The organism is Cetobacterium sp. (assembly GCF_051653945.1).
In the GTDB taxonomy this organism is placed as follows: Bacteria; Fusobacteriota; Fusobacteriia; order Fusobacteriales; family Fusobacteriaceae; genus Cetobacterium_A.
The window spans coordinates 57,028-104,624 of the sequence record NZ_JBOFXD010000055.1 but is presented as its reverse complement, the minus strand read 5'-3'; the positions used below and the strand labels follow the sequence as shown (position 1 = coordinate 104,624).

Sequence of the window (47,597 nt, the reverse complement as noted above, 5' to 3'; positions counted from 1 at the left end):
CTAGTCCCATATCTGATAATACTTTTGATATTGCTGCTGTTGTTGTTGTTTTTCCGTGGTCAACGTGTCCGATTGTTCCGATGTTAACGTGCGGTTTGCTTCTTTCAAATTTTTCTTTAGCCATTTGAAATTTCCTCCTGTTTTTCTTTATATTTATTTTTTCTCTTCTTTTACAAAAAAAATCCGCTTAAAAAAAAATCCACACATATCCTTCAAACTGTTTCAGGTTAGTGTAGTATAAGTGGTGGTGAGAGAAGGATTCGAACCTTCGAAGGCAGAGCCGTCAGATTTACAGTCTGATCCCTTTGGCCGCTCGGGAACCTCACCATATCTTATTTAATTTTAATGGTACCCCGTAGGGGAATCGAACCCCTGTTTATAGAGTGAAAATCTATTGTCCTTACCACTGAACGAACGGGGCGTTCATGGTGCCGCTTATCGGAGTCGAACCAATCACCTACTGATTACAAGTCAGTTGCTCTACCAGATGAGCTAAAGCGGCATCCCTTCAGACATTTATAATTATACCCTATCATATAAAAAATGTCAATATTTTTTTTAAAAAAAAGAAGTAGAATAATTCTCTACTTCTAGTTTTATATATTTTCTATTTTTTTAGTTGAGCAAGTAGTTCTCTATATTGCTTTGCCATAACTTTTGTCATCGATTTTTTTATAAGTTGATACCATTTAAACTCTACAGTTTCCATTCCTCTAACTGCATCTGCTACCATTTTTGTTAAAAACTCCTGCTCTTCATAAGATAATTTTAATTCCATTTTATCTTTTGAATCTGCTACTGACTTTACATAATCTAAAAACTGACCAACATTTTGCATTCCACTGTTTACCGCAAATTGCTTTTTTATCTCTTCTATAAATTTAGATAAAAACTTTTTTGTTCCTTTATCTAAAGATACTGAGTATTTTCTCTTACCCTTACCAATTTTTTGAATTGAATTCATCATACCCATCATTGATGACATCGCATTCATTTGCATAGGATTCATGTTATTTGCGTTTACCTTTTGTGCCTTCATTTTTTCCTCCAAAATTTTATATTTTTCCAATAACTTTCTCTATTGTTTCTTTTTTTATAGCTCCCTCTCTAAGAAGTTTTGGAAGCGTTTTTGTTAAATCTAATATTGTTGACTCTATTCCTAAAGGAGACTCTCCTCCATCAACTATAACTTCTACTCTTTCTTTAAACTTTTCACTTAGCTCTTTAAAACTTCTTGGCGTTTTTTCTCCTGAGATATTAGCACTTGTTGTTGGTAAAACTCCACCAACACTTTCAATTATATCTTGAGCTAACTTTAAAGCTGGTATTCTAACTCCAACTGTTTCTCCGTTAGAAACCATTATTCCTGGAACATTTTCTTTCTTATTTAAAATAATAGTCAAAGCACCGGGCCAAAATTCTTGAGCTAACTTTTCTATAATTACCTTTTTTTCCTCATCTATACTTGCTATTTTCTCAATGTATTCCACTTTACTAAGAAGTGCTATTAGCGGAGAGTTAAAGTTTCTTTCTTTTGCTTCATAAATTTTTTGTAAGCCTTTTAGTGAGTTGATACTTGCACCTACTCCATACACTGTATCTGTTGGATAAATTATTATTCCATCATTATTTAATTCATTTTTTATAACTTCTAAATCAATATTGTTTTCTTTAAACACAATTCTTTTCATAATTAATCCTTTTCCTCACCTTTATCTATATAAATAATTCTAACATATATAAAAAAAAAAAGCTAGTAGAATACCAGCTTTTCTATATGCTTTTACTTTTCAAATAACTCAGATACTGACTCGTTATTTACAATTCTTCTAACAGCTTCTGCAAGAATTTCATCAACAGAAACTACTTTTATTTTATCAATCTTTTTAGACTCTGGTAATGCTATTGAATCTGTTATTATTACTTCTTTTAAACAAGAAGCTTGTAATCTCTCAATAGCTGGATCTGAAAATACTCCATGTGTACAACATGCATAAGCTTCAACAGCTCCTCTTGCCATGATAGCTTCTGCTCCATTTGTTATTGTTCCAGCAGTATCAATCATATCATCTATAAATATTGCTATTTTCCCTTCAACTTCTCCAATTAAGTTCATAACTTCTGACATATTCGGTTTTGGTCTTCTTTTATCGATAATTGCTATCTTACAATCTAACCACTCAGCTAATTTTCTAGCTCTTTTTACTCCACCGATATCTGGTGATACAACAACAACTTTATCTCCTGACATTCCTCTAGCTTTAAATGACTTTGCTAATAGTGGTAAAGCTTGCATATGATCCACTGGAATATCAAAGAATCCTTGAATCTGATCAGCATGTAAATCCATAGTTACAATTCTTGTAGCTCCTGCTGTTGTTAATAAATTTGCCACTAATTTCGATGTGATTGGCTCTCTTGGTCTTGATTTTCTATCTTGTCTAGCATATCCATAATAAGGGATAATAACGTTTATTGATTTTGCTGAAGCTCTCTTTAATGCATCAATAAATATTAATAACTCCATTATGTTTTCATTTACAGGCTCAGATGTAGATTGAACAATAAATATATCTCTACCTCTTACTGTCTCTCCCACACAAACATAAACCTCTCCATCTTTAAATCTAACAATTTCAACATCTCCTACTGAAGTTCCATATTTCTCAGCTATTTTTTTAGCTAACTCCATATTTGATGTTCCGGCAAAAATTTTTACCCCAGGTCTTTCCATTTTTTCTATTTCCTCCAATCAAATTTTATAACTTGTTTACTTCTTGATACTGCCAACGCATTTTCAGGTACATCTTTAGTTATTACTGATCCCGCTCCAACTAATGCATTTTCTCCTATAGTGATAGGAGCCACTAACATTGTATCACTTCCTATAAAAGCATTTTTTCCAATTGTGGTTTTGAATTTATTTTTACCATCATAGTTACAAGTTATTGTTCCTGCACCTATGTTAGTTTTTTCTCCTACTGTAGCATCTCCTAAATATGTTAAATGTCCTGCTTTAACACCTTTTTCTAATACTGATTTTTTTACTTCCACAAAGTTTCCTATGTGAACTTCTTCTTTTAAATGTGATTTAGGTCTTAAATGTGCAAATGGGCCTATTGTTACTTTAGCCTCAACAATACTATCCTCTAATACAGAGCTTTCTATTCTTACCTCATCGCCTATTTGGCAATCGATAACTCTTGTATTTCCTAAAATTTCACAATTTTTTCCAATCTTAGTGCTGCCTTGCAGTAGAACTCCTGGATATACAACCGTATCTTGTCCAATTTCTACACTTTCCTCTATATATGTATTATTTTTATCAATTAAAATAACACCATTTTCCATATGAGCTGTATTTATTCTATCTCTCATTATTGAGTTAGCTTTTTCCAATTCAATTTTAGAGTTTATTCCTAATATTTCATCATTATCTTCTAATAAAAAGGCTTCAACTTTCTTACCATCTTTAACATTTATTCCAATAACATCTGTTAGATAGTATTCCCCTTTTTCATTATTATTATTTATTTTTTCAAGAGCTGATAATAACTCTTTAGCTTCAAAGCAATAAACACCTGCATTTACCTCTTTTATAGCCTTTATTTCATCCGTTGCTTCTTTTTCTTCGACAATTCCTACAACATTCCCATCCTCTTTTACAACTCTTCCATATCCAAATGGATTTTCATAAATAGATGTCAATATTGTTATTGTCGCTTTTGAATTTTTATGGTAGTCATATAACTTCTTTAAAGTTTCCTCTCTCAATAAAGGAGTATCTCCACATAATATCATCACTGTTCCCTCAAAATTTTCAAGCTTATCTTTTGCCTGAATAACAGCGTGTCCAGTTCCTAATTGCTCCTCTTGAACTACATATTCAATATTTGGCAGTACTTTTAATACTTCTTCTTTTTTATGTCCTAATATTAATATATTTTCTGTTGAACCAATTTTACTACATGTTTCTACAATTTTTTGTACCATCGGTACTCCACAAACTTTATGTAAAACTTTTGGCAGCTCTGATTTCATTCTTGTTCCTTTTCCAGCTGCTAAAATTAGTGTCTTTAAACTCATCATATCCTCCATTTATTCAACTTTTACATTGTACCATAAGATTTAACATTTTTGCAAAATAATTTTATTGAAGTTTTTCATAAGCTTCATTTATTTCTTTAAACTTTTTTTCATGCATATCTCTTATCTCAGGTTCAGCATTTGCATATCTATCTGGATGATGCTTTTTAGCCAATTCTCTATATGCTTTTTTTAACTCTTCTGGAGTTACACCCTCTTGAACTCCCAAGATTTTATAATATTTACTTTTATCCTCAAAAGTTCCAAAGGGATTATTTTGATAACTACCTTGATAATTTCCTCCATATTGGTTCCCTTGATTTCTAAACATATCTTCAAAATCTTTTTGAGTATATGTTTTATAATAAAAATTTCCTCTTCTTGGATTTTTTTTATTCATAAAGTATCTAATAACTAAAAATATTAGAATAATTGGGAAAAACTGTACTACTATAAATCCAAAAAAAGAAATTAGTAACATTATAAAAAAAAGTGCTGGTAAAGCTGTTATAGCTCTATTCATACCAAATAGTAGTGCTATTATTAAAAAAATAGCCACTGTTAAAACTAATGCTATTGATATCATTATTTTCTCCTTGATTCTTAACTGTATTATAAAATAAGGGAATAGATTTTCTATCCCCTATTTTGATCTAACCTAAATTTTTTCTCTTAAATATTCAATTTTCTCTTTTATATCCTTATCTCTTGGATCGATTTCATAAGCTGCTATATATTCATTTAAAGCTTTTTTATATCTCCCCAAAAATTCATACTCTTTAGCAAAGTCTAAATGAGCACTATATATATCTAAATCCAAAAATATAGCAAAATCATAACTATTTATTGCTTCCACTATTTTTCCTGCTCTCGAGTAGGCATTTCCTAATAAAAAGTAGACAAATGCATCCCCAGGTTTGTTATCCAAAAACATATTAAAATATTTTATACTTTTAGTATAGTTGCCTAATTCGTAGTTTAAGTATCCCAAAAATCCTATTGTATCGCTATCTTTCTTTCCTAAAGCTCTAAGTTTTTCATAAATTTCTAGAGCACCTTCACAGTCTCTCTTATAAAAAAGAATTGTCCCTAATTTTTTTAAATTATCAATATCATTTGCTTTTGTTAAAAGTTCAAATCTTATCTCTTGCTCTTGATTTAATAAATCTTCTTTACTTACATCTATTCTCTTTAGTATTTTTTTTCTTAGCATTTTAATCCCCCTTAGGTTTTTTAAAACTACTCTTTTGAAAATTATATCATATTTTTGCTTTTTATTTAAGATTTTTTAAAATAAAAAAAAAGAGCCTAAGCTCTTTTTAATATAATTATAATGCTGCTTTTGCAGTTTCTGCTAATTTAGCGAACTCAGCTGCATTGTTTAAAGCGATATCTGCTAAAACTTTTCTATCTAACTCGATTCCTGCTCTCTTTAATCCGTTCATTAAAGTTGAGTAAGTTAATCCGTTGATTCTTGCAGCAGCGTTGATTCTGATGATCCATAATTGTCTCATCTTTCTCTTTCTAACTTTTCTATCTCTTGTAGAGAAAGCTTCTGCTCTCATTACAGCTTGCTTAGCTTGCTTGAATACGTCACCTGACGCACCTCTAAATCCTTTAGCAGCTTTTAAAACTTTTTTATGTCTTCTTCTTCTAACTATTCCAGTCTTAACTCTCATTTACTTCTCCTCCTATAATTGGTCCTTTAACAATAATATTCCTAAGAATTATTATCTTCCTACTCCGTATGGTAATAATCCTTTTAAGTGCTTCTCTAATGTTGAAGTGATTACTGTATCCTTCTTTAATCTATTTTTTCTCTTTCTTGACTTCTTTGTTAAGATATGGCTCTTTCCTGGCTTTTTAACAACGAATTTCCCTGTTCCAGTAACTTTAATTCTCTTTTTAGCACCTCTATGAGTTTTCATCTTTGGCATTGTAATGTTCCTCCTCTCAAATCTTCACTATTTTTTTGGCGATAAGATTAAATATTTTTGCTTATCATTATATTTTTTATCAACATCTGCGATTTCTACAAATCTATCAGATATCTGATCTAGCATTCCTATTCCTTGATCAGCGTACATTCTTTCTCTTCCATACTGAACAAGAGTTATTTTTACCTTGTTATCTTTTTCTAAAAACTTTTTAACTTGAGCTATTTTTGTATCCATATCGTGCTGATCTATTCTAGCTCTAAACTTTACCTCTTTAACAATAACTTGCTTCTGGTTCTTTTTAGCATCTTTAGCTTTTCTAGTCTGCTCATATTTGTACTTTCCATAATCCATTATTTTACATACTGGTGGCGTAGCATTTGGTGATATCTCAACTAAATCTAATTCTTTTTGTACAGCAACTTCTAATGCTTCCATTGCTGACATTATTCCTAATTGCTCTCCAGTTTCAGAGATAATTCTTAACTCTCTACCTCTTATCTTCTCATTAATTCTAACTTTGTCCGAAATAATAGACACCTCCTATTAACTATCAAATAAAAAAAACAGGACGTAAATTTCCTGTTTAACTCAAATAATTATTAGGGCTCGCCCTAAACAAAAATTTAATGTAACCTTTATGTAGGTCTTAGCCCCATAAGGTGAGAAACAGGAAGTCTCTTCTTAATAAATCTTTTTCATTGTCTTTAATTATTATAACACGATTTTACAAAAAGTCAACTGAATTTTTTCTTGATTTTATTGAGGCCCCCTAATAATTTAGAGGACCTTTTAACTTTATTACTCTTCGCTTGAAGAAACTCCATACTTTTCAATTAACTCTTTATTCTCATTTTTTTCTTTTTCTAATTGAACTTTTTTTATAGAAAGTTTTATTCTTTTCTTTTCAGAATCAATTTCAACAATCTCAGCTAAAACAACTTGCCCTAACTTAAATGTCTCTTTTAAATTCTTTATAAAATCTCTAGAAGCTAATTGAGTTGGAATAAATCCATCTACTCCCTCTCCTAATTTTACAAATATTCCAAAATCTTGAATATTTTTTATCTCTTTTTCTACTCTATCTCCAACTTTATAATTTTCTAAAGCTGTTTCCCAAGGACTTTTTGTTAAATCCTTGATACTTCCTTTTATCTTTTGTTCCTCTAAGTTTAACTCTACTACTTTAAACTCTACCTTATCTCCCTTAGAATATCTTTTGTTCCCTGACCATGCAAAATCTGAAGTATGGATAAATCCATCTACTCCCTCTTCAACTTGTACAAATATTCCAAATGGTTTTACTTCTACAACAGTCCCAGTTAGAAGTGTTCCTACTGCAAATTTATTTTCAGCACCTTCCCATGGATTAGAACTTAATTGCTTTATACCTAACTTTAACTTTCTTTCTTTAGGGGATAACTCCGTAATAATAACTTTAACTTCATCTCCTACTTTAACAAAGTTATTAACGTTTACTTTTTTACTTGTCCAAGAGAAGTCTGAACTATGGATTAACCCTTCAACTCCTGGTAATAACTCTACAAAAGCTCCATAATTTACTACTCTTGTTACTTTACCAGTTACTTCTTGACCTATGCTATTATTTTCAGCAACTATCTCCCAAGGATTTTTTGTTAAAGATTTTATAGATAGTTTTACATTTCTTTTATCTCTTTCAATCTCTATAATTTTTGCTTCAATTACATCTCCTGATTTATATAACTTATGTAAATCTGAAGTTTTTTTCCAATCTACTTCTGAAATATGAATAAACCCTCTAGCTTCATCTAACTTTACTGTTAATCCAAAATCTAATACTTCTAATATAGTAGCTTTTACAACTTCACCTAAACTTAATTTATCAATTGCTTCCAGCTCTTTTGCAACAACAATCTCTTTTCTTGATAAAAGAATCTTCTTTCCTTTTTTATCCTCTTTTATCTCTTTAACAGCAAGTGGTAATTCTTTACCTATAAACGAATCTCCTTTATCTGCAGGAATTTCTGATAATGAGTTAGGTAAGAATCCTTGTTGATGATATACTTCAACAATATATCCACCTTTTACTCTCTTCAAAACTTTTCCAGTTACAATCTCGTGGTTTTGAAGTGCTTTTTCTAATTTTTCAGCTCCAATTTCCATATCGATTCTTTTTTTAGACCCAATTAAAACTAAAGAATCTTCCTCTTCAGCTTGAGATACTATCAGAACTTCAACTTCGTCTCCTACAGCATATTCTGTTAACTCTTCTGTTCTTACTCTTACAGCCTTTGGCTCTCCAGGTACTTCTAAATATGTAAAGTTTCTATCCATATTTACAATTGTTCCAGTCACTTTAGTTTTTATTTCTTCATCCTCTTTTACTGGCATGTACTCGTTTAATAATGCTTCAAAATCTTCGTAGTAATCAAAGTTAGACATTAAAGTTCCCCCTTATTTTATTTTCTATTTTTTTTATTATATCTTCTGGTGTTGATGCTCCAGCTGTTATACCTATTTTCATATTTTCAGAAAATATAGACATATCTAATTCTTCATCATTTTGAACTAAATAACTGTTGGGATTTTCGGCTTTTGCTACTTCCAGAAGTTTTTTGCTATTTGAGCTTTTTAAGTCACCAATTACGATTACTATATCGCAAATATTTGCTAACTTTTTAGTAGCCTCTTGTCTTTCACTAGTCGCTCCACATATCCTATCAAATATCTGAGCATTTGAATAGTATTTTTCTAAATATTCTTTTATCTCTAAAAATTTACTTTTATTCAAAGTTGTCTGAGTTAACACCGAATATCTTTTACTCCTATCTAAGGAGCTTTCTTTTAATTCTTCTAAATTTTTTAGAACACTAACTTTTCTTCCAAAGGAAATAATCCCCTTTACCTCTGGATGCTCTTTATCTCCAATAAAAATTATTTCATCTCCAAGATTCTCTCTTTCAATTAGCATCTCTTTTATCTTATCTACAAAAATACATGTTGCATCATGTATTTCTACTTCTTTTCTTTCTAATATATTTATAATTTGAGAAGTTGTCCCATGAGCTCTAATCACTATTGTGTCCCCTTTTTTTAAAGGGTCTTTTCCTTCTAATATATCTTTTTCATCAACTATTATAAATCCTATATTTTCCATCTCTTTTACAACATCTTTATTATGAACAACCATTCCGAGGATATATTTTTTAGATATATTTTTTCTAGATATCTCATAGCAAGTTTCAACAGCTTTTTTTACACCGAAACAAAATCCCATTTTTTCAGCTCTTATTATCTCCACTTTTTATTTTTACTCCTCATTAAATTTTTTCACTTCAATTAATTCAATTAAATCAGCTACCATCTCTTCTTCGTCTTCTCCATCGCACTCTAAAGTTAAAACTCTTCCTTGTTCTGCTGCAAGAAGCATCAATCCCATAATACTTTTTCCATTTATAACCTCATCTTCAAATATTACATTTATATCTGAATCATATTTACTTGCTGTTTGTACAAATAATGATGATGGTCTTGCGTGTAATCCAGCCTTATTTTTAATAGTTACTTCCACTTTTTTCATTTTTAATTTCTCCCTTCAATTATTTCTAAATACTCATTTAAGATATTTTTTATCTCTTGAGAATCTTTAGATTTTAATAGTTTTATTTTAATCTCTTTTAATTCTGACATCTCTATTTTTCTAATTAAATTTCTTACTTTCGGAATATACGCTGGTGCCATGCTTAAATCTCTTATTCCTAAACTCAGTAAAGCTATGACAGCTTGATTTTCTCCAGCCATTTCTCCACATACTGAAACTTTTTTATTTTTTCTAAGACCTGCACTAGAAACCATATTTATCGCTCTTATCACTGCAGGATCATAACAATCGTAAAGCTTTTCAGCTATTGGACTATAACGATCTGTTGCAAGTATATATTGTGTTAAATCATTCGTTCCAATGGAAAAAAAGTCTACATAATCAGCAAAAATATCTGCTAACATAACATTTGACGGTACTTCTACCATCATTCCAACTTCTATATTTTCTTTAAATTCTTTCCCTTCAATCAAAAGTTCTTTTTTACACTCTTCTACTAAATCTTTAGCTTCAACTATCTCTTTTAAATTTGTTATCATTGGATACATCATCTTTATATTGTGATGAGTTGCAGCTCTTAAAATTCCTTTAATTTGATTTTTAAAAAGATTCTTGTCTGCCAAAGTTAATCTCATCCCTCTACATCCTAAAGATGGATTTTCTTCATCAACCATTTTATAGTAAGATAATTTTTTATCTGCTCCTATATCTAAAGTTCTTATAATTATAGGTTTATTAGGCTGACTTTCTTCAAACTCTCTTGCTATATTTTCATATATTTTTTTTTGTTTTTCCTCATTTGGAAATTCTATAGCATCCATATATATAAGTTCTGTTCTCAACAGTCCAATACCGTCAGGTTTTTTTCGACTAATTTGAGTTATATCTAATCTACCACCTATATTTAAATGCAAATAAACTCTTTCTCCATCCAAGGTAACTGTTTCTTTATCAACAGACTCCTCTATCTCTTTCATTTTATTTCTATATCTGTTTTTTTCTTCATCATATCTATTTAATGTTTTTACATCTGGGTTAGTTACAACTTTACCTTCCATAGACGTTGTATCTAAAATTATTTTATCTCCCCAATCTACAGAAAAAATATCATTTCCACCCATCAACGTAGGTATTTCTAATGCCTTCGTCAATATTGCAGTGTGAGATGTCTCTCCCATATACTCCATTATTATTCCACTTAAATTTATTCCACTATAATAAATTTTCAAAAGCTCAGATGGTAATAATTCTCTAATTACCAAAATTTTACCATTTAGGTTTGAATCTATGTCATCTTCATGTGTTAGATTCATTATTATTCTTTCACTTATATCCTTTATATCTAAGGCTCTTTGCTTATAAATTGGATCCGCTATTTTTTCAAACATTTCTATATATTTATTAGAAACCTTTTTTACAACTGCTTCTGCATTATTCTCTTCTTTTTTTATTCCTTTTTTTATATCGCTTATAAACTGAGGATCATCTAACATCATTATATGTACAGTTAAAATCTGTAAGTCTTCCTTATTTATTTTACCCTCTAAGTTCCCTTTAATTTGTTTTATATCATTTTTAGCTTTTTGTACACTTTCTAAAAATCGTTCTATTTCCTCCTCAACCTTTTCAGAGGAAATTTTATAATTTTCAATATCTATTCTTTTTTTTCTTTCTATATAGGGTTGACCTATAACTATTCCTGGGAAAATACTTTTACCTACAATAACTCCCATTTTACTCACCCCTTAATCATTAGTTGATATAAAAAATTATACCGTATTTCTATTCATTTTTAAACTATTATTTGATTATAATTACTTAAAAAAAATAAATAATTTTTTTCAAAAAAAGTATTGACATTTTTTTTTTTTTGTATTATATTAATTGCAAGATTAGCACTCCACTAAGTTGAGTGCTAATAAAAAGTTAAAAAAGGGTGATTTTATGGTTGTCAGCGATAGAGAAAAGCTCGTTCTTAGTGCCATTATAGATTTTTATCTTCTTTCTGGAGAAACAATCGGTTCTAGAACTCTTGTTAAAAAATATAATATAGATCTATCCTCTGCAACAATAAGAAATGTAATGTCTGACTTAGAGGATATGGGATTTATCTCAAAAACTCATACTTCTTCCGGAAGAATACCCACGGATAAAGGCTATAAATTTTACTTAGAAGAACTTCTAAAAATTGAAAAACTTTCAAGAGAAGAACAAGCTAGAATAAATTCTGTTTATGATATCAAGATGAGAGAATTAGATTCTGTTTTGAAAAAAACTTCAATGCTTTTATCTAAATTAACTAACTATGTTGGAATCGTTATTGAACCTACACACAAAAAAGAAAAAATAAAAAAAGTTGAACTAGTTCATATTGATGACTATATGGCTATGGCTGTTATAGTTATGGAAAATAAAAGTGTTCGAACCAAAAAGATTTTCTTCGAAGAAGTGTGTAGTCAAAGTGAACTCATAAAGTTATCACAACGAATTAATAACGAAATAAGAAATAGTTCTGTTGAATCTCACGAAATTGAAAAGATTATTGACTTTGTTTATAGTGAAGTTGAGGGAAAACTCTTTTTAGAAAATTCCTCTGAAATATTTAAAGATAAACAGGTTAATGATATTAGTGATGTTCTAGATATTTTTTCTAAAAGAGAAAAAATAAAAGAGCTTTTCGAAGAGGCAATCAAATCTAGACCTTTTAAAGAGGGTGAAGTTAATGTTATTTTCGGCGAAGAACTCGCTGTAAAAGGATTAGAAGATTATAGCTTTGTGTATTCTGTTTATAATATGGATAACTCTCCAGGTATAATTGGTGTCATGGGACCTAAAAGAATGTCTTATTCAAAAACTATGGGTCTTGTACAACATGTTACAAAAGAGGTTAACAAAGTTATAAAAGAAATAAGTAATGAAGGAGATAGTGATGGCAGATAAAGAAATAAAAGAAGAAATAGTTGAAGAAATGACTAATGATACAGAAAATAAAAATGAAACTATAGAGACTGGGTCTCAAGAAGATGAGATCAAAAAATTAAAAGGTGAAGTTGAAGATTGGAAAAACTCTTATTTAAGAAAACAAGCTGATTTCCAAAACTTCACAAAAAGAAAAGAGAAGGAATTTGACGATTTAAAAGCTTTTGCTTCTGAAAAAGTAGTAGTAAAAGTTTTAGATATAATCGACAATCTTGAAAGAGCTATCGCTGCTTCTTCTGAAACAAAAGATTTTGATTCCCTTGTTAAAGGTGTTGAATTAACACTTTCTCAAATGAAGAGTACTGTTGCTAGCGAAGGTGTTGAAGCTATAGAAACTGAAAAGGCTACATTCGACCCTCATTTACATATGGCTGTTTCTATTGAAGATTCAGCAGATTATGCTAATGATGAGATTATAGCAGAGTTTCAAAAAGGTTATAAAATGAAGGGGAAAGTTATTAGACCCTCAATGGTTAAAGTTTGTAAAAAATAATATTAAAAAATTCAGATATATTAGGAGGTTTTTTAAATGGCAAAAATTATAGGAATTGACTTAGGAACTACTAACTCATGTGTTGCAATAATGGAAGGGGGATCAACTACTGTAATCCCTAACGCTGAAGGAGCAAGAACAACTCCATCTGTTGTAAGTATTAAAGATAATGGTGAAATTATTGTTGGAGAGATTGCTAAAAGACAAGCTATCACAAATCCTACATCGACTATCCTTTCAATCAAAACACATATGGGAAGCGATTATAAAGTTGATATTCATGGAAAAAAATATACACCACAAGAAATTTCAGCTATAATATTAAAAAAATTAAAGTCTGATGCTGAAGCTTATTTAGGAGAAAAAGTTACTGAAGCTGTTATTACTGTTCCAGCTTACTTTACAGATGCTCAAAGACAAGCTACAAAAGATGCTGGTGTTATTGCTGGATTAGATGTTAAAAGAATTATAAACGAGCCTACTGCTGCTGCTCTAGCTTATGGACTTGAAAAAGCTGGAAAAGAAGAGAAAGTTTTAGTATTTGACCTTGGTGGAGGAACATTTGACGTTTCTATCCTTGAGATTGCTGACGGAGTTATTGAAGTTATATCAACTTCAGGAAACAACCACTTAGGTGGAGATAACTTTGACGATGTTGTTATCAAATATTTAGTTGAAGAGTTTAAAAAAGAGAGTGGAATAGATTTAGCTAATGATAAAATGGCATACCAAAGACTTAAAGATGCTGCAGAAAAAGCTAAAAAAGAGTTATCTACATTAATGGAAGCTCATATCTCTTTACCATTCATAACAATGGATGCAACTGGACCAAAACACTTAGATATCAAATTAACTAGAGCTAAGTTCAATGACTTAACTAGAGATTTAGTTGAGGCTACTCAAGTGCCTACAAAAGATGCACTAAAAGCTGCTGGATTAAATCCTTCAGATATCGACGAAATCTTACTAGTTGGAGGTTCTACAAGAATTCCTGCTGTTCAAGAGTGGGTTGAATCTTACTTTGGTAAAAAACCTAATAAAGGTATAAACCCAGATGAGGTTGTTGCTGAAGGAGCTGCTATTCAAGGTGGAGTATTAATGGGAGATGTTAAAGATGTATTACTTCTTGATGTTACTCCATTATCTTTAGGAATTGAAACTTTAGGTGGAGTATTTACAAAAATTATTGAAAGAAATACTACAATTCCTGTTAAGAAATCACAAGTATTCTCAACTGCTGTTGATAATCAACCAGCTGTTACAATAAATGTATTACAAGGTGAAAGAGCAAAAGCTTCTGATAACCACAAATTAGGAGAGTTCAACTTAGAAGGAATCCCAGCTGCTCCAAGAGGAGTACCTCAAATCGAAGTTACATTTGATATTGATGCTAACGGAATCGTTCACGTTTCTGCAAAAGATTTAGGAACTGGAAAAGAAAGTACTGTAACTATCTCTGGTTCAACTAACCTTTCTGCTGATGAGATTGAAAGAATGAAAAAAGATGCTGAAGCTAATGAAGCTGACGATAAAAAATTCAAAGAGTTAGTTGAAATAAGAAATAAAGCTGATATGTTAATTGCTTCTACTGAGAAATCTGTAAAAGATTACGCTGAAAAAGTTACTGAAGATGAGAAAAAAGCTATTGAAGCCGCTATCGAAGAGCTAAAATCAGTTAAAGACGGAGAGGATAAAGAGGCTATAGATGCTGCAATTGAGAAATTATCTCAAGCTGCTCACAAATTAGCTGAAGAGATCTACAAAGATGCTCAAGCTAAACAACAAGGTGGATCTGCTCCAGAAAATAACGGAACTGATGACGTTGCCGACGCTGAGATAGTTGACTAATATTAGTAATTAATATATACTTTACTTAAGGGATAGAGATGACTCTATCCCTTATTTTAAGAAATGGAGGATTTTTGTAAATGGCTAAAAGAGACTTTTATGAAGTTTTAGGGATTGCTAAAGGGGCATCTGATACTGAAATAAAAAAAGCATATAGAAAAGCTGCTATGAAGTATCACCCAGATAAATTTAGTGGTGCTAGTGATACTGAAAAAAAAGAAGCTGAGGATAAATTTAAAGAGGTTAACGAGGCATACCAAGTTCTTTCAGATGAAAATAAAAGAGCTCAATATGATAGATTTGGTCACGCTGCTTTTGAAAATGGTGGCGGTGCTGGTGCTGGCGGATTCGGTGGATTCGGTGGCGGTTTTGAAGATTTAGGAGATATCTTTGGATCATTTTTTGGTGGAAGTGGCGGATTCGGTGGATTCGGTAGTTCTCGTCAAAGAGGTCCAGAACCTGGTGAAGATTTAAGATATAATCTTGAATTAACTTTAGAAGAAGCTGCAAAAGGTATAGAAAAGACATTGAAATATAAAAGAACAGGAACTTGTAAAACTTGTCATGGTAGTGGTGCTCAAGAGGGTTCTAAAATGAGCAAATGTTCTAAATGTAACGGAACTGGAACTATAAATGTTACTCAAAGAACTGTGTTTGGAAATTTCCAAACAACACAAGAATGTGATGCTTGTCATGGTAAAGGTGAAGTTCCTGAAAAAAAATGTAAAAAATGTCATGGTACTGGGATTGATACAGAAACTATTGAAAAAACAATTAAGATTCCTGCTGGCATTGATGATGGTCAAAAACTTAGACTTTCTGGAATGGGTAATGCTAGTACTGAAGGAGGACCTAATGGTGACTTATATGTTTATATCTCTGTTAAACACCACCCATTCTTTGAAAGAAATGGTGAAGATATAATTTGTAATGTGCCAATTACTTTTGCTCAGGCAACTCTTGGAGGAGATATTGAAATACCTACATTAAATGGTAAGAAAACAATTAAAATTCCTGCTGGAACTCAAAATGATAAAATGTTCAGACTAAAAGGAGAAGGAATCAAAAATCCTAGAAGTCCTTATACTGGTGACCAAATTGTTAGAATTAAAATTGAAGTTCCTGTTAATTTAAACCCTGAACAACAAGAACTTTTAAAGAAATTTGATGAGAGTCTAAAGGATAAGAACCATAAAGATAATAAAAACTTCTTTGATAAATTAAAAGATTTCTTCGCTTAAAAATTATTGAAAAGTGTATCACCTTGTGGTATACTTGTCTTAGAAAAACTATATTATCTAAGGGGGCTACAAGATGAACGAATTATTTGCTAAATATGGTGGAATGATACTTACTTTTGCTATTTGGGCAGCTGTATTTTATTTCCTACTTATTTTACCAAACAAAAAGAAGCAAAAGAAACATCAAGAAATGTTAGACTCGTTAAAAGAGGGAGCTGAAGTTGTTACTAACGGTGGTATCAAAGGTACTATATCTAGTATCGGCCCTGAGTTCTTAACTATTAGAGTTGATAAAGGTGTTAACATCCAAGTGCTTAAGAATTCTATTTCAAGAGTTTTAAAATAAAAATATTTACAAAAGGATGGAATTGGTATACTTTTCCATCCTATTTTATTATTCTAGATCAATGGAGAAAATTATGAAAAAATACCTTATATTTTTTATTTTTTGTTTGTTTTCATTAACTATATTTGCCAATAGTACAATAAAAAGAGTTAGGCTTAATAATAATCCTCCACAATTAATCTTTGATATTTCTAGCACTGTTAAACCTAAATATAATTCCAGTTATGATGAATATAATCGATTAATTTTTCTCGAAATTGAAAAAGTTAAAATGGGAACAAAATTAAATAGTTCAAGTCTTTCTGGTAAAAACATTGAAAAAATAGATATGATTGACTACGGTTCAAATATTGGATTTTTTATAAAATTAAAAAAAGGATCAGGACATAGAGTTTACTCTTTATCTAATCCACATAGAATTGTTATAGATTTAAAAGCTACTAACTCTTCTAAAAAAGAGTTTACTGTAGCTATTGATGCAGGACATGGTGGGAAAGATCCAGGAGCAATCGGATTTAATAAGTATAAAGAAAAAGAGATTGCTTTAGCTGTAGCAAAGAAATTACAAAGTAAACTCTCTAAAGATTTTAATGTTATCATGACTAGAAGTAACGATACTTTTATTAGTCTTTCTGAAAGAAGTCGAATTGCTAATCGAGGAAAGGCAGATATTTTTGTAAGTTTACATTTAAATGCATCTAAAAATTCATCAGCTCAAGGAATGGAAATATTTTATTTTTCAAAAAAATCATCTCCTTATGCTGAAAAAATTGCATCTTACGAAAATAGCTTTGGCGAAAAATATGGTGAAAAAACAACTAGTATAGCTCAAATTATGGGAGAACTTGCATATAACAAAAATATGGAAAAATCTATAACTATTGCTAGACCACTAAATTCATCTCTTTCTAAAAGATTAGGCATGAGGGATAGAGGGATTTATGGAGCTAACTTTGCTGTTCTAAGAGGATTTAACGGTCCTGGTATCCTTGTTGAACTTGGATTTATAACAAATAAATCTGACGTAACTAAACTTTCTAAAGATGCAAACCAAAATGTTATGGCAGATGAACTAGCAAATAAAATTAGATCATTTTTCTATTAGGAGGTTTTATGTCGCATAAATTAAAAATTTTTTTAGTCATTTTAATAGCTCTTACTATTGCTACTGGAGTATATTCAAATAAAGTAAACAAAGAAAGCGAAACAGTAACAAATATATCTACTCCTACTTTAGAGAGTATTCAAAAGACAGAGATTACTACCCCAATTTTTTTCCCTAATTTAAAACAAGGAAAATTATCAAAAGAAGATATTATTTTAAATTCTAATCTATCTAATAAAGAGGATATTTTAAAAGATATCATATCTCAACTTTTTAAAAAATTAGAAGATAAAAATATCTTAAAAAAAGAAAATTTTAAATATGAAGTATACATAAAAAATAGAACTCTTTACTTAGATTTAGATTCTAAAATTTTATCTTCTGCAAAAACTCCACAGGAAGAATTACTTTTAATCTACTCTTTTGTAAATAGTTTACTAACTCCTGGAGGAGCAGATAATGTAGTTTTACTTATTGATGGTTCGACTGCTGAAAAAGTTAATTTTATTAACATAAGTAAAAGCTATAAACTAAACAGTAATATATAAAATTTTGGGGAGTTTCTATTTTCAGAGACTCCTTTTTAAAAATTTGGAGGAAGATTATGAATATAGATTTTTTTAAAAAGGAATTAAGCGATGCTCTTTCTAAAAAAAGATATGAACACTCTATAAGAGTTTTAGAAACAGCTCTAGCTCTAGGAAAAATTTACAATGCTGATTTAAATAAAATAGCATTAGCTTCCCTTTTACATGATTATGCCAAAGAATTTACAAGAGAGGAGCTTCTTAAAATATCTAAAGAGCATTTTAGAGATGAAACAAAAGATTACTTAACCAATGTTGAAATCTTACATAGTTATGTCGCTTCTTATATCACAAAAGAAAAATTTAAAATTGATGATGATGAAATTTTAAACGCTATAAAATTTCACACAACTGGTCGCAAAAATATGGGCTTAGTCGAAAAAATAGTTTATATAGCTGATGCTATTGAACCTAAAAGAGATTATCCTCATGTTGAAAAAATTAGAGATTTAGCTCTAGTAGATTTAAACAAAGCCATTCTACTAGAAGTTAATAAAAAAATAGAGTATCTTATAAAAGGAGATTATACCATTCATGTAAACTCTATCGAGATGCGAAATTGGCTTTTAAAAATAAGCTAATAGGAGGAATTTATGAAAACAAATACAAAATTAGATAAACAACTTGATAAATTAAAAAATATATTAAAAGATAGTAAAGCTTTAACTCTTGATGAGATAACTAAAGCTATGGGGTGGTCTCCAAAATTTAAAAAAGAAAATAGAGAAATTCTTGAAATTTGGATTAATTCTGGAGAAATTATGAAAAATAAAAGAAATAAATATAATATCCCTGAAAATTTAGGTTTTATTAAAGGTAAATTTTCAAATATTAAAGGCAAATTTGGTTTTGTTGATACTGATACTGAGGGATACTTTATCCCTAGAAGTAAATTTGGTACAGCCTTAGATGGAGATACTGTTTTAATAAACGTTACAACACCAGAAGGAAAAGGAAAACAAGAGGGAGAAATTGTCGAAGTTCTTGTAAGAGAAAAAAATACAATTATAGGAATCTTTGAAAAGAAAGAAAACTTTGGTTTTGTAAGACCAACACAATCTTTTGGTAGAGATATATATATCCCTAAAAACTTTTTCAATAAAGCTAAAGATGGAGAGTTAGTTGTTGTTGATGTAACTTTTTGGGGAAGTGATGAAAAAAAACCTGAGGGAAAAATTCTTGAATCAATTGGTAATCCTTTCGATACAGACAATATGGTTAAAGCTTTAATTCTTAGAGAAGGTTTATCAGAAGAATTTCCAGATGATGTTATTGCCGAAGCTCGTCAAATCCCAACTACAATATCTGAGGATGAAATAAAGAAAAGAAAAGATTTAAGACATCTTCCAATAATAACTATTGATGGTGACGATGCTAAAGACTTGGATGATGCCGTTTATGTTGAGAAGTTAGATAACGGATATTATAAACTTATTGTAGCTATTGCTGATGTTTCACACTATATTCCAACTGGTTCTAAATTAGATAAAGAAGCTGAAAAAAGAGGAAACTCTGTTTATTTAGTTGATAGAGTTTTACCAATGTTCCCTAAAGAAATTTCAAATGGAATCTGTTCTTTAAATCCGCACGAAGATAAACTTACATTTTCTGTTGAACTTCTTATTGATTCCCATGGAAGAGCTATCGATATTCAAACATATAAATCAGTTATTAAAACTGCTCATAGAATGACTTATGGAAATGTTAATAAAATTATTGCTAAAGATCCTGAAACTACTGAAAAATATAGTGATATCGTAGATATGATATTTACTATGTTAGAGCTTTCTAAAATTATAAGAGCTATAAAATACAATAGAGGTTCTATTGATTTTGATCTTCCTGAAGTTAAAGTTGTTTTAGATGAAAATAAAAAAGTTAAGTACTTAAAAAATATCGAAAGAGGCGAATCAGAAAGAATCATCGAAGACTTTATGATTATGGCTAATGAAGCTGTTGCAGAGAAACTTTTCTGGTTGGAAATACCTTCTGTTTATAGAGTTCATGAAACTCCTGACCCAGAAAGAGTAAAAACTTTAAGCGAAACTCTTTCTAGATTTGGATATAGACTTCACGCTTTTGAAGATATTCATCCAAAAAAATTCCAATCTATTATTGAGGATTCTGAAGCTAGAGGTATCAATATGATTGTGCACAAAATGATTTTAATGTCTCTTAAACAAGCTAGATATGGTGTTGAAAACTTAGGTCACTTTGGTCTATCATCTAATTATTATACACATTTTACATCTCCAATTAGAAGGTATGCTGATTTACTAATACATAGAATTTTAAATATTGCTATACACGGCTATCCAACTAAAAAGCAATTTGGAACTCTTATAAACTATCTTCCAGAGGTTACACAGCATATCTCTCAAACAGAGAGAAAAGCTATGAAAGTAGAAGATGAAAGTATTAAAATTAAAATAGTTGAATATATGCTTGATAAAATTGGAGATGAATTTAAAGCTACTATAGTTGGATTTAACAATAAAAAAATATTCTTTGAAACAGAGGAGCATGTAGAGTGTTTCTGGGATGTAACTACAGCTAAAAACTTCTATGAATTTGATGAAAATAATTATGTCATGAAAGATTTAGATACAAATAGAGAGTTTCATTTAGGAGATAAAATAGAGATTTTAATCGTTAGATCAGATTTACAAATGCTTGAAATCGAAGTTATTCCAACTGAGTTTTGTCATGAATATACAGGGAGAAGAAAAGAGGGGAGATTTTAATGATTTTAGCTAATAACAAAAAAGCTTTTTTTGACTACTTTATTGAAGATAGATTTGAAGCTGGAATTGAACTAGTTGGTAGTGAAGTAAAATCTATAAAAGCTGGTAAAACTAGCATTAAAGAGTCTTTTATTAGAATAATAAATAACGAAATTTTTATCATGGGAATGACTGTGGTTCCGTGGTCTTTTGGTAGTGTTTATAATCCTGATGAAAGAAGAGTTAGAAAGCTTCTTTTACATAAAGGAGAAATTAAAAAACTCCATGAAAAAGTTACTCAAAAAGGCTATACAATTGTACCTTTAAACATTCACTTATCTAAAGGATTTGTAAAAGTAGAAATAGCTTTAGCTAGAGGTAAGAAAAATTATGATAAACGTGACTCTTTAGCTAAAAAAGATCAACAAAGAAGTATTGAGAGAGAAGTAAAAGAAAGATATTAATAAAAAAAAGCAGATAAATTATCTGCTTTTTTTATTCTATTAAAATTTGTAGATTAATCCTAATCCAAAGGCATCTACATGCTTACTGTATCTTATATTTTTTACATTTTTATCATTTATATAGTCTACATATGAGTATGTTGCCATTAATTCAACTTGTGAACTATACTTATATTTAACTCCTGCTGAATACATATTTGCATCCAAAACATAATCTGTATCAGTATATGTTTTCTCGTTAGCTCCTGTATCTGTATATTGGTATCCTGTCATTAAAGTCCACTTTTCATTTAATTGATAATCTAAACCAACTGCTACCTCATATCCATTATCATAGTGATTAAAGTTTCCTAAGTCATCACTCGCTTCTTTTATGAAATAATAGTTTCCAGAAGCCAAAAGTGTCAATCTGTCTGTTGCTCTATAAGAAGCTCCTATTGCAGCTACTGCTGGTAGGTTTCTTTTTCCGCTTCCCTCTGACATCCACTGTCTAATTGCTGGATCTTTAGCAATCATATTATAAAAAGTATTCCCTGATATTGTTCCTAATCCAGGAATTGTTATTGATGGTACTGAATTATTAAATCCATTTTTTAATTTATGCTCTTTATTATCAAAATCTAGCTTAGTTTCAGTTTCATATCTCATTCCTAAATTAAATCTATCATTTGGATGGTAGTTTAATCCAAATATTCCAGCTACTCCAAAAGCTGTTCTTTCAGAATCTATATCAAATTTTGGTTTTATTGCTCCACCTAAAACTTCAAAATTTCCTTCACCTTTGAATTTTCTTTCAGCGTCAATTAATCTAAGTCCAACTGCTCCACTCCAAGCTTCGTTGAATTTTCTAGCTATTCCACCTTGAAAAGCCACATAATATGACTTACCATGTATTGTTGAACCGCCTGTAAAATTTCCACCTATCTGACTAAATTTATCATCAGCTATCTCTGGAAAAGTTCCTATTCCTCCACCATATGCTACACTTCCTCCACCTGCTACTGCACCAGCATGGAAGAAAAATGCTGTATCTCCTTTTTTCTTTACAATTTGTAAACTTGGAACTACTGGAGATCCCTTATCACTTTTAAATTCTCTTGTCTTTCCAGATAAATCAGTATGCTCCATACTATACTCTTTCAAATGTGTTTGATTATTTACTTGTATATAAGTTCCATCTTCTAACCACACTGTTCCAGCTGGATTATAGTATGCTCCAGATACTCCAACTTTTCCAACCATAGCTGGATGTGCTAAATACTCCGCATCCTGTTGCGAAAGATAATCTATACTTCCTCCCATAGCATTAGCTGATAAAACTACCCCTAATAATATTAATTGTTGTTTAAACTTCATTATCTCTCTCCTTTGTCATTTCTAAAGCTTTTTCTATCAATACATTTCCCATTTCTATAATCTCTTTTTTAAAAGTTTCAAACTCTATATCAGTATAGAATCCTGTACAAATTAGGGTTGCATACCCATGAGAAAAATACCATCCCTTTTTTATAACCCATTCAATTATATCTTCAGGAAATTGATTATATTCCTTATTGTTATTAAATCCACTATATATTAAATTTCTAAAATCATCCATAATTTGATCCGTAAACTCTCTAGGTAATCCCTCTCTTAAAAAAATTGTTCTAAATAATGCTTTTTCCTCTTTAGCAAAAAGACATATCCCTATCCCTATATTTAAAATTGATAAATCAGTATAGTCACGTTTTGTGTATTCAAAAAGTTTTGTTTTGGCTTTTTTAGATAGCTCATTTTTTAACTCGTCCATAGATTTAAATGTTGAATATATAGCGATTGTCGATACCCCCAAATTTTTAGCTATATTTCTTGCTGTTACTTCCTTTAAACTCTCACTATTTAAAATTTTAAATGCACACTCTAAAATCTCTTCTCTAGTAAAATTAGGCCTTCTTCCCATTTTTTCTCCTATTTGTTATGTTATTTTTCTAAGCATGTTTTATATTATATCTTACTATACGTATAAATTCAATTTTTTTATTATATATCACTGTTATGAAATATTTGTTTTTTTACACAACACTGTTATGAAATAACTTAAAAAAATAGAAAAAGAGGCTATTAAATAGCCTCTTTCTATGAGAAAATTATTAAAAATAAGTAGTTATTAAGCCTTTATAACTTTATCATTTGACTCCATAAAAGTTAAGTACTCCTCTTTTGTCATAACTGGTTTAAAGTTATCTAAAATTTCTTTTGCTTTCTTTCCTTGAGCAAACAATAAGTCAACAACTGTTAACGCTAGAGCTTTTGCTGGCATTAAGATTGCAACTTCATCATCTACAGTTTTGAATTCTCTTGTATGAAGAGCTCCATTTATTCCACCAAACATTGGATGAAGAGTAGGCATTATATGAGATACATCACCAAAATCGAAAGATCCTGTAAAATCTCCACCTTTAATCATATCATCTTTTAATCCTAAGTACTCTAAATTTCCTTCTAAAACATCTTCCATAGAATCATGTTTTAAAATTGGTAAATATCCTGGAATCTCTGTTATTTCTATTTCAGCACCAACTGCATAAGCACCTGCTGTTAACCCTCTATTTACTTTTTTATTGGCGTCAATCATACCTTCAATTGTTCTAGCTCTTACATAAGCTTCCATTCTTACATCAGCAGGAACTGAGTTTACAATATCTCCACCTTTTGTAATAATTGGATGGAATCTTACTCTATCACTATCTTTAAATGTTTCTCTTTGAGCATGTACATTATTTATTCCTAACATTGCCGCATTTAAAGCGTTTATCCCTTCATGAGGAGCCGAACCAGCATGAGCTTCTTTTCCTATAAATTTAACAGTTTTTCCTATAAATCCATTACTTACAGGACCTGTTAAAACTTTTTTGTCACCTAAATCTAAAGCATGGAACATAACTGCCATATCAACATCATCAAATGTTCCGTTGTATATCATCTCTTGTTTTCCACCAAAATATTTAATTTTTCCATCAGCTCTTAATTGAGTTCTATATCCTAATTCAACAAACTCTTCTGCTGGAGTAGCCATAAAATCAACTTTTCCTCCAAGCTCACTTAATATTCCTGATTTTACTAGCCCTGTAGCCGCTCCTAACATACCTGCAATTTGTATATGATGTCCACAAGCATGAACTGCTCCTAATTCATTAGAATCTAAATGATCACTACAAGATATTGCATCTAACTCTCCTAGTATTGCTACTTTAGGTCCTTCTGCATTCTCATTTGCTCTTGCTCTACAACCTGTGTAGGCTATTCCTTCCTCCACATCTAATCCTAACTCATTTTTAAAGTAGTTAGAAACAATCTCTGTTCCTTTAAACTCTTTATATCCAAACTCAGGATTATCATACATAGCCTGTCCTGCTTTTAATATTAACTCTCTATTTTCATCAATAGCTTTTATTACTCTCTCTTTGATCTCATTTATGTTCATAGTTCTCTCCTTGAATCTATTTAATATTAATTAAATTGCTCCTTGTAATCTCAATACTGTTTGAGCTATTAAAGCACACGCAAAGAAAATTGTTGTAAATACAACTAATGCTATTATTACTATTTTCCAAGACATTGCTTTTAACTCTTCAATTTTATCTCCTACAGATATTCCAGCAAAAGCAAGTAGTGGTGTACATAAAGGCATAAATTCAACTGTTCCAATTTGTGGTGCAAAGAATTTTGATATCGATAATGCAGGTATACTTACTATCATTCCAACTATAGTTGATAGTGCATACGCTGGTAATGGAAACTTTGGAAATGCTTCTTTAACAGCAAAGCATCCTAATGCTAAAACAATTATTAAAAACATTCCTGGAATAGCTCCTATAAATTGTTTTTGTAATCCAATAGCTTGTCCCGCTAAAACTATAACTCCTGTCATTGACATTAGTATAAAGTATAATACATATTTTTTTATATCTAAACTACGCATTTTGCTTCACTTCCTTTTTTGAAAACTTTGGAGATAATTTTTTATAATACCACTCTGTAAATGGTAGTGATATAAATACAAGAATATTTACTCCTGTCAGTCCTGATAACATATTACTTGTTGATGCATATGCAAAAACTTGATCTGCATATTGAGGTCCTACAACTTCAGCTAAAGATGACGCTGCTGCCGTCATCATACTTCCACTTCCAACTCCACAAGCCATTCCTAATGCTAATGGATGAATTCCTGTATATACAGATAATGATCCTAATATTCCAAAGTAGATTGTTCCTACAATTGTTCCAGCTAAATAAACTCCAAGTACTCCACTTCCCTCTAAAGATGAAATTCCATATTTTTCTCCAATTACCCCTAAAGAAGCTTCTCTACTTATACTTGATCCAGCTCCTATAGCCTCTCTTGTTAATCCTAACTTAAGTGCTAAAGGAACAGCTACAATTGGTGCTAACATGTGTCCAAACTCCTGTGCTAAAAATGCTGGACCAGCTTGAATAATTTTATCTAGATTTGGACCTACAAATGTTCCTAATTTTATTCCAAGCATTAAAAGAATTAACATAACCATATCACTGGCTATTTTCATCTCTTTTTCTCCAATAATCTCTCTTAATTTCTGAATTTTTTTTCCTAATAAATCTGGTGTTAATATCATTCCAATAATTACAGCAAATAACATCGGGAATAATGCTACTTTTCCCAATTGAATTTTTCCAACTTTTTCACAAACTAGTGAAATAATTGTTACAACTAAAAATACATTAATTGTGTTTTTGTTCATAGTGCTCACTCTTCCTTAATATAATTTTTATATACTCCTATTTGTCTTAAATAGGACTTTAATTCACATTAGAAATAATACTATTTTTTTAATATTATGTCAAGGGTTTTTTCGTATTTTTCATTTCTTTTCAAATTGTATTGTTCTATTTAAGAACTGTTAAGTGAGGTTATACAAAAAAAATAAAAAGAGATGAAATTTATTCATCTCTTTTTATTAAAAATTAAACCTTACAACTCTTCTTGGACGACCTGCACTTGTACAAACTTCATACTCTATTATTTCAGCATAACCACTTGTTATAATAGGTTTAATTATTCTATTTACACTTCTTTCAGTTATCTCTAAAATTTCTGAAAGCTCCTTACTTGTAAACTCTTTCTTACCAAAAGTTTCATGCAACGCCCTTATTTTAGATAGATACTTTGGTGTTATTCCAATTTTTTTTGCTTCTTTTTCAAAATTTTCACTTATTTTAGTTGAGTAATCAAACCTAGTTTTTTTATAAAGAGGACCTCTTATTTTATTATCTGAAAAAAGAAAAATCTCTCCTTTATCATTTACTAAACTTATGTTTAATGCTTTTCTAGCGTTTATTGTAGCACCTTGAATATTTTCTGCATATCCAATCCCCACTGCTACTTTAGCACCTAACAGATATATTTCATTTACTAATTTTAAAAAATTAACTTCATTCTCTTTAGTTTCTAGAATTTTTTGAGTTGTAAAAAATATATATTCATCTTCTGAAAGTTCTTGATAATTACCATGTATATTTTTAGAATACTTTAAAAATATATCATTTAAACTTGCTTTAAACGCAACTCTATCATTTTCAAGTTCATCTTTCTTATGTTTTTTAATAATCTTTACTATTTTTATTCCAATTCTATTTTTAAAATTTTCGTTAATTTTTATATCTTTTAAAAGTACCTTCATTTGATTACTAATCTCATTTTTTGTTGATTGTAATCTGTATACAGGCTTTTTCTTGCTTTTAAAATAATCATAAACATACCCAAAAGCCGTTAATATACACTGAACTTCACCTTTAGATAGATTTTTAATATGTTCATCTAAAAAATCCAATTCAGTTTTATCCTCTTCATACTCTTGGACATCAACTCTATCTAGTGTTATTCCAAACTCATCAAGAGTATCTAATAAAACACCTTTTTCAACTATATCAAAGCCTATCTTTAAATTTGTTATGTTTGGATAATTTTCTCTTACTTCCCATAGAGCTTTTAAAATACTTCCCGCTTCTCTATTTGAATAAACCATTGGTACATTTAACCCCAATTTGCTCACTATTTCTGAATGAACACCTATTCCTGTAGAAAATACTCCATCTACTCTCCCCTTTAAATCTTTTAAGTTTTCTACAGAATCCCTCAATTGTTTTATTTCATAAGGTAAAAATCTTATGTGAGAATATTGTGGTTCTAGAGTTTTTAAAATTTTTTTTACTGAGTCTGGATAACCAATAATAGCAATTTTCATTCTCTACTCTCCCTAAATAAATTTTTTTATTTTCCACAACATTTTTTATATTTTTTCCCAGACCCGCAAGTACATGGATCATTTCTTCCTATCTTTTCCTCTTTTACAATAGTTCCTTGAAGTGGTAACCACCCATAATATAACCATTCATTATTAAGCTTTACAAACTTACTTTTTTCATGGTGAACTATCTCTTGCCCATTCTCTTTATAAACAGCTTTAAATTCAACGATTCCCTCTAAATCAGATTCAGTTCCAGCTTCAGTTGACACTATCTCTAATCCTAACCATTCTGAATTCAATGCCCACTTTCTTGTTTCTTCAATATCCATATCCCCTTTTGTTTCTGGATGATGAGTTTCTACTATGAACTCTATATTCCCAGTTTCAAAGGCGTTATATCTTGCTCTCATTAATTCTTCAGCCGTTTTAAAATTATTTATCATCTTCTTTAAACTCCTCTAGTTTTTTTAAATTTTCTAGCTCTTTTTCCATTTTTTTAACTTTTTTATAAATCTCATTTATCCTGAACTCTAAAGAGTTTAAAATCCAAAATTGAAAATGACTAGCCCTTTGTGATTCATAAAACATCCATATTAATTTTATTACACCAAATAAAATAGCTACTTGAACTGCTAACGTTGGAGTTATTCTATTAAAAACACCACCTAAAATTAATAATGCAGCTATTATTATTATTAGAAGTATATTTATAATTTTATTTTGTTTGCTATTTGATCCACCTATTTGACCTACAATACTTCTAATTCTTTCTTTTTCTTTCTGAAATTCCTGTAACTCTTCTCTTAATTGCTCTTCCCCTCTCAAATCTAGCCCTCCTTTGTGTTTATACTCCCCAATCTCTTGGATATCTAAACTCTCTTCCTATAGTTCTTGTAGATATCTTTGCTATTAAAGGAAGTTTTCTTTTGTATTGAGACATTTTAATTTTCCAAATAACTTTATCAACAATATCTTCTGGATAACCTTTTTTTATAATCTCATCTTTTTTTTCTCTTTCATCTATTAAAGAGAATAAAATCTCATCTGCTAGCTTATAAGAAAATCCTAATTCACTCTCATCAGTTTGACCTTCCCATAAGTCAGCACTAGGTTTTTTATCTATCAATGGTTGTGGTACTCCCATATGTTTTGATAATTCCCATACTTGAGTTTTATATAGATCTCCAATAGCATTAATAGCAGATGCAGCATCTCCAAATTGTGTACTATACCCTAATAACATCTCTGTTTTATTTGATGTCCCTAGAACTAATGCTCTTTCTTTAGCAGAGTAATCAAATAAAATACACATTCTTTCTCTTGCCATTCTATTTCCTTTTCTTAACCCATCCATATCTGGATTCATTTGAAAATATGGCTCTACCATTGGAGTTATCTCTATTAATTTTGATTTTATTCCTAAATCTTCTACAACTAATTTAGCGTGTTCAACACTTTCCTTACTTGAAGATTTATAAGGCATAAGTATGCCTAGAACATTCTCTGGTCCAAAAGCTCTTGCAGCTAAATATGCTACTAGTGCAGAGTCTATCCCTCCTGAAAGTCCAAGAACAACTTTAGAAAATCCAACTTTATTAGCTTCTTCTTTTAAAAAATTAACTAATATCTCTTCAACCAAATTCAAATCTAAATCTAATCTGCAACTCATCTTTTTTCTCCTACTTATATAAGTTTTTAATCTCTTCAGCTATATCCATATCCAAGCCAAACTTACCTAATTTACAAGCTCTATAATCTCTTAAAATTGTATATGTAGCTTGTTGAACATTTAAATGTCCCCCTTTTTGTAACATATTCATTCTAAGAGCTATCGATTCTATTATTGCACCACTAACTTGATCAAAATCTTCATCTAAAAGTTTATACTTTTCCTTTAAAACATCTTTTTTTCCCATTTTTAACATTTTTTCTATTAATACACAAGCAACTTCATCTATTGGAAGTATTTCATCTCTAATTGCCCCTGTTATTGCTAAATTGTAACCTACTTCTTGATTTTCAAATTTTGGCCATAAAATTCCAGGAGTATCTAATAATTCCAATCCCTCTTTAATTCTAATCCACTGTTTTCCTCTTGTAAATCCAGGTTTATTTCCTACTCCAGCACTATTCTTTCCTACTATTCTATTGATTAATCTTGATTTTCCAACGTTTGGAATTCCAGCTACCATCAATCTTGTGTTAACTTTTCTTAATCCTCTTTTTAATAATCTCTCTTTTTTTTCTTTAGAAACTTTTTCTATAATTGTATAAAGAGTTTTCATATTAAAACCAGTTTCTGCTGATAACTCTAATACTTCATCTGCAAAATTATTTTCTTTAAAAAACTTTTTCCAGAAATTAATCTCTTCCTTTGTAACTAAATCTGATTTATTTATTACAATTACTCTTTTTTTATTTTTTGCAAAACCAGCTATATCAGGATTTTTACTTGATAAAGGAATTCTTGCGTCTACAACCTCAAGAACAATATCTATCAATGGCATATTTTCCTTAATTAAATCTTTCGTTTTTTTCATATGCCCTGGATACCAGTTAATTTTTGTCATTGACATTATCTCTCACCTCTATTTTTCATTACCCTTTATTAAAAGAACTATCTCTCCTTTTACAGGATTTTTTGAAAGTTTCTCTATTAACTCAGTGGTTGTTCCTCTTAAGATTTCTTCATAAATCTTCGTAATCTCTCTTACTATTACAACTTCTCTTATACCAATAAAAGTTTCTATATCTCTCAGTGTTTTTTCAATTCTATGAGGAGATTCAAATATTACAATCGTTCTTTCCTCAGTTGCTAAAGATTTTAAAAGAGTTTGTCTTCCCTTTTTTTTAGGTAAAAACCCTTCAAAACAAAATCTTCTAGTAGAAATTCCTGCAACTGAAGCTGCTGCTGTCATTGCACTTGGACCTGGAATTGGTATAACCCTTACTCCTCTTTTTAAAGCTTCATCAACCACTTCAAATCCAGGATCTGATATACAAGGAGTTCCCGCATCTGTTACTAAAGCAATTTTATTTCCATTCTCTAGCATATTTACTATATTTGATACCTGATGCATCTTTGTATGCTCATCATATCTATAAACTATTTTTTCTATTCCTAAATGATTTAATAACTTTTTTGTTACTCTTGTATCTTCTGCAAAAACAAAATCTACTTCTTCAAAAGTTTTTATAGCTCTTAAAGTTATATCATCTAAATTACCTATAGGTGTTGCTACTATATAAAGCATTTTCTACCTCATCTCTTCCTATTTTTTCTCCAAAAGTTTATTCATCTCTTCAACTGCTTTATCTAGCTGAATATCTTCTTTTGAAATTATTTTCTTAGCTTCCTCTTCTCCCTTAACCTCTTTTATAATCTCATTTCTATTCTCTTTTGTTTCATCTTCATTTATATTTGTAACAAAACCATTAAAGAATAAGAAATCATCTTTTTCCTCTACTAAGATATCAGGTTCTATTCCTTTTCCATGAATAGATACTCCACTAGGAGTATAGTATTTAGCTATTGTTAATTTTATTCCATCTCCATCTGGTAAAGGTAATAATGTTTGAACACTTCCCTTTCCAAATGATTTTTCTCCTATTAAAATACCTCTTTTATAATCTTTTATTGCACCTGAAACAATTTCAGAAGCTGAGGCACTTCCTTCGTTTATTAAAACTATTAGAGGAAAATCACCAAAATATTTCCCCTCTCTATATGCTATCTCTTCATCTCCTGCTTTTCCCTTTGTACTAACTATTTTTCCTTCTGGGATAAACATAGAAGATATTTTTACTGCTTGTCCTAAAGATCCTCCTGGATTGCTTCTTAAATCAAGAATAATACCTTTAGCACCTTTTTTAATTAAACCTTCTAAATCTTTACGTACATCTTTATATACATCTTCACCAAATTGTGTTAATCTCAAATAACCAATATCTTTTCCAATCATTTTACTTTTTACATATTTTAATTGAATAATTGACCTTTTTAATTCAACATCTTTAGTTTCTTTTGCTTCTTCTCTATAAACTGTAAGTTTTACTGAAGTTCCTGGTTCTCCTTTTAACTTTTTAACACTTTGCTCACTTGTTAACTTATAAGTACTTTCACCATCTATTGCTATAATTTTATCCTTAGCTCTAATTCCAGCTAAATATGCTGGTGTATCTTCTATTGGCGAAACTACAATTAAAGGTTCATCTGCTTTTTTTTGAATAACCATTCCTACACCTGCGTATTTCCCTTCAATATCCTCTTTAAAACTTTCCAACTCCTCTTTTGTAAAATAATTTGAATGAGGATCATCTAAAGACTCCATCATTCCTTTTAATGCTCCTTGCATAAGAGTTGTATTAGTCGGATCTTTCTCAGTTCCTACATGATTTTCTTTTATAATATTCATAATATCAGAAAGCTCTTTTAATTCTTTTATATTTGCAATAAATCCATTATCTACAGAATATGATGGGACTGTATTCACAATCATAATCCCAGATAAAAGTAGTGCTGCTCCAGTATTTCTTAACAGTTTTATCATATGGCTCCTCCCAAGTTCTTTCCTAGCTTTACAACTGACTCTATGTTGATATGTGACTCTTCATCTCCTATTTCAAATATAGAGATATACTCAACATTTCCTTTTGTACCTGTTATTGGTGAAAAATCTAGTGCCTTTAATCTAAGACCAGATTTTTTAGCTTCTTCTATAACCATTTCTATTGCCATTATGTGCTTCTTACTATCTTTTACTATTCCACCCTTTTCAATATTTTCTTTTCCTACTTCAAATTGTGGTTTTATTAATGCCATAAGCTTTGTATCATTTTTAAAGAATTTAACCAAATGCTCTATTACTTTTGTTATTGATATAAATGAAACATCCATTACAATATAATCTACCTTCTCATTTCCTAGATCATCTAAAGTTAAATCTTTAATATGAGTATTTTCTAATGATTTTACTTTATCATTAGTTCTTAATTTCCAATCTAATTGGTTTGTTCCTACATCAACTGCATACACAAAAGACGCTCCATTTTGTAATGAACAATCTGTAAATCCACCTGTTGAAGACCCTACATCAAGTACTCTTTTCCCTTGTAAGTCTAAGTTAAAAACAGTTATAGCTTTTTCAAGTTTTAAACCACCACGGCTCACATACTTACAAGCATCTCCCTTAACTCTTATTATAGGTTCCTCATCTATTTTTATAGATGTTCCAGGTTTATCTATTTTTTTATCATTTATTATAACTAACCCAGCCATAATTGCTCTTTTTGCTTTTTCTCTAGTTTCATAAAATCCTTTTTCAACTAGTAGAACATCTACTCTTTCTTTCATTAATTTCCTTCCTTTTCAAAAATCTTATCGTCCTCTAAATAATTTAGTAGAGGATTTTCTAAAATAAGATTTTCAAACCCTAATCTATCAACAGCTTTTATTAACTTCTCAGTTTCTCTAACTCTTTTTGTGAAAAAGTCATCTCCTATAGGAATCTTCTTTTTACTTTTGTAATAACCTAATAACTGTTTTGTATTTTTAAGTCTAAGTTCATGCTTTGCTCTTTTTAAACGATCCTTTATAACCCCAGTAGTACAATTAAATTTTTTAGCTACCTCATCTAGGTTAATACCTTCACTCATAAGCTTTAAAATTTTATCAGCACCAATGGGATTTATTCTATGATACTTTGCCGAATACATATCAGCTCTATGAACTATATGTGCTTCCTTTGTATTAGGTTGAATTTTTCCCCATTTACCATGATGTGATATTACAATATGAGTTATATTCTTCTTTATTTTATCTACAATTTTTAAATTTAAAACCTCTTCTATTTCTGATAAAACTCTTTCAGCTTCTTTGATAATATATTCAGGTTTCTTTATCATCATTTGAGAGTGAGAAAGTTTTTCATCAGCTTTTCTTATACTTCCTTTACTTAAATCATGAATTATTACTCCAACTACGATTGAGAAAAACTCTACTTTTTCTCTTGCTTCTTTTAAATCTCTATAATCTCTTCTGATCTCTTCAAAAGATATTTTTAGCACATCATACGTATGAGTTGTTACTTTAACACCTTGATCATCATGATGATCTAAATCTAAAACCATTTCATGGTTTAATAGAAGTTTTATAAACTTCAGTGCATCACTATTTTTCGCCATCAATGCTACCCTCAATTCTCTCTATTAATTTTTTACCTCTTAGACCATAATCCTCTAACAGTACATTTCTTGACCCATGAGGTATTGCTACGCTATTTAAAGCTATTATATTTATATTAATTTTCATTTTTTTCTCATTTAAAAATCTCACTACTTCATTACCGAATCCACCTCTTTCATAACCATCTTCAAATGTGAATATATTTTCATATTTTGAAAATTCATTAAGAATGAAGTTTTCATCTAGAGGTCTTATAGACGAACAATTTACTATAGTTCCATCTAAACCTCTTCTTAAAAGTTCTGCTTCTATATCAACTATCTCTTTTAACATTGCACCGGTTACTAAATAAAGATTTTTCTTTCCTTTTTTAACTTCTTGCCATATACCTAATTCAAATTTACTTTTTAAAGCACCATCCAATTCAAACGCCTTTCCTCTTGGAAATCTAATGGCTAGAGGTCCGTCTTTAAAATCCTTTGAAAACTCAAGCATCTCTTCTAATTCTGTCCCTGTTGTTGGAGCCAACACTCTATAGTTTGGCATACTTAAAAACATATTTATATCATGTATACCTTGATGTGTTTTTCCATCCTCTCCAACTATTCCAGCTCGATCTACTATAAATCTAACTGGTAAATTCTGTAATCCAACATCATGTATCAACTGATCTAAAGCTCTTTGGAAAAATGTTGAATATATTGCTACATAAGGTTTTTTATTTGATATCGCTAGCCCTGCTGAAAATGTTACTCCATGTCCTTCTGCTATGCCTACATCTATACATCTATCTTCAAATCTATTTTGAAAGTCACCTAATCCTGTTCCTTTTACCATTGCTGCTGAAATAGCATATATACTTTTATCTTTTTCAGCTAATTCAACTAATTTTGATCCAAAAATATTAGAATATGTTCGTTCTCCTGATTCAACCTCTCCTGTTTCTGGATTAAATGGAGATATTCCATGGAATTTCTCTTTATTTTCCTCTGCCAATTGATAGCCTTTTCCTTTTTCTGTTTTTACATGTATAAAAACAGGTCCTTCCATCTCCTTAGCTACAGTTAAAGTTTTTATTAATTCCTCTAAATTATGGCCATCTATTACGCCTAAAAATTGGTATCCTAAAACTTCTGATATGCTTGAAGGTAAAAAAAACTGTTTTACAGAGTGCTCTATTCTTTCTAATACACTTTTAACTTGGCTTCCGACTTTCCCTTTACTTATGACGCTTCTCACATCTTTTCTTATATTCATATAGGCATTACTTATCATTAATTTTCCAAAAAATTTAGATAATGAACCTACATTTTTCCCTATAGACATTTCATTATCATTCAATACAACTATTAAATTTTTAAGATTTTCTCCAATGTTATTTAATGCTTCTAAAGAATGACCATTCGCTATTGAAGCATCACCTATAACTACAATAACCTTATTTTTAGGGTTTGCTTTAGCTATTCCTGCTCCTGCAGAAAGGGCACTTCCAGCATGTCCTGCTATGAAGAAATCAAAGTCACTTTCTTTTGGATCTGAAAAAGGTCCTATTCCACCTCTTGTTCGTAATGTTTTAAATTTCTCTTTTCTTCCTGTTAATAATTTATAAACATATGATTGATGTCCTACATCAAATAAAAGTTTATCTTTTGGTAAGTCAAAAACTTCGATTATTGACTGCGTTAATTCAACTACCCCTAAATTTGGTGCCAAATGTCCACCATTTTTACTTGTAATTTCTACAAGAGTATCTCTAATTTCCTGGCTTTCCTTTTGTAACTTATTAATATATTCTTTATCTACCCTCATCTTTTTCCATCCTTAAGCTTGAATATAACCTTTAAACACAAAAGCTACAACCACTCCTAATATAGCCCCTACTAATACCTCTAATGGACTGTGTCCTAAAAGCTCTTTTAATTTTTCATCATGCAACTTCTCTCCAACTTTTGCTGCAAATCTATCCAGTAAAGTGTTTAAAAGTCCTGCGTGTTTTCCTGCTGCTCTTCTAATTCCAGCAGCATCGTACATCACTACTCCAGCTAAAACAAATGAAATAGCAAATATCGTACTTTGAGTCCCGTGAGCTAATCCTATAGCTGTACTTAATGATGCCATAGTTGAAGAGTGGGAACTTGGCATTCCTCCAGTTTCAAAAATTCTTTTTATATTTAGTTTTCTATCAATAAATATTGTAGTTATAACTTTATAAAACTGGGCTATAAACCAAGCTATAAACACTACATCTAGAATTCTATTTCCTAAAATTATTCCTTTTTCCATAGTTTCCCCACTCTCTTTTAATTTTTTATTTAACTGCTTTTAATTCTAGTGATATTGTTGGTTTATCTTGATTTTCTTTATAAAATATTATAGTTCTTCCAATTATTCCTACAACTTCTGCATCTATTATTTCTGCTATTTGGTAAGCAACTTCATTTTTATCTGCTTCTGAATTTTGAAGTATTTTTACTTTAATAAGTTCTCTTGGAATTAATGCCTCTAAAACTCCTTGTGCTAATGTTTCAGAGAATCCCTCTTTTCCTATTCTGAATATTGGCTCTAAATTGTGAGCTCTCTTTCTTAAAAACGCTCTTTTTTTGCTTGTTAAACTCATTTTCTCTCCTCTTTATCTTTAATTATATTTTTTTATTATACATCCATAATTATTGGTAGAATAACTGGTGTTCTTTTAATTCTATTGTAGAAGAACTTTCCTGCTACATCTCTAACGCTATTCTTTATTACTGTCCAATCTTTTATTGCACTATTTTCAAACTCTTTTAATTTTACTTTTATCTGTTCATTAGCTTCATTTAATATTTCATCAGAATCTCTTGAGTATACAAATCCTCTAGTAACAATATCAGGACCACTTAATACTTTTCCTGTTTCCTTATCTAAAGCAAATACTACAATTACTACTCCATCTTGTGATAACTGTTGTCTATCTTTTAGAACTATATGTCCAATATCTCCAACACCAAGACCATCAACTAATGTAGCTCCTGCATTAACTTTTCCTTTTATCTTTGCACTAGTTTTTGTTACTTCTACTTTGCTTCCGTTAGTAGCTATTACTATATTTCCTTTAGGAATTCCAGTTTCTATTGCTGTTTCTTTATGAGCTTTTAACATTTTAAACTCTCCATGAACAGGCATAAAATGTTTAGGTTTTATTAAATTTAGCATTAACTTTTGCTCTTCTTTACTTGCATGCCCTGAAACGTGTATTCCAGCTATTTTTTTAAATACAACTTCTGCTTCATATTTTAAAAGACTATTTATATTATTAGAAACAGCTCTTTCATTTCCTGGAATAGGAGTTGCTGAAATTATAACAGTATCTCCCTCTTTTACTTTTGTATGTTTATGCATATTTTTAGCTATTCTTGATAGTGCTGCCATAGGCTCACCTTGAGTTCCTGTACATAAAATAACAACTTTGTTATCTTTCATTTTGTCAACATCTGATAAACTTATCATAATATTTTCAGGAAGTTTTAAATAACCTAAAGTAGCCGCTATATCAAAAACTTTAATTAAACTTCTTCCATCTATTGCAATTTTTCTTCCATGCTCGTGAGCTATATTTACAATCTGTTGAAGTCTATGTACGTGAGATGCAAAGGCTGCTATTATAATTCTACCTTTTGCTTTTGCAAATTCAATTTTAAAAGCTTCTCCTACACTTCTTTCAGATGGAGTAAATCCATCAATTTCTGAGTTTGTTGAATCTGAAAGTAATAAATCCACTCCCTCTTCACCAATTTGAGCAAGTCTTAAAAAATCTACTCCATCTCCATCAACTGGTGTTAAGTCAATTTTAAAATCTCCTGTGTACATTACTCTTCCTGCTGGAGTTGTAACAACTACTGCATAAGCATCCGCTATTGAGTGAGTAACCCCTACAAATTCAACTTCAAAATATTTTCCAACTCTTATCTTATCTCTTCCTTTTACTTCTCTCATTTTAGGAAGAACTTTTGAAACTTCTCCACTTTCAAATTTAGCTTTTATTAATGCTAACGTTAGCTTTCCTCCATGAAGAGGTACATTTTTATCTATCTTCTGATATAAATATGGTACTGATCCAATATGATCCTCATGACCATGAGTTATGAATAATCCTTTTATTTTATCTCTATTACTTTCGATATAACTAAAATCTGGAATAACTAAGTCTATTCCTAATAGTCCATCATCTGGGAAGGTAACTCCTGAGTCAATAATAATAATTTCATCTCTATATTGAACTAAAGTCATATTCTTTCCAATTTCATCTAATCCACCTAAAGGAATAACATACATTTTTTCCTCTTTTTCAATTTTTAAAATTGGCTTTTTAACCTCTTCTTCAGCTTCAACTTTTTTTGCTGGAACTCTTTTTTTAGGTGCTTGAGGTCTTTGTTGTTGAGTTGTTTTAACTTCAACTGTCTTCACCACATCATCAGTTTTTTTTGTTTCGTTTAAAACCTCAGTATTTGGAGTTTTTTCTCCCTGCTTTGGTTTGTTATAATATTTTTTTCGTCTTGTTTTTTTCTTTGTTGCTTCTTTCTCCTTTTCAACAATATTTTCTAAATTCATTTCATCTCCTCACTGTAATATTCCAAATATTTGTCCACAAATTTTTTAGCAACTCCTCCAGCAACACGACCTCCTCCTCCAGCTCCTTCTAATAGAACTGTAAATACAATCTTAGGCTGCTTGTCTGCTGGAAAATATCCTGCAACAAGAGCATGAGTTTCATCAAATCTTGAATTTTGAGATGATCCACTTTTTGCTCCTATAACCAATCCAGGGGTTCTTAATGCTTTTGTTGTTCCATTATCCTTTTCAACAGTATTTATCAATGCTTTATTTAAAACATCATAATACCAACTTGGATAATTTGTTTCATACAAAACCTCTGGCTTTATCTCTACTTTTTCACTACCATTTTCTATATAATCCACAACATGAGGTACATAAGCTTTTCCTCTATTTGCAAGTCCCATATAAGACACTGCAACTTGCATAGGTGTAGCTAAAAGGTATCCTTGTCCTATTGATAAGATTATTGTATCTCCTTTAAACCAACCTTGTTTAAATCTTTTCTTTTTCCACTTTTCACTTGGTAGTATTCCTGATCTCTCTCCAAAAACATCTATTTTAGATAGTTTACCATAACCAAAATTTCCAGCTACATCAATAATTGGTTCGTGTCCAAATTGATCAGCATATTTGTAATAATATGGATTTACCGATTCTACTATAGATTTTTCAAAATCAACCGTTCCATGTCCACCCTTTTTCCAAGCTCTCCAACTCCATTTTCCAATGCTATAAACACCATTATCAAATATTCTTGTTTTAGGATCTAAACCATTATTAAAAAATGCAAATGCCGAAAATGGCTTAAACACTGAACCAGGTGGGTATTCCCCTGATATACTTTTATTTGTTAAAGGTTTTCTTGAATCATTTGTTATTTGATCCCAATCCTCTTGAGAAATTTTAGAACTAAACGTAGTCAGTGAATATGTTGGATAACTTACTAATGTTAATACTTTCCCTGTTTGAGCTTCTATTGCTACCAAAGCTCCTGACAGATTCTCCTCTTGAAAAACTTGCTCCATATACTTTTGTAATCTCATATCTACAGATAGGTGTAGATTATATCCTGGAGTTGGATCTTTACTTTTTTCAATTTTTTGAGCTTTATTCAAAGCATTAACCTCAATATAATCATATCCAGGCTTCCCTTTCATTTGAGAGTCATAAATTTTTTCAATTCCAGTTTTTCCAACAATATCCCTTGGAGAGTATCCATCCTCTTTCAAATTCTCATACTCTTTTTCTGTTATCTTTTTTACATACCCAATTGTATGTGCTGCTAATGAATCGTATATATATTTTCTTTTAGAATAGCTTTGAACTTCCAAATATGAATAATCTCCAATTTTTTCCATTAGTTTATGAGCTAAATCCAAATCTAGATCTTCTACTAGAATATTTTCTTTAGTATAAGGTACAATCTCTCCGTACTTTATCCTTTTTTGTAAATACTCTTCACTATAACCTGTTGCTTCACTCATCTCTTTTAATTGTCCATTAGTTACAACTCTTTGATTCAAATATACTAATCTATACCCCAATGTATTAGTAACAACTAATTCACCATTAGAATCATATATATTTCCTCTTTCTGCATCAATTTTTCTTAATTTAACTCTATTTTTTTGAGCTAAATAATTATACTTATCTTTTTGTAAAATTTGTAAATATGCCATTCTACTTCCTAGTAGTACAAATACTAGAAAAATAAATACTTTATATATTTCCCCTCTAAATTCGAAACTTTTTCCTAACTTTATTCCAAGATCTTTTTTCACTTAGTTGCTCTCCTCATATATAATAAATTAATTATAAAATAAAATACTGAAAGAAATAACACATTTACTATTACCAATGGACTCTTTACAAAAGTTTTCCATGCTATTATTTGTAAAAGTGAAAGTATATAAAGATTTCCAATATTATAATCAAAGTTTATAAAATATAGGTGATAAAAAATAAAATTTATCCCTACGAACAAAAAAGCAAATGCAGGTTCTCTCGAATGAAGAGCTAATATAACTGCTAATAACGGAAATAAAAATGCTATTTTTTTATCTTTTCTATAAGATAAATAAGCCAAGTAAGGCATTATTAAAAATCCTTTTGATGTTATTTGAGGAATGTTATCCAATATAAAAATAAATAAAATTGAGATAAAATCTAGCATTTCCACTCCTTTTTAATTCTAATCTATTAAAATATTTATCTTGTTACTTAAACTATTGTTTTCTAACATATTACTTATATTTAATTTTTTTGCTATTTTTAATGCTGTGTAATAATCTTCACTATTATACTCTATTACAGATTTATCTAATTTTTTAGAATCCTCTTTTAAAGTTACATTTTTATATCCAGAGCTTTCTAAATCTTTTAAAGCTGATTTTGCTTCTGCTGTTGTTCCTTTAATTTCAATTTTAAAGTCAATATCCTTCTCTCTTCCAAGTATTAATACAACACTTGCTAAGGTAGGAATATCACTATCCTCTTTTATTTTAAAATATTTTTCATTAACATTGGCTAATATATTTTCGATATTCTCCTTGCTAATCTCATTGATTTTAATCAAACTATAATTTGTATTTTTTTCGTAGTTGGCTGCTGTATAAGTTAAAGCTAATCTGTTTTTTAAATTTTCTCCAGTCTTTCTAGCATAACCTCCTACTCCGTTTGCATTTAATATATCTACAACTAAATTCGTTGAACCTTTTAATTCTCCACCATATAAATCAGCAAATAAAGATTGCGTTCCTGATGTTAAAATATATTTTTTATCATCTATTACCATTTCAGGGATATTTCTTGCATTTTTTACATTTAAAGCTATCTCGCTATATTTTACAACTTTATAGTTTTGAACTTTTTCAGGTAAAAAATTATTTATTGAGTCTATCACCATTTTATAGTTTTTAGAATCTACTAATTTTTTTATTGTTGTTTCCTTATCTACTTGAACATCAAAGGGTATTTTCACTGCTAGTTTATCTTCATATACTACAATAATATTATTTTTACCTATTATTGCATATCTTTCCCAATTCTCTAAATTTTTATTAGTTTTATTTAAATTATATGTTAAAAATACACCTAATATACCTATAACTATTATAGCTAATAGCAATCCTCCTAGAGCTTTTCCTGCTTTTCTTGTTGTTTTATTTTGTCTACTAAACCCTTTTTCCTTTCTCATTTCCAATTAGTAACTCCTTTTCTAAATTTGAAATTTCTACTTTTACTAATTCATTAACACCAGCTGTTGCTTCTGAAGTTTTTACTCTTAGATAGTTTTGACTATATCCGTACGAGCACCCATCCTCTTTTATCTCTTCAACTAAAACTTCTAGCTCTTTTCCTATATATTTTTCTCTTCTCTCTTTTCCCATCTCTTTTCTTAGAGTTTCTAAAATTTCAGCTCTTTTCTTTTTTACATTTCCATCAATTTTATCTGTAAATGTATTTGCTAAAGTTTTCTCTCTATCTGAGTATTGGAAAACATGTAAATCTGAAAATCCTATACTTTTTATTACTTCATATGTGTTGTTAAACATCTCATCTGTTTCTCCTGGGAATCCCACGATAACATCTGCTGTATATTCCATATTTTCAACATTTTCTCTAAGTTTCAATAATCTCTCTTGAATAAGTTCTGCCCCATAATTTCTTCTCATTCTTTCTAAAACTGTATTATCACAAGATTGTAATGATATATGTAAATGTGGCATTAATTTTTTACTATTTTCTCTCATAATCTCTATAAATCTATCCGATATCTTATCTGGGTACATAGAGCCTATTCTAACTCTTTCAACCCCCTCTAGCTTGACTACCGTTTCTAAAAGTGTTTCTAAATTAATATCAGAATCTAAATCTTCGCCATAGGCACCTAAATTTATTCCAATGATAATGAACTCTTTAAATCCCTCTTTTGTTAGCACTTCTATCTCTTTACAGATGCTGTCTAAAGAACGAGATCTACTTTTTCCTCTACCAAATGGTATCTTACAATATGAACAAAAATTATTACATCCATCTTGTATTTTTATATATGCTCTTGACATCTCTCTTAAAGTAGCAAACTCATACTCTTCATAAGTTCTCTCTTCAAAAATATTTTCTGTTAATACCTTTGATTTTTTATTTTCAATATCTTGAATAAAATCTACTAGACCACTTTTATTACTGTTTCCAACAACAAAATCAATCTCTTCAATCTCTAATAACTCTTTTGAATTTGTCTGAGCATAACAACCTGTAACAATAACAATTGATTCAGGATTCATTTTTTTAGCTCTTCTTAACACATTTCTTGTTTTTTTATCAGCTATACTTGTTACTGTACACGAGTTAACAATATAAATATCTGCTTTATTTTCAAAGTTTTCCTCTTCGTATCCTATTTTTATTAATTGATTTTTTATACTTTCACTTTCATATTGATTAACTTTACATCCTAATGTATAGAAAGCTACTTTTTTATTATTAAAATTCATTTACTAATATTCCTCCTACTATAATTGAGGCAGTTTCAGCTCTTAATATTCTCTTCCCCAAAGATACAGGCATAACACCTTTCTCAGTTAAGAACTCAATCTCCTCTTTATCAAATCCCCCCTCTGGACCAATTATATATAAAACTTTCTTAGGTTTATTTTCAACTTTATTTAAAATATTTCTTAGTGAATTTTTATCTTCACATTCATATGGAACAAACATTAAATCATACTCTTCAAAGTTTAGTTCTGATAATTTTTTTGGTTCTCCAATTTCCACTAATTTAACGGCTTGGCACTGCTTTGTAGCTTCTTTTACTATTAAATCCCATTTATCTTTTTTCTCAGTAATTTTAGCTACACCTCTTTTTGTCAATAGTGGTGTTATTTTACTTACCCCAATCTCTGTTAATTTTTGAATTGTTAAATCCATTTTATCATTTTTTAAAATTCCTATAGCCGCTTCTATATAAACTTCCGAAGAAAATCTATCTTCATTTTTTTCTAAGATTTTAGCCTCTATTATCTTTTTCTCTATATTTAAAACTTCACAAATATACTCATATTCTCCATCAACAGCTCTTATTACCTCTCCTGGTTTTATTCTAAAAGCATTTTTTAAATGGTTTATGTCATTTTTATCCACTATTTCTATTATTTCATTTGCTATATTGTCTTTAGATATTATAACACTTATCATTATAAACTCCTATATCATATCCTTATTTTTTATTAACTCTGCTAAAGTTGTTCCCTCTAAAATTTTAGTCATAGCTATATCTAATTTACTCCATATACAAGTTGTTGAGCACTCATCATCAACACAAGAACAGTTTTTACTTTTATTGTTCTCATTGCAATCAATAACTTTAACTTCATCATCTAATATTTTATACAATTCATGTAGTGTTATATCTTCAGGTTCCATTGAAAGTTTATAACCTCCATTTGGTCCCCTTTTTCCTTGAATTATATTTTCATTTTTTAATTTAAATAAAATTTGTTCTAAATACTGAACTGAAATATCTTCTGATTCTGATATCTCTTTTATTCGAGCTAAGTTTCCCTTTTGAGAAGCTTCAGCTATATATACTAACGCTTTTACACCATATCTAACTTTTGTACTTATTTTCATCCTCTTACTCCTTTATCTCAAAATGATTATAAGCCTTTTCTGTAACCATTCTACCACGACTAGTTCTTTTTATATAACCAATTTTAACTAAATAGGGTTCATATACCTCTTCTATTGTTCTTCTATCTTCTCCCAACATCAAGGCTAAAGTTTCAACACCTACTGGACCACCACCATAATTTTCTATTATAGCTTTTATGATATCTCTATCTAACTCATCTAAACCCTGTTTATCTACACCTAAAATATTTAGTGCTTTTATAGCGCTGTTTAAATCAACAACTCCATTTCCTTTTATTTCGCAATAATCTCTGACTCTTTTTAACAATCTATTTGCAATTCTCGGAGTTCCTCTACTTCTTAAAGCAATCTCTTTTGCTCCCTCCTCTTCAACTTTGACACCTAAAATAGCGCCACCCCTTTTTACTATTCCTTCAAGTTCATTTTCTTTATAGTAGTCCATTCTATGAACTACACCAAATCTATCTCTTAAAGGAGAACTCAAAAGACCCGCTCTAGTTGTAGCTCCAATTAATGTAAATGGCGGTAACTCTATTCTTATTGATCTTGCTGAAGGGCCTTTTCCAATAATAATATCTAACTCTCCATCTTCCATAGCTGGATATAAAATCTCCTCTACCGACGTATTCAATCTATGAATTTCATCAATAAACAATATATCATTCTCTTCTAATGATGTTAAAATAGCTGCTAAATCTCCAGCTTTATCTAATATTGGACCAGAAGTTATTTTTAAATTAACTCCCATCTCAGTAGCTATTACTCCCGCTAAAGTTGTTTTTCCTAATCCAGGTGGTCCATATAAAAGAATATGATCTATGCACCCGCCTCTTTTTTTTGCAGCTTCTATAAAAATACTCATTTTTTCTTTTAGTGATTCTTGACCGATATATTCAGCTAATCTTTTTGGTCTAAGATTTTTTTGAACTTCTCCTTCAAATTCCAACTCTTCATTAGAAACTATCCTATCCATTTTTTCTCCTTAAATAAAAACTGTTATTACAAATTGTACAACCCCAATAAGTCCACCTAAAATAGCTCCAATTATCTCTATATGTTTCAACTCTTTCTTTGCTAAAGAAAAAGTTATTCTCTCTAGCTCTTCTAAAGAAAACCCATCTACTTTTTCAACTATAATCTCTTTAAAATCAACATTTTTTTCCAAAGTTTCAAATAACATTCCAATTATTTGATCTTTATTCTCCATTATTGACTCTTTTATAGCATCCTTTATTTTATTTAAAGCTGATTCATTTAAAAACATAGCTATCATTGGAAATCTCGTTGTTATCTCTGATGCTAACTTTTTTTCTAATATACTATCAATTACTCTTTCCATCTCAACATCTAAATTTGCATTTTCTAATTTTTTTGTTATATCATCTAATGATATTAGTTCATTTTGAATTGTATCTGCTAAAGTTATTCCTATCTCATGTCTTCTTTTAGGAATTAAACCTTGGATTTTAAAAAACCCTAAGTTTATCTCTTTATATGGTCTAAATAACATCTTTATTGCAATATAGTTTGTAACCCATCCAATCATTGATCCAATAACAATTAAAAGTAACGCTTTTACTAACATCTTCTCACCTTTTCAATTCTTTATCAGTTTTATAAGTTATTATTTATTATACCATTTTATACCTATATATCCAATACATTTTTTGGGCTTTTACTTCTGAAAAAATCGCTAACCTTGATTTTTTTCTTGTATTATTTTTTATTTATGTTATAATACTTCAAATAATTATGAGGAGGAAAGTAATGAAACAGAAAATAGTTTTTAATACAAATGCATATTACTACTATTATTTAACCTAGGATTGGTATTTTTGTTTCATGAAAAAATGCGAATCCATTTTGTGTTACTTTAATAGTAGTGAATGGATTTGTTACATAGAACTGGTAATTTACAGCCTGTGGAGAAATCCACGGGCTTTTTTGTTTTTTAAAAAAAAATTTAGAAGGAGTTTATTATGTTTATTTTAGAAAGTATCGTTAATTTTTTAAATTCAATTCTTTGGGGAAAGAATATATTAGTTGTTTTACTTATTTTTTCAGGAGTTTTCTTTACAGTGAAAACCAATTTTGTTCAACTTCGTTTTTTAAAACATATGGTTAAACTTTTAACAGACAAATCAAATAGTGATTCTGAAAACCTTTCACCTTTTCAAGCTTTTTGCATAAGTACTGCAACTAGAGTTGGTGCAGGTAATTTAGCTGGTGTTGTCAGTGCAATCTCTATTGGTGGTGCAGGTTCTATTTTCTGGATGTGGGTTGTTGCATTTTTAGGTTCTGCTACAGCATTTGTAGAAACTACTTTAGCTATGATATTTAGAGAAAAAGATAAAAGTGGTCATTTTTATGGTGGGCCTTGCTTTTTTCTAAAAAATGGTCTTGGTAAAAAAAGTTGGGGTATTGCTTTTGTGATAACTGGTATTATTTGTTGGGCAGGAGTTTTACAAGTTGTTTCAAACTCTGTTACTGAGTCATTTAATGTAGCCTTCAATATTAATCCAGTAGTTATTTCAGCTCTTTTAACACTATTAGCAGCTGTTGTAATCTTTGGAAAAACAGATAAAACTGCTAAGGTTTTAGATAAAGTAGTTCCTATTATGGCTGTAATGTACCTTGTTATTGTTTTTTTTATAATCATTAAAAACTTTGCTCTTTTACCTCAAGTTTTTTCTCAAATATTCTCAGAAGCTTTTGGAATTAGACAAGGAGTTGGTGGAACTATTGGAGCTATTATTATGCAAGGGGTTAAAAGAGGATTATTCTCCAATGAAGCTGGAACAGGAAGTGCTCCTTGTGCAGCTGCCAGTGCTGCAGTATCTCATCCAGTTCAGCAAGGATTAATTCAAAGCTTAGGAGTTTTCGTAGATACTTTTATAATCTGTACAGCAACTGCTTTAGTTATGTTACTTACCAAAGCCTCAGTTGTAGAAGGATTAAGCGGAATGGAATTACTACAAAAATCATTCAATTACCATTTAGGATCAACTTTTGGTGAAATATTTGTAGCTATAATACTTTTTCTTTTCTGTTTCTCTACTCTTTTAGGAATCTGCTTCTACGGAAAAGTTAATGTTAAATTTTTAACTGATAAAGAGTTTGGACAAATACTTTTTAAAATCTTTGCTCTTTCAATGATTTTTATCGGAGGAATTCAACAAAATTTCTTTATGTGGAATCTTGCTGACCTTGGTTTAGCTCTTATGACTATTATCAATTTATCTGGTGTATTCCCTCTATCAAAGTTTGCTTTTGATTCATTAAAAGATTACCAGTCTAAGTTTAATCCCATAAAGGCATAACAAAAAAGGAGAAAAACAATGTTTTTCTCCTTTTTTTATTTTACTTAGCGTACTCTACAGCTCTAGTTTCTCTTAATATTGTTACCTTTATTTGTCCTGGATACTGCATAGTTTCCTCTATTCTCTTAGCTATATCTCTAGCCATTTTTGTAGCTGCATCATCTGATACAATTTCTGGATTTATTAT

52 protein-coding genes and 3 tRNA genes (1 of these 55 running past the window's edge) are annotated in these 47,597 nt (G+C 30.0%); 11 read left to right on the top strand and 44 right to left on the bottom strand.

All coding sequences use genetic code 11. The annotated features are described in order from the left end of the window. From ACRC8M_RS06400 to ptsP, 17 genes are all read right to left on the bottom strand, one after another. On the bottom strand, nt 1–124 hold a 124-nt coding region (locus ACRC8M_RS06400), incomplete at its 3' end, for a GTP-binding protein (RefSeq protein ID WP_438504918.1). A 118-nt stretch (nt 125–242) separates the two neighbouring features. Further along, nucleotides 243–327, bottom strand: a tRNA-Tyr gene (locus tag ACRC8M_RS06395). A 19-nt stretch (nt 328–346) separates the two neighbouring features. Continuing rightward, a tRNA-Glu gene (locus ACRC8M_RS06390) sits at nt 347–421 on the bottom strand. 5 nt (nt 422–426) lie between these two features. Then, nucleotides 427–502: transfer RNA gene (locus ACRC8M_RS06385), tRNA-Thr, on the bottom strand. A 105-nt stretch (nt 503–607) separates the two neighbouring features. Beyond that, nucleotides 608–1,039 (bottom strand): hypothetical protein, encoded by a 432-nt coding sequence (locus ACRC8M_RS06380; protein WP_438528373.1) that lies wholly within the window; start codon nt 1,037–1,039, stop codon nt 608–610. 16 nt (nt 1,040–1,055) lie between these two features. Continuing rightward, nucleotides 1,056–1,691 carry an L-threonylcarbamoyladenylate synthase gene (locus ACRC8M_RS06375; protein ID WP_438528372.1) on the bottom strand — a complete coding sequence of 212 codons (636 nt, stop codon included), beginning with the start codon at nt 1,689–1,691 and terminating at the stop codon, nt 1,056–1,058. Nucleotides 1,692–1,783: 92 nt separating this feature from the next. After that, a complete protein-coding gene (locus ACRC8M_RS06370) occupies nt 1,784–2,734 on the bottom strand; it encodes a ribose-phosphate diphosphokinase (RefSeq protein WP_438528371.1) in 951 nt (316 codons plus the stop codon). A gap of 5 nt (nt 2,735–2,739) precedes the next feature. After that, nucleotides 2,740–4,086, bottom strand: a complete 1,347-nt coding sequence (gene glmU / locus ACRC8M_RS06365) for a bifunctional UDP-N-acetylglucosamine diphosphorylase/glucosamine-1-phosphate N-acetyltransferase GlmU (RefSeq protein WP_438528370.1) — start codon at nt 4,084–4,086, stop codon at nt 2,740–2,742. A 64-nt stretch (nt 4,087–4,150) separates the two neighbouring features. Beyond that, the gene (locus tag ACRC8M_RS06360; protein ID WP_438528369.1) at nt 4,151–4,672 is read right to left on the bottom strand and encodes a J domain-containing protein; all 522 of its coding nucleotides are present in this window, start codon (nt 4,670–4,672) and stop codon (nt 4,151–4,153) included. 72 nt (nt 4,673–4,744) lie between these two features. Further along, nucleotides 4,745–5,299, bottom strand: coding sequence for a tetratricopeptide repeat protein (locus tag ACRC8M_RS06355; protein WP_438528368.1), 555 nt, complete (start codon nt 5,297–5,299; stop codon nt 4,745–4,747). Between the two features lie 115 nt (nt 5,300–5,414). Beyond that, nucleotides 5,415–5,765: a 50S ribosomal protein L20 gene (gene rplT, locus ACRC8M_RS06350; protein ID WP_023050246.1), complete on the bottom strand. Its 351-nt coding sequence runs from the start codon at nt 5,763–5,765 to the stop codon at nt 5,415–5,417. A gap of 51 nt (nt 5,766–5,816) precedes the next feature. Further along, nucleotides 5,817–6,023, bottom strand: coding sequence for a 50S ribosomal protein L35 (gene rpmI / locus ACRC8M_RS06345; RefSeq protein WP_297599014.1), 207 nt, complete (start codon nt 6,021–6,023; stop codon nt 5,817–5,819). A gap of 27 nt (nt 6,024–6,050) precedes the next feature. Beyond that, nucleotides 6,051–6,563 carry a translation initiation factor IF-3 gene (gene infC, locus ACRC8M_RS06340; protein WP_023050248.1) on the bottom strand — a complete coding sequence of 171 codons (513 nt, stop codon included), beginning with the start codon at nt 6,561–6,563 and terminating at the stop codon, nt 6,051–6,053. A 261-nt stretch (nt 6,564–6,824) separates the two neighbouring features. After that, on the bottom strand, nt 6,825–8,447 hold the full coding sequence (locus ACRC8M_RS06335; RefSeq protein ID WP_438528367.1) for a S1 RNA-binding domain-containing protein: 1,623 nt from the start codon (nt 8,445–8,447) through the stop codon (nt 6,825–6,827). Next, nucleotides 8,440–9,306 (bottom strand): 4-hydroxy-3-methylbut-2-enyl diphosphate reductase, encoded by an 867-nt coding sequence (gene ispH, locus ACRC8M_RS06330; RefSeq protein ID WP_438528366.1) that lies wholly within the window; start codon nt 9,304–9,306, stop codon nt 8,440–8,442. Before ispH ends, ACRC8M_RS06335 begins: the two co-directional genes overlap by 8 nt. Nucleotides 9,307–9,315: 9 nt before the next feature. Continuing rightward, the gene (locus ACRC8M_RS06325) at nt 9,316–9,585 is read right to left on the bottom strand and encodes an HPr family phosphocarrier protein (protein ID WP_438528365.1); all 270 of its coding nucleotides are present in this window, start codon (nt 9,583–9,585) and stop codon (nt 9,316–9,318) included. Nucleotides 9,586–9,587: 2 nt separating this feature from the next. Beyond that, nucleotides 9,588–11,339, bottom strand: a complete 1,752-nt coding sequence (gene ptsP, locus ACRC8M_RS06320) for a phosphoenolpyruvate--protein phosphotransferase (protein ID WP_438528364.1) — start codon at nt 11,337–11,339, stop codon at nt 9,588–9,590. Nucleotides 11,340–11,550: 211 nt separating this feature from the next. On the opposite strand from ptsP, the gene hrcA reads away from it, so the two are divergent. The 10 genes from hrcA (at nt 11,551) to smpB (ending at nt 21,392) form a co-directional block, all read left to right on the top strand. Continuing rightward, nucleotides 11,551–12,546, top strand: a complete 996-nt coding sequence (gene hrcA, locus ACRC8M_RS06315; protein WP_438528363.1) for a heat-inducible transcriptional repressor HrcA — start codon at nt 11,551–11,553, stop codon at nt 12,544–12,546. Further along, nucleotides 12,536–13,078 (top strand): nucleotide exchange factor GrpE, encoded by a 543-nt coding sequence (gene grpE, locus ACRC8M_RS06310; protein WP_438528362.1) that lies wholly within the window; start codon nt 12,536–12,538, stop codon nt 13,076–13,078. The genes hrcA and grpE overlap by 11 nt, the downstream gene beginning before the upstream one ends. Before the next feature lie 36 nt (nt 13,079–13,114). After that, on the top strand, nt 13,115–14,926 hold the full coding sequence (dnaK, locus tag ACRC8M_RS06305) for a molecular chaperone DnaK (RefSeq protein ID WP_438528361.1): 1,812 nt from the start codon (nt 13,115–13,117) through the stop codon (nt 14,924–14,926). 80 nt (nt 14,927–15,006) lie between these two features. Then, nucleotides 15,007–16,167, top strand: coding sequence for a molecular chaperone DnaJ (gene dnaJ / locus ACRC8M_RS06300; protein WP_438528360.1), 1,161 nt, complete (start codon nt 15,007–15,009; stop codon nt 16,165–16,167). Nucleotides 16,168–16,240: 73 nt separating this feature from the next. Then, complete coding sequence (yajC, locus tag ACRC8M_RS06295) at nt 16,241–16,513, top strand: preprotein translocase subunit YajC (RefSeq protein ID WP_023050257.1); 273 nt, start codon at nt 16,241–16,243, stop codon at nt 16,511–16,513. A gap of 73 nt (nt 16,514–16,586) precedes the next feature. Continuing rightward, nucleotides 16,587–17,618 (top strand): N-acetylmuramoyl-L-alanine amidase, encoded by a 1,032-nt coding sequence (locus ACRC8M_RS06290; protein WP_438528359.1) that lies wholly within the window; start codon nt 16,587–16,589, stop codon nt 17,616–17,618. Between the two features lie 8 nt (nt 17,619–17,626). Beyond that, a complete protein-coding gene (locus tag ACRC8M_RS06285; protein ID WP_438528358.1) occupies nt 17,627–18,166 on the top strand; it encodes a GerMN domain-containing protein in 540 nt (179 codons plus the stop codon). Between the two features lie 56 nt (nt 18,167–18,222). Further along, a complete protein-coding gene (gene yqeK, locus ACRC8M_RS06280) occupies nt 18,223–18,786 on the top strand; it encodes a bis(5'-nucleosyl)-tetraphosphatase (symmetrical) YqeK (protein ID WP_438528357.1) in 564 nt (187 codons plus the stop codon). Between the two features lie 12 nt (nt 18,787–18,798). Continuing rightward, nucleotides 18,799–20,949, top strand: coding sequence for a ribonuclease R (gene rnr, locus ACRC8M_RS06275; protein WP_438528356.1), 2,151 nt, complete (start codon nt 18,799–18,801; stop codon nt 20,947–20,949). Then, on the top strand, nt 20,949–21,392 hold the full coding sequence (gene smpB, locus ACRC8M_RS06270) for an SsrA-binding protein SmpB (protein WP_438528355.1): 444 nt from the start codon (nt 20,949–20,951) through the stop codon (nt 21,390–21,392). The genes rnr and smpB overlap by 1 nt, the downstream gene beginning before the upstream one ends. A 39-nt stretch (nt 21,393–21,431) precedes the next feature. Here the strand turns inward: smpB and ACRC8M_RS06265 are convergent, their stop codons facing one another. From ACRC8M_RS06265 to ACRC8M_RS06140, 26 genes are all read right to left on the bottom strand, one after another. Further along, nucleotides 21,432–22,748, bottom strand: a complete 1,317-nt coding sequence (locus tag ACRC8M_RS06265; RefSeq protein WP_438528354.1) for an OmpP1/FadL family transporter — start codon at nt 22,746–22,748, stop codon at nt 21,432–21,434. After that, complete coding sequence (locus ACRC8M_RS06260) at nt 22,738–23,331, bottom strand: TetR/AcrR family transcriptional regulator (RefSeq protein ID WP_438528353.1); 594 nt, start codon at nt 23,329–23,331, stop codon at nt 22,738–22,740. Before ACRC8M_RS06260 ends, ACRC8M_RS06265 begins: the two co-directional genes overlap by 11 nt. Nucleotides 23,332–23,538: 207 nt before the next feature. Then, nucleotides 23,539–24,855: an amidohydrolase gene (locus tag ACRC8M_RS06255; protein WP_438528352.1), complete on the bottom strand. Its 1,317-nt coding sequence runs from the start codon at nt 24,853–24,855 to the stop codon at nt 23,539–23,541. A gap of 30 nt (nt 24,856–24,885) precedes the next feature. Beyond that, nucleotides 24,886–25,353 (bottom strand): hypothetical protein, encoded by a 468-nt coding sequence (locus ACRC8M_RS06250; RefSeq protein WP_438528351.1) that lies wholly within the window; start codon nt 25,351–25,353, stop codon nt 24,886–24,888. Beyond that, a complete protein-coding gene (locus ACRC8M_RS06245) occupies nt 25,346–26,155 on the bottom strand; it encodes a DUF3100 domain-containing protein (protein ID WP_438528350.1) in 810 nt (269 codons plus the stop codon). The genes ACRC8M_RS06250 and ACRC8M_RS06245 overlap by 8 nt, the downstream gene beginning before the upstream one ends. Nucleotides 26,156–26,371: 216 nt before the next feature. Beyond that, nucleotides 26,372–27,658, bottom strand: coding sequence for a hypothetical protein (locus ACRC8M_RS06240; RefSeq protein ID WP_438528349.1), 1,287 nt, complete (start codon nt 27,656–27,658; stop codon nt 26,372–26,374). Between the two features lie 26 nt (nt 27,659–27,684). Further along, nucleotides 27,685–28,104 (bottom strand): YchJ family protein, encoded by a 420-nt coding sequence (locus tag ACRC8M_RS06235; RefSeq protein ID WP_438528348.1) that lies wholly within the window; start codon nt 28,102–28,104, stop codon nt 27,685–27,687. Further along, on the bottom strand, nt 28,094–28,486 hold the full coding sequence (locus tag ACRC8M_RS06230) for a hypothetical protein (protein ID WP_438528347.1): 393 nt from the start codon (nt 28,484–28,486) through the stop codon (nt 28,094–28,096). Before ACRC8M_RS06230 ends, ACRC8M_RS06235 begins: the two co-directional genes overlap by 11 nt. A 19-nt stretch (nt 28,487–28,505) precedes the next feature. After that, nucleotides 28,506–29,330 (bottom strand): NAD+ synthase, encoded by an 825-nt coding sequence (locus tag ACRC8M_RS06225; RefSeq protein WP_438528346.1) that lies wholly within the window; start codon nt 29,328–29,330, stop codon nt 28,506–28,508. 10 nt (nt 29,331–29,340) lie between these two features. After that, nucleotides 29,341–30,237 carry a ribosome biogenesis GTPase YlqF gene (gene ylqF, locus ACRC8M_RS06220; RefSeq protein WP_438528345.1) on the bottom strand — a complete coding sequence of 299 codons (897 nt, stop codon included), beginning with the start codon at nt 30,235–30,237 and terminating at the stop codon, nt 29,341–29,343. Between the two features lie 12 nt (nt 30,238–30,249). After that, entirely contained in the window at nt 30,250–30,915 is a 666-nt protein-coding gene (gene rsmI, locus ACRC8M_RS06215; RefSeq protein WP_438528344.1) for a 16S rRNA (cytidine(1402)-2'-O)-methyltransferase, read from the bottom strand. Nucleotides 30,916–30,933: 18 nt separating this feature from the next. Then, the gene (locus ACRC8M_RS06210; protein WP_438528343.1) at nt 30,934–32,211 is read right to left on the bottom strand and encodes a S41 family peptidase; all 1,278 of its coding nucleotides are present in this window, start codon (nt 32,209–32,211) and stop codon (nt 30,934–30,936) included. Then, nucleotides 32,208–33,014, bottom strand: a complete 807-nt coding sequence (locus tag ACRC8M_RS06205) for a TlyA family RNA methyltransferase (RefSeq protein WP_438528342.1) — start codon at nt 33,012–33,014, stop codon at nt 32,208–32,210. The genes ACRC8M_RS06210 and ACRC8M_RS06205 overlap by 4 nt, the downstream gene beginning before the upstream one ends. Further along, entirely contained in the window at nt 33,014–33,847 is an 834-nt protein-coding gene (locus ACRC8M_RS06200; protein WP_438528341.1) for a phosphohydrolase, read from the bottom strand. The genes ACRC8M_RS06205 and ACRC8M_RS06200 overlap by 1 nt, the downstream gene beginning before the upstream one ends. Then, a complete protein-coding gene (gene dxs / locus ACRC8M_RS06195; RefSeq protein WP_438528340.1) occupies nt 33,831–35,654 on the bottom strand; it encodes a 1-deoxy-D-xylulose-5-phosphate synthase in 1,824 nt (607 codons plus the stop codon). Before dxs ends, ACRC8M_RS06200 begins: the two co-directional genes overlap by 17 nt. A 12-nt stretch (nt 35,655–35,666) precedes the next feature. Continuing rightward, nucleotides 35,667–36,128 (bottom strand): divergent PAP2 family protein, encoded by a 462-nt coding sequence (locus ACRC8M_RS06190; RefSeq protein WP_240218981.1) that lies wholly within the window; start codon nt 36,126–36,128, stop codon nt 35,667–35,669. Between the two features lie 25 nt (nt 36,129–36,153). After that, nucleotides 36,154–36,462, bottom strand: coding sequence for a ribosome assembly RNA-binding protein YhbY (gene yhbY / locus ACRC8M_RS06185; protein WP_438528339.1), 309 nt, complete (start codon nt 36,460–36,462; stop codon nt 36,154–36,156). A 35-nt stretch (nt 36,463–36,497) separates the two neighbouring features. Continuing rightward, nucleotides 36,498–38,432, bottom strand: a complete 1,935-nt coding sequence (locus ACRC8M_RS06180; protein ID WP_438528338.1) for a ribonuclease J — start codon at nt 38,430–38,432, stop codon at nt 36,498–36,500. Further along, nucleotides 38,429–40,219, bottom strand: a complete 1,791-nt coding sequence (gene mrdA / locus ACRC8M_RS06175; RefSeq protein WP_438528337.1) for a penicillin-binding protein 2 — start codon at nt 40,217–40,219, stop codon at nt 38,429–38,431. Before mrdA ends, ACRC8M_RS06180 begins: the two co-directional genes overlap by 4 nt. Then, a complete protein-coding gene (locus tag ACRC8M_RS06170; protein WP_438528336.1) occupies nt 40,216–40,611 on the bottom strand; it encodes a hypothetical protein in 396 nt (131 codons plus the stop codon). The genes mrdA and ACRC8M_RS06170 overlap by 4 nt, the downstream gene beginning before the upstream one ends. Before the next feature lie 18 nt (nt 40,612–40,629). After that, nucleotides 40,630–41,634 carry a LytR C-terminal domain-containing protein gene (locus ACRC8M_RS06165; protein WP_438528374.1) on the bottom strand — a complete coding sequence of 335 codons (1,005 nt, stop codon included), beginning with the start codon at nt 41,632–41,634 and terminating at the stop codon, nt 40,630–40,632. Next, nucleotides 41,612–42,934 (bottom strand): tRNA (N(6)-L-threonylcarbamoyladenosine(37)-C(2))-methylthiotransferase MtaB, encoded by a 1,323-nt coding sequence (gene mtaB / locus ACRC8M_RS06160; protein ID WP_438528335.1) that lies wholly within the window; start codon nt 42,932–42,934, stop codon nt 41,612–41,614. The genes ACRC8M_RS06165 and mtaB overlap by 23 nt, the downstream gene beginning before the upstream one ends. After that, a complete protein-coding gene (locus ACRC8M_RS06155) occupies nt 42,924–43,634 on the bottom strand; it encodes an RsmE family RNA methyltransferase (protein ID WP_438528334.1) in 711 nt (236 codons plus the stop codon). Before ACRC8M_RS06155 ends, mtaB begins: the two co-directional genes overlap by 11 nt. 9 nt (nt 43,635–43,643) lie before the next feature. Further along, complete coding sequence (locus tag ACRC8M_RS06150; RefSeq protein ID WP_023050286.1) at nt 43,644–44,069, bottom strand: RrF2 family transcriptional regulator; 426 nt, start codon at nt 44,067–44,069, stop codon at nt 43,644–43,646. A gap of 4 nt (nt 44,070–44,073) precedes the next feature. After that, the gene (gene ruvB / locus ACRC8M_RS06145) at nt 44,074–45,063 is read right to left on the bottom strand and encodes a Holliday junction branch migration DNA helicase RuvB (RefSeq protein WP_023050287.1); all 990 of its coding nucleotides are present in this window, start codon (nt 45,061–45,063) and stop codon (nt 44,074–44,076) included. Between the two features lie 9 nt (nt 45,064–45,072). Then, on the bottom strand, nt 45,073–45,675 hold the full coding sequence (locus tag ACRC8M_RS06140) for a DUF445 domain-containing protein (protein ID WP_438528333.1): 603 nt from the start codon (nt 45,673–45,675) through the stop codon (nt 45,073–45,075). Between the two features lie 394 nt (nt 45,676–46,069). Between ACRC8M_RS06140 and ACRC8M_RS06135 the strand changes: the two genes are divergently transcribed. Then, complete coding sequence (locus tag ACRC8M_RS06135; protein ID WP_438528332.1) at nt 46,070–47,410, top strand: alanine/glycine:cation symporter family protein; 1,341 nt, start codon at nt 46,070–46,072, stop codon at nt 47,408–47,410. A 40-nt stretch (nt 47,411–47,450) separates the two neighbouring features. On the opposite strand, the gene rny is transcribed toward ACRC8M_RS06135, so the two are convergent. Next, nucleotides 47,451–47,597: the final stretch of a ribonuclease Y gene (rny, locus tag ACRC8M_RS06130; RefSeq protein WP_040406862.1), read on the bottom strand. The gene runs 1,419 nt beyond the window's last position; only the last 147 of its 1,566 coding nucleotides appear in the window; its start codon lies off the right edge, out of view — the gene reads right to left on this strand; the stop codon is at nt 47,451–47,453.

Excerpts from the sequence above, each read along its gene's own strand:
- ACRC8M_RS06380 (WP_438528373.1), bottom strand. The coding sequence starts at position 1,039 with ATGAAGGCACAAAAGGTAAACGCAAATAACATGAATCCTATGCAAATG.
- ACRC8M_RS06375 (WP_438528372.1), bottom strand. The coding sequence starts at position 1,691 with ATGAAAAGAATTGTGTTTAAAGAAAACAATATTGATTTAGAAGTTATA.
- ACRC8M_RS06370 (WP_438528371.1), bottom strand. The coding sequence starts at position 2,734 with ATGGAAAGACCTGGGGTAAAAATTTTTGCCGGAACATCAAATATGGAG.
- glmU (WP_438528370.1), bottom strand. The coding sequence starts at position 4,086 with ATGAGTTTAAAGACACTAATTTTAGCAGCTGGAAAAGGAACAAGAATG.
- ACRC8M_RS06360 (WP_438528369.1), bottom strand. The coding sequence starts at position 4,672 with ATGATATCAATAGCATTAGTTTTAACAGTGGCTATTTTTTTAATAATA.
- ACRC8M_RS06355 (WP_438528368.1), bottom strand. The coding sequence starts at position 5,299 with ATGCTAAGAAAAAAAATACTAAAGAGAATAGATGTAAGTAAAGAAGAT.
- rplT (WP_023050246.1), bottom strand. The coding sequence starts at position 5,765 with ATGAGAGTTAAGACTGGAATAGTTAGAAGAAGAAGACATAAAAAAGTT.
- rpmI (WP_297599014.1), bottom strand. The coding sequence starts at position 6,023 with ATGCCAAAGATGAAAACTCATAGAGGTGCTAAAAAGAGAATTAAAGTT.
- ACRC8M_RS06335 (WP_438528367.1), bottom strand. The coding sequence starts at position 8,447 with ATGTCTAACTTTGATTACTACGAAGATTTTGAAGCATTATTAAACGAG.
- ACRC8M_RS06325 (WP_438528365.1), bottom strand. The coding sequence starts at position 9,585 with ATGAAAAAAGTGGAAGTAACTATTAAAAATAAGGCTGGATTACACGCA.
- ptsP (WP_438528364.1), bottom strand. The coding sequence starts at position 11,339 with ATGGGAGTTATTGTAGGTAAAAGTATTTTCCCAGGAATAGTTATAGGT.
- hrcA (WP_438528363.1), top strand. The coding sequence starts at position 11,551 with ATGGTTGTCAGCGATAGAGAAAAGCTCGTTCTTAGTGCCATTATAGAT.
- grpE (WP_438528362.1), top strand. The coding sequence starts at position 12,536 with ATGGCAGATAAAGAAATAAAAGAAGAAATAGTTGAAGAAATGACTAAT.
- dnaK (WP_438528361.1), top strand. The coding sequence starts at position 13,115 with ATGGCAAAAATTATAGGAATTGACTTAGGAACTACTAACTCATGTGTT.
- dnaJ (WP_438528360.1), top strand. The coding sequence starts at position 15,007 with ATGGCTAAAAGAGACTTTTATGAAGTTTTAGGGATTGCTAAAGGGGCA.
- yajC (WP_023050257.1), top strand. The coding sequence starts at position 16,241 with ATGAACGAATTATTTGCTAAATATGGTGGAATGATACTTACTTTTGCT.
- ACRC8M_RS06290 (WP_438528359.1), top strand. The coding sequence starts at position 16,587 with ATGAAAAAATACCTTATATTTTTTATTTTTTGTTTGTTTTCATTAACT.
- ACRC8M_RS06285 (WP_438528358.1), top strand. The coding sequence starts at position 17,627 with ATGTCGCATAAATTAAAAATTTTTTTAGTCATTTTAATAGCTCTTACT.
- yqeK (WP_438528357.1), top strand. The coding sequence starts at position 18,223 with ATGAATATAGATTTTTTTAAAAAGGAATTAAGCGATGCTCTTTCTAAA.
- rnr (WP_438528356.1), top strand. The coding sequence starts at position 18,799 with ATGAAAACAAATACAAAATTAGATAAACAACTTGATAAATTAAAAAAT.
- smpB (WP_438528355.1), top strand. The coding sequence starts at position 20,949 with ATGATTTTAGCTAATAACAAAAAAGCTTTTTTTGACTACTTTATTGAA.
- ACRC8M_RS06265 (WP_438528354.1), bottom strand. The coding sequence starts at position 22,748 with ATGAAGTTTAAACAACAATTAATATTATTAGGGGTAGTTTTATCAGCT.
- ACRC8M_RS06260 (WP_438528353.1), bottom strand. The coding sequence starts at position 23,331 with ATGGGAAGAAGGCCTAATTTTACTAGAGAAGAGATTTTAGAGTGTGCA.
- ACRC8M_RS06255 (WP_438528352.1), bottom strand. The coding sequence starts at position 24,855 with ATGAACATAAATGAGATCAAAGAGAGAGTAATAAAAGCTATTGATGAA.
- ACRC8M_RS06250 (WP_438528351.1), bottom strand. The coding sequence starts at position 25,353 with ATGCGTAGTTTAGATATAAAAAAATATGTATTATACTTTATACTAATG.
- ACRC8M_RS06245 (WP_438528350.1), bottom strand. The coding sequence starts at position 26,155 with ATGAACAAAAACACAATTAATGTATTTTTAGTTGTAACAATTATTTCA.
- ACRC8M_RS06240 (WP_438528349.1), bottom strand. The coding sequence starts at position 27,658 with ATGAAAATTGCTATTATTGGTTATCCAGACTCAGTAAAAAAAATTTTA.
- ACRC8M_RS06235 (WP_438528348.1), bottom strand. The coding sequence starts at position 28,104 with ATGATAAATAATTTTAAAACGGCTGAAGAATTAATGAGAGCAAGATAT.
- ACRC8M_RS06225 (WP_438528346.1), bottom strand. The coding sequence starts at position 29,330 with ATGAGTTGCAGATTAGATTTAGATTTGAATTTGGTTGAAGAGATATTA.
- ylqF (WP_438528345.1), bottom strand. The coding sequence starts at position 30,237 with ATGTCAATGACAAAAATTAACTGGTATCCAGGGCATATGAAAAAAACG.
- rsmI (WP_438528344.1), bottom strand. The coding sequence starts at position 30,915 with ATGCTTTATATAGTAGCAACACCTATAGGTAATTTAGATGATATAACT.
- ACRC8M_RS06210 (WP_438528343.1), bottom strand. The coding sequence starts at position 32,211 with ATGATAAAACTGTTAAGAAATACTGGAGCAGCACTACTTTTATCTGGG.
- ACRC8M_RS06205 (WP_438528342.1), bottom strand. The coding sequence starts at position 33,014 with ATGAAAGAAAGAGTAGATGTTCTACTAGTTGAAAAAGGATTTTATGAA.
- dxs (WP_438528340.1), bottom strand. The coding sequence starts at position 35,654 with ATGAGGGTAGATAAAGAATATATTAATAAGTTACAAAAGGAAAGCCAG.
- ACRC8M_RS06190 (WP_240218981.1), bottom strand. The coding sequence starts at position 36,128 with ATGGAAAAAGGAATAATTTTAGGAAATAGAATTCTAGATGTAGTGTTT.
- yhbY (WP_438528339.1), bottom strand. The coding sequence starts at position 36,462 with ATGAGTTTAACAAGCAAAAAAAGAGCGTTTTTAAGAAAGAGAGCTCAC.
- ACRC8M_RS06180 (WP_438528338.1), bottom strand. The coding sequence starts at position 38,432 with ATGAATTTAGAAAATATTGTTGAAAAGGAGAAAGAAGCAACAAAGAAA.
- ACRC8M_RS06170 (WP_438528336.1), bottom strand. The coding sequence starts at position 40,611 with ATGCTAGATTTTATCTCAATTTTATTTATTTTTATATTGGATAACATT.
- ACRC8M_RS06165 (WP_438528374.1), bottom strand. The coding sequence starts at position 41,634 with ATGAGAAAGGAAAAAGGGTTTAGTAGACAAAATAAAACAACAAGAAAA.
- mtaB (WP_438528335.1), bottom strand. The coding sequence starts at position 42,934 with ATGAATTTTAATAATAAAAAAGTAGCTTTCTATACATTAGGATGTAAA.
- ACRC8M_RS06155 (WP_438528334.1), bottom strand. The coding sequence starts at position 43,634 with ATGATAAGTGTTATAATATCTAAAGACAATATAGCAAATGAAATAATA.
- ACRC8M_RS06150 (WP_023050286.1), bottom strand. The coding sequence starts at position 44,069 with ATGAAAATAAGTACAAAAGTTAGATATGGTGTAAAAGCGTTAGTATAT.
- ruvB (WP_023050287.1), bottom strand. The coding sequence starts at position 45,063 with ATGGATAGGATAGTTTCTAATGAAGAGTTGGAATTTGAAGGAGAAGTT.
- ACRC8M_RS06140 (WP_438528333.1), bottom strand. The coding sequence starts at position 45,675 with ATGTTAGTAAAAGCGTTACTTTTAATTGTTATTGGATCAATGATTGGA.
- ACRC8M_RS06135 (WP_438528332.1), top strand. The coding sequence starts at position 46,070 with ATGTTTATTTTAGAAAGTATCGTTAATTTTTTAAATTCAATTCTTTGG.